The 54651-nt window shown below is 60.5% G+C and carries 61 protein-coding genes and 1 tRNA gene (2 of these 62 only partly in view); 28 read left to right on the top strand and 34 right to left on the bottom strand.

What is annotated here, in order from left to right:
- Nucleotides 1–45, bottom strand: the start of a protein-coding gene (locus NLK60_RS00865; RefSeq protein ID WP_254809018.1) for a type I 3-dehydroquinate dehydratase. The gene continues 624 nt to the left of window position 1, outside the view; only the first 45 of its 669 coding nucleotides appear in the window; it begins with the start codon at nucleotides 43–45; the stop codon falls past the left edge of the window.
- Nucleotides 46–134: 89 nt separating this feature from the next.
- The gene (locus NLK60_RS00860; protein WP_254809017.1) at nucleotides 135–1109 is read right to left on the bottom strand and encodes a transcription initiation factor IIB; all 975 of its coding nucleotides are present in this window, start codon (nucleotides 1107–1109) and stop codon (nucleotides 135–137) included.
- A gap of 443 nt (nucleotides 1110–1552) precedes the next feature.
- Here NLK60_RS00860 and yjjX point away from each other — a divergent pair, with 443 nt between their 5' ends.
- Together yjjX and NLK60_RS00850 are read left to right on the top strand one after the other, a co-directional pair.
- Nucleotides 1553–2065, top strand: coding sequence for an inosine/xanthosine triphosphatase (gene yjjX, locus NLK60_RS00855; RefSeq protein WP_254809016.1), 513 nt, complete (start codon nucleotides 1553–1555; stop codon nucleotides 2063–2065).
- Between the two features lie 304 nt (nucleotides 2066–2369).
- Nucleotides 2370–2603 carry a DUF7123 family protein gene (locus tag NLK60_RS00850; RefSeq protein ID WP_254809015.1) on the top strand — a complete coding sequence of 78 codons (234 nt, stop codon included), beginning with the start codon at nucleotides 2370–2372 and terminating at the stop codon, nucleotides 2601–2603.
- A 102-nt stretch (nucleotides 2604–2705) separates the two neighbouring features.
- Here the strand turns inward: NLK60_RS00850 and NLK60_RS00845 are convergent, their stop codons facing one another.
- The 6 genes from NLK60_RS00845 to NLK60_RS00820 form a co-directional block, all read right to left on the bottom strand.
- Nucleotides 2706–3323, bottom strand: a complete 618-nt coding sequence (locus NLK60_RS00845) for a winged helix-turn-helix transcriptional regulator (protein WP_254809014.1) — start codon at nucleotides 3321–3323, stop codon at nucleotides 2706–2708.
- A gap of 305 nt (nucleotides 3324–3628) precedes the next feature.
- Nucleotides 3629–4792, bottom strand: a complete 1164-nt coding sequence (locus tag NLK60_RS00840) for an SPFH domain-containing protein (RefSeq protein WP_254809013.1) — start codon at nucleotides 4790–4792, stop codon at nucleotides 3629–3631.
- A gap of 72 nt (nucleotides 4793–4864) precedes the next feature.
- On the bottom strand, nucleotides 4865–5464 hold the full coding sequence (locus NLK60_RS00835) for an NfeD family protein (protein WP_254809012.1): 600 nt from the start codon (nucleotides 5462–5464) through the stop codon (nucleotides 4865–4867).
- Nucleotides 5465–5504: 40 nt separating this feature from the next.
- Nucleotides 5505–5858 carry a DUF7312 domain-containing protein gene (locus NLK60_RS00830; RefSeq protein WP_254809011.1) on the bottom strand — a complete coding sequence of 118 codons (354 nt, stop codon included), beginning with the start codon at nucleotides 5856–5858 and terminating at the stop codon, nucleotides 5505–5507.
- A 200-nt stretch (nucleotides 5859–6058) separates the two neighbouring features.
- Nucleotides 6059–7816 (bottom strand): pyruvate kinase, encoded by a 1758-nt coding sequence (gene pyk / locus NLK60_RS00825; RefSeq protein ID WP_254809010.1) that lies wholly within the window; start codon nucleotides 7814–7816, stop codon nucleotides 6059–6061.
- A gap of 40 nt (nucleotides 7817–7856) precedes the next feature.
- Complete coding sequence (locus NLK60_RS00820) at nucleotides 7857–8351, bottom strand: DUF7321 family protein (RefSeq protein WP_254809009.1); 495 nt, start codon at nucleotides 8349–8351, stop codon at nucleotides 7857–7859.
- A 146-nt stretch (nucleotides 8352–8497) separates the two neighbouring features.
- Here NLK60_RS00820 and NLK60_RS00815 point away from each other — a divergent pair, with 146 nt between their 5' ends.
- The 8 genes from NLK60_RS00815 to NLK60_RS00780 all read left to right on the top strand — a co-directional run bounded on the left by NLK60_RS00815 (nucleotide 8498) and on the right by NLK60_RS00780 (nucleotide 13696).
- On the top strand, nucleotides 8498–9364 hold the full coding sequence (locus NLK60_RS00815) for a DUF7319 domain-containing protein (RefSeq protein WP_254809008.1): 867 nt from the start codon (nucleotides 8498–8500) through the stop codon (nucleotides 9362–9364).
- A gap of 97 nt (nucleotides 9365–9461) precedes the next feature.
- Complete coding sequence (locus tag NLK60_RS00810; protein ID WP_254809007.1) at nucleotides 9462–10127, top strand: plastocyanin/azurin family copper-binding protein; 666 nt, start codon at nucleotides 9462–9464, stop codon at nucleotides 10125–10127.
- A gap of 2 nt (nucleotides 10128–10129) precedes the next feature.
- Nucleotides 10130–10534: a DUF7318 family protein gene (locus tag NLK60_RS00805; RefSeq protein ID WP_254809006.1), complete on the top strand. Its 405-nt coding sequence runs from the start codon at nucleotides 10130–10132 to the stop codon at nucleotides 10532–10534.
- Nucleotides 10535–10536: 2 nt separating this feature from the next.
- Nucleotides 10537–11409: a Rieske 2Fe-2S domain-containing protein gene (locus NLK60_RS00800; RefSeq protein ID WP_254809005.1), complete on the top strand. Its 873-nt coding sequence runs from the start codon at nucleotides 10537–10539 to the stop codon at nucleotides 11407–11409.
- A complete protein-coding gene (locus tag NLK60_RS00795) occupies nucleotides 11409–12203 on the top strand; it encodes a cytochrome b (protein ID WP_254809004.1) in 795 nt (264 codons plus the stop codon). Before NLK60_RS00800 ends, NLK60_RS00795 begins: the two co-directional genes overlap by 1 nt.
- A 4-nt stretch (nucleotides 12204–12207) precedes the next feature.
- A complete protein-coding gene (locus tag NLK60_RS00790) occupies nucleotides 12208–12969 on the top strand; it encodes a cytochrome b family protein (protein ID WP_254809003.1) in 762 nt (253 codons plus the stop codon).
- 144 nt (nucleotides 12970–13113) lie between these two features.
- Nucleotides 13114–13443, top strand: a complete 330-nt coding sequence (locus NLK60_RS00785) for a DUF7315 family membrane protein (protein WP_254809002.1) — start codon at nucleotides 13114–13116, stop codon at nucleotides 13441–13443.
- Nucleotides 13436–13696, top strand: a complete 261-nt coding sequence (locus NLK60_RS00780) for a DUF7314 family protein (RefSeq protein ID WP_254809001.1) — start codon at nucleotides 13436–13438, stop codon at nucleotides 13694–13696. Before NLK60_RS00785 ends, NLK60_RS00780 begins: the two co-directional genes overlap by 8 nt.
- 466 nt (nucleotides 13697–14162) lie before the next feature.
- Here the strand turns inward: NLK60_RS00780 and NLK60_RS00775 are convergent, their stop codons facing one another.
- The 3 genes from NLK60_RS00775 to NLK60_RS00765 all read right to left on the bottom strand — a co-directional run bounded on the left by NLK60_RS00775 (nucleotide 14163) and on the right by NLK60_RS00765 (nucleotide 16995).
- Nucleotides 14163–14615 (bottom strand): DUF7313 family protein, encoded by a 453-nt coding sequence (locus NLK60_RS00775; protein WP_254809000.1) that lies wholly within the window; start codon nucleotides 14613–14615, stop codon nucleotides 14163–14165.
- An 86-nt stretch (nucleotides 14616–14701) separates the two neighbouring features.
- Nucleotides 14702–15589 carry an NAD(+)/NADH kinase gene (locus tag NLK60_RS00770; RefSeq protein WP_254808999.1) on the bottom strand — a complete coding sequence of 296 codons (888 nt, stop codon included), beginning with the start codon at nucleotides 15587–15589 and terminating at the stop codon, nucleotides 14702–14704.
- 83 nt (nucleotides 15590–15672) lie between these two features.
- The gene (locus tag NLK60_RS00765) at nucleotides 15673–16995 is read right to left on the bottom strand and encodes a M28 family peptidase (protein WP_254808998.1); all 1323 of its coding nucleotides are present in this window, start codon (nucleotides 16993–16995) and stop codon (nucleotides 15673–15675) included.
- A 214-nt stretch (nucleotides 16996–17209) separates the two neighbouring features.
- Here NLK60_RS00765 and pdhA point away from each other — a divergent pair, with 214 nt between their 5' ends.
- A complete protein-coding gene (gene pdhA / locus NLK60_RS00760) occupies nucleotides 17210–18283 on the top strand; it encodes a pyruvate dehydrogenase (acetyl-transferring) E1 component subunit alpha (protein WP_425499058.1) in 1074 nt (357 codons plus the stop codon).
- Nucleotides 18284–18315: 32 nt separating this feature from the next.
- Here the strand turns inward: pdhA and NLK60_RS00755 are convergent, their stop codons facing one another.
- The gene (locus tag NLK60_RS00755; RefSeq protein WP_254808996.1) at nucleotides 18316–19419 is read right to left on the bottom strand and encodes an SPFH domain-containing protein; all 1104 of its coding nucleotides are present in this window, start codon (nucleotides 19417–19419) and stop codon (nucleotides 18316–18318) included.
- A 121-nt stretch (nucleotides 19420–19540) separates the two neighbouring features.
- On the opposite strand from NLK60_RS00755, the gene NLK60_RS00750 reads away from it, so the two are divergent.
- The 6 genes from NLK60_RS00750 to NLK60_RS00725 all read left to right on the top strand — a co-directional run bounded on the left by NLK60_RS00750 (nucleotide 19541) and on the right by NLK60_RS00725 (nucleotide 24925).
- Nucleotides 19541–20740 (top strand): M24 family metallopeptidase, encoded by a 1200-nt coding sequence (locus NLK60_RS00750; protein ID WP_254808995.1) that lies wholly within the window; start codon nucleotides 19541–19543, stop codon nucleotides 20738–20740.
- Between the two features lie 101 nt (nucleotides 20741–20841).
- Nucleotides 20842–21666 (top strand): Gfo/Idh/MocA family oxidoreductase, encoded by an 825-nt coding sequence (locus NLK60_RS00745; RefSeq protein WP_254808994.1) that lies wholly within the window; start codon nucleotides 20842–20844, stop codon nucleotides 21664–21666.
- On the top strand, nucleotides 21663–23228 hold the full coding sequence (locus tag NLK60_RS00740; RefSeq protein ID WP_254808993.1) for a DUF8157 domain-containing protein: 1566 nt from the start codon (nucleotides 21663–21665) through the stop codon (nucleotides 23226–23228). The genes NLK60_RS00745 and NLK60_RS00740 overlap by 4 nt, the downstream gene beginning before the upstream one ends.
- 90 nt (nucleotides 23229–23318) lie before the next feature.
- Nucleotides 23319–24149 carry a 5'/3'-nucleotidase SurE gene (surE, locus tag NLK60_RS00735; RefSeq protein WP_254808992.1) on the top strand — a complete coding sequence of 277 codons (831 nt, stop codon included), beginning with the start codon at nucleotides 23319–23321 and terminating at the stop codon, nucleotides 24147–24149.
- Between the two features lie 7 nt (nucleotides 24150–24156).
- Entirely contained in the window at nucleotides 24157–24387 is a 231-nt protein-coding gene (locus tag NLK60_RS00730) for a SelT/SelW/SelH family protein (protein ID WP_254808991.1), read from the top strand.
- A gap of 133 nt (nucleotides 24388–24520) precedes the next feature.
- Nucleotides 24521–24925: a helix-turn-helix transcriptional regulator gene (locus NLK60_RS00725; protein ID WP_254808990.1), complete on the top strand. Its 405-nt coding sequence runs from the start codon at nucleotides 24521–24523 to the stop codon at nucleotides 24923–24925.
- A gap of 157 nt (nucleotides 24926–25082) precedes the next feature.
- Here the strand turns inward: NLK60_RS00725 and NLK60_RS00720 are convergent.
- The 11 genes from NLK60_RS00720 to NLK60_RS00670 form a co-directional block, all read right to left on the bottom strand.
- Nucleotides 25083–25154: transfer RNA gene (locus NLK60_RS00720), tRNA-Ala, on the bottom strand.
- A gap of 214 nt (nucleotides 25155–25368) precedes the next feature.
- Entirely contained in the window at nucleotides 25369–26010 is a 642-nt protein-coding gene (locus NLK60_RS00715) for a 30S ribosomal protein S3ae (RefSeq protein WP_254808989.1), read from the bottom strand.
- On the bottom strand, nucleotides 26003–26401 hold the full coding sequence (locus NLK60_RS00710; RefSeq protein ID WP_254808988.1) for a KEOPS complex subunit Pcc1: 399 nt from the start codon (nucleotides 26399–26401) through the stop codon (nucleotides 26003–26005). Before NLK60_RS00710 ends, NLK60_RS00715 begins: the two co-directional genes overlap by 8 nt.
- Complete coding sequence (locus NLK60_RS00705; protein ID WP_254808987.1) at nucleotides 26398–27645, bottom strand: exonuclease; 1248 nt, start codon at nucleotides 27643–27645, stop codon at nucleotides 26398–26400. Before NLK60_RS00705 ends, NLK60_RS00710 begins: the two co-directional genes overlap by 4 nt.
- The gene (locus tag NLK60_RS00700) at nucleotides 27646–28113 is read right to left on the bottom strand and encodes a 30S ribosomal protein S15 (protein WP_254808986.1); all 468 of its coding nucleotides are present in this window, start codon (nucleotides 28111–28113) and stop codon (nucleotides 27646–27648) included.
- Between the two features lie 257 nt (nucleotides 28114–28370).
- The gene (locus NLK60_RS00695) at nucleotides 28371–29351 is read right to left on the bottom strand and encodes a hypothetical protein (protein ID WP_254808985.1); all 981 of its coding nucleotides are present in this window, start codon (nucleotides 29349–29351) and stop codon (nucleotides 28371–28373) included.
- Nucleotides 29352–29613: 262 nt separating this feature from the next.
- The gene (locus tag NLK60_RS00690) at nucleotides 29614–30393 is read right to left on the bottom strand and encodes an ABC transporter permease (protein ID WP_254808984.1); all 780 of its coding nucleotides are present in this window, start codon (nucleotides 30391–30393) and stop codon (nucleotides 29614–29616) included.
- Nucleotides 30390–31448 (bottom strand): ABC transporter ATP-binding protein, encoded by a 1059-nt coding sequence (locus NLK60_RS00685; protein ID WP_254808983.1) that lies wholly within the window; start codon nucleotides 31446–31448, stop codon nucleotides 30390–30392. The genes NLK60_RS00690 and NLK60_RS00685 overlap by 4 nt, the downstream gene beginning before the upstream one ends.
- 327 nt (nucleotides 31449–31775) lie before the next feature.
- On the bottom strand, nucleotides 31776–33128 hold the full coding sequence (locus tag NLK60_RS00680; RefSeq protein ID WP_254808982.1) for an erythromycin esterase family protein: 1353 nt from the start codon (nucleotides 33126–33128) through the stop codon (nucleotides 31776–31778).
- Between the two features lie 392 nt (nucleotides 33129–33520).
- Nucleotides 33521–34663 carry an acyl-CoA dehydrogenase family protein gene (locus NLK60_RS00675; protein WP_254808981.1) on the bottom strand — a complete coding sequence of 381 codons (1143 nt, stop codon included), beginning with the start codon at nucleotides 34661–34663 and terminating at the stop codon, nucleotides 33521–33523.
- 86 nt (nucleotides 34664–34749) lie between these two features.
- Entirely contained in the window at nucleotides 34750–35922 is a 1173-nt protein-coding gene (locus tag NLK60_RS00670) for a DUF7544 domain-containing protein (RefSeq protein WP_254808980.1), read from the bottom strand.
- A 107-nt stretch (nucleotides 35923–36029) separates the two neighbouring features.
- Between NLK60_RS00670 and NLK60_RS00665 the strand changes: the two genes are divergently transcribed.
- Together NLK60_RS00665 and NLK60_RS00660 are read left to right on the top strand one after the other, a co-directional pair.
- The gene (locus NLK60_RS00665) at nucleotides 36030–36839 is read left to right on the top strand and encodes an RIO1 family regulatory kinase/ATPase domain-containing protein (RefSeq protein WP_254808979.1); all 810 of its coding nucleotides are present in this window, start codon (nucleotides 36030–36032) and stop codon (nucleotides 36837–36839) included.
- A 67-nt stretch (nucleotides 36840–36906) separates the two neighbouring features.
- Complete coding sequence (locus tag NLK60_RS00660) at nucleotides 36907–38442, top strand: aldehyde dehydrogenase family protein (RefSeq protein ID WP_254808978.1); 1536 nt, start codon at nucleotides 36907–36909, stop codon at nucleotides 38440–38442.
- A gap of 51 nt (nucleotides 38443–38493) precedes the next feature.
- Here NLK60_RS00660 and NLK60_RS00655 read toward each other — a convergent pair whose 3' ends face one another.
- The 5 genes from NLK60_RS00655 to NLK60_RS00635 all read right to left on the bottom strand — a co-directional run bounded on the left by NLK60_RS00655 (nucleotide 38494) and on the right by NLK60_RS00635 (nucleotide 40812).
- Nucleotides 38494–38643 carry a hypothetical protein gene (locus NLK60_RS00655; RefSeq protein ID WP_254808977.1) on the bottom strand — a complete coding sequence of 50 codons (150 nt, stop codon included), beginning with the start codon at nucleotides 38641–38643 and terminating at the stop codon, nucleotides 38494–38496.
- A 224-nt stretch (nucleotides 38644–38867) separates the two neighbouring features.
- A complete protein-coding gene (locus tag NLK60_RS00650) occupies nucleotides 38868–39728 on the bottom strand; it encodes a nitrilase-related carbon-nitrogen hydrolase (protein ID WP_254808976.1) in 861 nt (286 codons plus the stop codon).
- The gene (locus NLK60_RS00645) at nucleotides 39725–40162 is read right to left on the bottom strand and encodes an SRPBCC family protein (RefSeq protein ID WP_254808975.1); all 438 of its coding nucleotides are present in this window, start codon (nucleotides 40160–40162) and stop codon (nucleotides 39725–39727) included. Before NLK60_RS00645 ends, NLK60_RS00650 begins: the two co-directional genes overlap by 4 nt.
- Before the next feature lie 118 nt (nucleotides 40163–40280).
- Entirely contained in the window at nucleotides 40281–40505 is a 225-nt protein-coding gene (locus NLK60_RS00640) for a DUF7123 family protein (RefSeq protein ID WP_254808974.1), read from the bottom strand.
- A 121-nt stretch (nucleotides 40506–40626) separates the two neighbouring features.
- On the bottom strand, nucleotides 40627–40812 hold the full coding sequence (locus tag NLK60_RS00635; RefSeq protein WP_254808973.1) for a DUF7525 family protein: 186 nt from the start codon (nucleotides 40810–40812) through the stop codon (nucleotides 40627–40629).
- 109 nt (nucleotides 40813–40921) lie between these two features.
- Between NLK60_RS00635 and NLK60_RS00630 the strand changes: the two genes are divergently transcribed.
- Nucleotides 40922–42124, top strand: a complete 1203-nt coding sequence (locus NLK60_RS00630; RefSeq protein WP_254808972.1) for an LEA/WHy family protein — start codon at nucleotides 40922–40924, stop codon at nucleotides 42122–42124.
- A gap of 155 nt (nucleotides 42125–42279) precedes the next feature.
- On the opposite strand, the gene NLK60_RS00625 is transcribed toward NLK60_RS00630, so the two are convergent.
- Nucleotides 42280–43569, bottom strand: a complete 1290-nt coding sequence (locus NLK60_RS00625; RefSeq protein ID WP_254808971.1) for a molybdopterin molybdotransferase MoeA — start codon at nucleotides 43567–43569, stop codon at nucleotides 42280–42282.
- Nucleotides 43570–43906: 337 nt separating this feature from the next.
- Between NLK60_RS00625 and NLK60_RS00620 the strand changes: the two genes are divergently transcribed.
- The 4 genes from NLK60_RS00620 (at nucleotide 43907) to NLK60_RS00605 (ending at nucleotide 48389) form a co-directional block, all read left to right on the top strand.
- On the top strand, nucleotides 43907–44350 hold the full coding sequence (locus NLK60_RS00620; RefSeq protein ID WP_254808970.1) for an Hsp20/alpha crystallin family protein: 444 nt from the start codon (nucleotides 43907–43909) through the stop codon (nucleotides 44348–44350).
- Nucleotides 44351–44356: 6 nt separating this feature from the next.
- The gene (locus NLK60_RS00615) at nucleotides 44357–46027 is read left to right on the top strand and encodes an ABC1 kinase family protein (RefSeq protein WP_425499057.1); all 1671 of its coding nucleotides are present in this window, start codon (nucleotides 44357–44359) and stop codon (nucleotides 46025–46027) included.
- Between the two features lie 100 nt (nucleotides 46028–46127).
- Nucleotides 46128–47234, top strand: coding sequence for an enolase-like domain-containing protein (locus NLK60_RS00610; RefSeq protein ID WP_254808969.1), 1107 nt, complete (start codon nucleotides 46128–46130; stop codon nucleotides 47232–47234).
- Nucleotides 47235–47321: 87 nt separating this feature from the next.
- Nucleotides 47322–48389 (top strand): aminotransferase class I/II-fold pyridoxal phosphate-dependent enzyme, encoded by a 1068-nt coding sequence (locus tag NLK60_RS00605; RefSeq protein WP_254808968.1) that lies wholly within the window; start codon nucleotides 47322–47324, stop codon nucleotides 48387–48389.
- Nucleotides 48390–48457: 68 nt separating this feature from the next.
- Here the strand turns inward: NLK60_RS00605 and NLK60_RS00600 are convergent, their stop codons facing one another.
- Nucleotides 48458–49030, bottom strand: coding sequence for a DUF8102 family protein (locus NLK60_RS00600; protein WP_254808967.1), 573 nt, complete (start codon nucleotides 49028–49030; stop codon nucleotides 48458–48460).
- Nucleotides 49031–49142: 112 nt separating this feature from the next.
- Here NLK60_RS00600 and NLK60_RS00595 point away from each other — a divergent pair, with 112 nt between their 5' ends.
- Nucleotides 49143–49940, top strand: a complete 798-nt coding sequence (locus NLK60_RS00595) for a DNA polymerase sliding clamp (protein WP_254808966.1) — start codon at nucleotides 49143–49145, stop codon at nucleotides 49938–49940.
- A gap of 28 nt (nucleotides 49941–49968) precedes the next feature.
- Here the strand turns inward: NLK60_RS00595 and NLK60_RS00590 are convergent, their stop codons facing one another.
- Nucleotides 49969–50574, bottom strand: a complete 606-nt coding sequence (locus NLK60_RS00590; RefSeq protein ID WP_254808965.1) for a hypothetical protein — start codon at nucleotides 50572–50574, stop codon at nucleotides 49969–49971.
- Nucleotides 50575–50687: 113 nt separating this feature from the next.
- On the opposite strand from NLK60_RS00590, the gene NLK60_RS00585 reads away from it, so the two are divergent.
- The 3 genes from NLK60_RS00585 to NLK60_RS00575 all read left to right on the top strand — a co-directional run bounded on the left by NLK60_RS00585 (nucleotide 50688) and on the right by NLK60_RS00575 (nucleotide 52491).
- Nucleotides 50688–51062 carry a translation initiation factor IF-5A gene (locus tag NLK60_RS00585; protein WP_254808964.1) on the top strand — a complete coding sequence of 125 codons (375 nt, stop codon included), beginning with the start codon at nucleotides 50688–50690 and terminating at the stop codon, nucleotides 51060–51062.
- A complete protein-coding gene (speB, locus tag NLK60_RS00580) occupies nucleotides 51062–51913 on the top strand; it encodes an agmatinase (RefSeq protein ID WP_254808963.1) in 852 nt (283 codons plus the stop codon). The genes NLK60_RS00585 and speB overlap by 1 nt, the downstream gene beginning before the upstream one ends.
- Nucleotides 51914–51993: 80 nt before the next feature.
- Entirely contained in the window at nucleotides 51994–52491 is a 498-nt protein-coding gene (locus NLK60_RS00575) for a DUF5797 family protein (protein ID WP_254808962.1), read from the top strand.
- Nucleotides 52492–52543: 52 nt separating this feature from the next.
- Here the strand turns inward: NLK60_RS00575 and NLK60_RS00570 are convergent, their stop codons facing one another.
- From NLK60_RS00570 to NLK60_RS00560, 3 genes are all read right to left on the bottom strand, one after another.
- Complete coding sequence (locus tag NLK60_RS00570; RefSeq protein WP_254808961.1) at nucleotides 52544–53578, bottom strand: DUF5787 family protein; 1035 nt, start codon at nucleotides 53576–53578, stop codon at nucleotides 52544–52546.
- A 50-nt stretch (nucleotides 53579–53628) separates the two neighbouring features.
- Nucleotides 53629–54318, bottom strand: coding sequence for a DUF4013 domain-containing protein (locus NLK60_RS00565; RefSeq protein WP_254808960.1), 690 nt, complete (start codon nucleotides 54316–54318; stop codon nucleotides 53629–53631).
- Between the two features lie 304 nt (nucleotides 54319–54622).
- A protein-coding gene (locus tag NLK60_RS00560; protein ID WP_254808959.1) for a bis(5'-nucleosyl)-tetraphosphatase crosses the window boundary here: on the bottom strand, nucleotides 54623–54651 show its 3' portion. Its footprint extends 409 nt past the window's final position; the window shows 29 of its 438 coding nt (coding positions 410–438); the start codon falls outside the window, past its right edge; it ends in the stop codon at nucleotides 54623–54625.

The following is a 54651-nucleotide window of genomic DNA, read 5'->3' as shown; positions in this document are numbered from 1 at the left end:
GAGATCGGCTGTCGAGGCGGCAAGCGTAAACGAATCGAAGTCCATACCGTTGACTCGAAGTCGAGCGGCAAAAAAGACGCGTCGACGGTGGTATTATCGGACGGGAAAGACCGCCAGAGATCGACCGTTCCGAATCAGGCCAGACCGAGGGTTTCCTCGGCCTCGAGCAGTTCGTGATAGCGGTTTCGGATCGTCACTTCGGAGATGTCGGCGACGTCGCTGACGGCGGCCTGCGTGGTCTTCTCGTTGGTGAGCAACGCGGCGGCGTAGACGGCTGCGGCGGCGAGGCCAACCGGGGATTTGCCGCTGTGGACGCCCTTTTCTTTCGCGTTTCGAAGCAGCGCTCGAGCGCGGTGTTCGGCCTCGTCGGAGAGTTCGAGTCCGCTCGCAAACCGGGGCACGTAGCTTTCGGGGTCGGCGGGCTGAACCTCGAGGCCGAGTTCGCGGACGACGTAGCGGTAGGTGCGGGCAATTTCGTTCTTCTCGACGCGGCTGACGTCGGCGATCTCGTCGAGGCTGCGGGGGACGCCGGCCTGTCGGGCGGCGGCGTAGACACACGAAGTTGAGACACCCTCGATGGAACGGCCGGGAAGCAGGTCTTCGTTGAGTGCGCGCCGGTAGATGACGCTGGCCGTCTCCCGGACGTTGTTCGGGAGGCCGAGTGCGGAAGCCATGCGGTCGATCTCGCCGAGGGCCTGTTTCAGGTTGCGCTCTTTGCTGTCGCGAGTGCGGAATCGCTCGTTCCACTTGCGCAGACGCTGCATTTTCTCGCGCTGGCGGCTGCCGAGGGAGTTACCGTAGGCGTCTTTGTTCCGCCAGTCGATGTTCGTCGACAGCCCTTTGTCGTGCATCGTGTTCGTCGTCGGTGCGCCGACGCGGGACTTTTTGTTCTTTTCAGCGGAGTCGAACGCTCGCCATTCGGGGCCGCGGTCGACGGAATCTTCCTCGACGACGAGGCCACAATCTTCACAGATAGTTTCGCCGTGTTCGTCGTCGACGACGAGCTGGCCGGTACACTCCGGACACGCGAGGTCGCTACCTTCCTGTTCGGTGGTTTCTTCTTCGGTTTCGGTGCGTCGGGCTCTCGTGGATAGTCGTGAATTCGACATGATGACAACTTCCTCCCGCCCGAGCCAAGATGTACGTTCGGACGGATTCGTTACCTTCCGTGTTCATAGGACCGATATATAAAGGTTTCGAAGATAGACCATGATATCCCTCAGAAAGTTGGAATTCGTCCGATTTGGCATTAACAATCCAAACATTAAAGTGCGATCATGAGTCGGCCTGACATGGGTTGTGCACCTCTCGAACCCAGCTGCGCAGAAGGCAGACAGTCCAATAACCGGCTCTCAGAGTGGTTCGTCACGCCTGTACGAAGACTGATCGATTCGGCTCAACGCTCCCAAACCTGACTGGTGGGCGAAACCGATCTCTGGTATCCGGATCCACCCAGAGGTCGACGGTTGGGAGGGCACGCTAGACGTTCGCGCCTGAGGGAGGGCCGAGCCAATACATCGAATATATGTGTATCTACCCAGCACCACAAGGTATGAAATTCGTCGTCGGGAGCCAAAATCCCGTCAAAGCTGCCGCCGTCGAAACCGCTCTCGACCGATACCAGCCGACTATCAGGTCCGTGGCAGTTGATTCGGGGGTGAGCGAACAGCCGAGCACTGTCGAAGAGACGATATCCGGGGCCAAAACCCGGGCAAAACGAGCGTTTGCAGCTGAGAAAGGGGACTACGGCGTCGGCCTCGAGGGTGGCGTTGCACGCTTCGACGGTGAGCTGTATCTGATCATGTGGGCTGCAATCACTGATGGCGAACGGATCGGCTGTGGGTCGGGCCCCTCACTTCGACTCCCGGAGGTCGTAAGCGCCCATCTCGAGGCGGGACGGGAGCTCGGTCCGGTGGTAGACGATCTGCTAGGAACTGACGACATTGCCCGCGCCGGCGGTGCCGCTGGCGCGTTTACTGATGGATTAATCGACCGTGAAGAGGCGCTTGCAGGGGCAGTCGCCTGTGCATTTGGCCCGTTCGTGACGAACGAGTACGACCGGTAGACGCACTCTGAACCGCTACTCGGTGAGTGCCGACGTTCTGGGAAAGCACGAGTAAATGTTACAGGCGAGCCTGTGACGGTAATAACCTGTTAGTCGAAGAAACAGCAGATTACCTCGAACGACCCGTTCCCCACAACCGTCATGGATGGATGAAAGTCGCCAGCAGCATCGAATTAACCAGCTGTACCAACCTCTCCCTCGGGTATCCCCGACCGGTGGCCTTCGACCGACAAAACCGATAGCAGTCGGAGGGTTAACCGCCTGTACCAAACCCCCTAAGTCGGCGTCTCTCGATGGAACAGGTATGAGTACTGCAACGGCACCTGACCTCACGACGAAGCAACGCCAGATCCTCAGCTATCTTCGTGAAAACGCCGTGACCAAGACCTACTTCAAATCCCGTCTCATCGGTGAGGAACTCGGAATGACGGCCAAAGAAGTCGGCGCGAATATCACCGCCCTCCAGCACGCAGAGTACGATATCGAGATCGAAAAGTGGGGCTACTCCTCGAGCACCACCTGGAAGGTCGTCGTCTGATAACGGGTTTTTGCTATCGACCCGCGACTGAAACTCGTGGGCTTCCTCGTCAAAGCTCTGCGACTACGCTCCGTGAGTAGGCAAACAAAAACTCTTCGAGTGCTATCCGTGATAACTGATGAGTTTGTCCGCCTCTCGAGCCAGCGATGCCGTTCGTTCGTCGAACGAATCGGCATAGCGAACGAGCAACAACAACACCGTTTCGGGCCGTTCGACGGCATAGCCATCCGTTCTCGAGAGGAGACCGGCGTCCTCGAGTTGTCCGGCGTACTTACTCACGGTCGGGGCCGATACCTCGAGTACGCTCGCCAGGTCTGAGGCGCTCGAAGACGGGTTCCGAAGCAGTTCGACGAGCATTCCGCGTGGGGTACTCCGACGGAGATACCCGAGGGCGTTTTTCTCGAACGAATCGAATCGGTCCGCCGGGACGAACCGCTTGTAATCGCCATCGCTGTACGATTCAACGACGTCGAGTTCCTCGAGTCGACGAAGGTGGTGTTGGGTTTCCCCCGTGCCCAGACGAAGATCGTCACGGATTTTCGAAAAGTGGGCACCGGGAGTCGTCGACAGGTACCCAGCGATTGCGTCTCGAGCATCGCTTTCACCCGTATCAGCCTGTGCAGACTCCGAAAAACGAGCCAGTGGCGACGCTGCACCGACGGCCGCAAACCGTCGTAAGGTCGCTCGCTTCGTCTCGTCTACTTCCTCGGAGCCTGTCATGCTGTTCCTACGAGATAAAAGAGTCCGGGGGTAAAACGCGTTTCGCTCCAGTTCGTACACTGCGAGCGGAAACTCACGAGTGTGTAAGCGTTGGGGAACGGCTCCCACCGTCCGCAGTTAATCGGCTATACCGAGTCGCTCCCTCGAGCAACGAGACTCACAGTAAGACGAGGGACGCCAACTACGCACACGAGGGTGGCGAAACGAGACAAAAATCGCGGACGAGTCGTTCAGTACGCAGTCACGAGTCGACGTCTGAGCCGAACAGATGGGGTCGATTCACCCGTGCAGGCGGGGCGAACCCCTCAGTTCTTCGTATCGTCGCCAGTCGTCACCTGCCCGTCGCCGGAGCCGCCATCGAAGTCCTGGCCCATCTCTTCGATGACGTCGTCCGAATTCGATATGCTGGTGGTGTCTTTGCCTTCTTTGATGGCCTGGGCCTGTTGCTCCATCGCTTCGAGGTCCATCTCGGCTTCCTCGTCGATTTCGCCGATGATCTCGCTGATGTCGTCCAGCCCGATGAGTTCTCGAGTTTCGTCGTCGAACTCGAGACTCTCGAGGGTCGCTTCGCCGTCTTTGACGTCGCTCCCCGAGAGGTGTTTGCCGTAGCGACCGATCATCGAGGACAGTTCCTGTGGGAGAACGAACGTGGTCGATTCGCTCTGGCCAATCTCCGAGAGCGTCTGCATGCCCTGGTCGATGATGGCGCGCTCGCCCATCGATTCGGCCGACCGAGCACGCAGGACTGTCGAAATGGAGTCACCCTGGGCCTCCAGGATCTGGCTCTGTTTTTCACCCTGTGCACGGATGATCTGGCTCTGTTTGTCACCTTCTGCCTTCTCGACGGCACTGCGGCGTTCACCCTGTGCCTCGAGAATCATGGCACGGCGTTTTCGCTCGGCGGAGGTCTGTTGCTCCATCGCGCGCTGGACGTCTTTGGATGGGTTGACCTCCCGGACCTCGACGCTCTCGACACGAATACCCCACTCGTCGGTGGGTTCGTCGAGTTCCGTGCGGATGCGCGCGTTGATTTCTTGACGCTTGTTCAGCGTGTCGTCGAGTTCCATGTCACCCAGTACAGCACGAAGGGTCGTCTGAGCGAGGTTCGAGACCGCTGTTCGGTACTCCTCGACCTCGAGGAACGCCTTTTTCGCATCCATCACTTTGATGTAGACGACGGCGTCGGCGGTCACTGGCGAGTTGTCTCGCGTGATCGCTTCCTGGCGAGGGACGTCGAGCGTCTGGGTACGCATATCGAACGCGTACGTCTTCGAGACGAACGGCGGGACGATGTTGATACCGGGCTCGAGGAGCTTCCGATATTCACCGAAGACCGTCAGTGCCCGCTTTTCGTACGCATTGACGATCTCGATGGCACTGAGGAGGGCCGCGAGCACGACGACGAGTACGAGAGCTCCGAGAAAGAGCCCGAACGTTGCCGCTTGTGTGAGTATCAGCTCCGGAACCATGAGAGAGCCTTACGGCGGTGGAGTAAAAAGGGTTCCCTTATTTTATCAACATATTCCTGACACTGTCGGTCATCAGGATTTATCGGTTTCCGTCTCAGGTTCAGCCGTCTCGTTCTCGGCGGAGGTGGTAGTATTTTCACTCGCGACATCCTCTTCATTCGCGGCGGCTTCGCGTGCGAGCTCCCGGTCGATGCCGTCACTTTCGATTGCATCGAGGGATTCGACAGTCAGGACGTTGCCGCCACCCGGGTCGAGGACGATGATTTCTTCACCTTCCTCGATAGTTCCTTCGTACGCACGAGCACTGTAATAGGGGGCGAACCCGCCCTGATTGAGTTTGACTTCGCCACCACGGCTGGTGACGGTCTTGGCCACGTAGCCCGTCGTTCCGGACAGCGAGTCGGAATCTTTGGTCTGTGCGGTCCCTTTCCCGCCGTAGAAATCGAACTCGTGATAGACGTACGCCGCAGCGATACCGATCACCAGCGTGATCGCCGCGAGAACGAAGGGGCTCAGGGCGATTGGGAGCAAGACACCGACGAGGCCAGCACCGACTAACGCGACACCGATGACGATGAGATGTGCACCTGGAGAGAGGGCCTCGAGCACCATCAGCACCAGTCCGGCAGCCAGCAACACTACCGGAAGATTATCGACGAGGAGTTCGAGCATGTATTGAGGTTGGGTCTCAGCCCGATTAAAGGTTTACCGGTCAGAAGCCGACGACAGATTGGAGCCGAAACATGATTAGGATCATCAAAACGGCGCCGAGAAGGACGAAAATCGCGTTTTCGAGCGAGGGCGATTCGGGTTCGATAATCCGATCGCTTGGCTCTGGACCGAACTCCTCGGACGCAGTACCGGTTTCGGCCGCAGATTGTGCCGATTCAGTATATCGATTTCGCTCATCAGCTGTCGCAACCGGAATGCGGTCCGGTTCGACAGGTTCGGTGGTCCGATCAACCTGCTGGCCTCGCTCGTGAGTACGGCTCTCGTTCCCTCCCCCTACCCCGGAGTCCCCGTTCGAGCCGTCAGCAGGTGTCTCGCCGGCCCCATCGTCACTCATGGCTGAACAGTATCGGGCTGGCGGCAAAAGTCCGCTGGTCCGGCAATCGTATCCGGTCAACTCTTTCACGAAAAGATAGCTCGTCAACAACCCCGACCGCAAGGATCGGGGTTCTCGTCCTGTATCGCCTATAGAGAGTTGCAGTCTCTTTCTGTTCAGCAATCACCCCGGTCCGTGGTTGACCGGTAGATAACTCCGTATCAGTCTCGGGTTCGCTTTCCGCGCACGTCACCATCGTAGACGACACCGCGTTCGCCATCGATGGTAACCGTCCGGCCGTCTTCCAGTCCGGTCAGGTCAGCATCGGAAACCATTGGAACGCCGATCTCTCGAGCGATCAGCGCCGGATAACCGGTCATACCGGGGCGAGCATCGATAATGCCGCCGATCCGCTCGAGTTCACCGTCGAATTCGGCGTCGAAATCCGGTCCAAGCGCCAGAATAGCACCGTCCGGAAGTTCCGAGAGATCGCCATCGGTGAGCCGTGCGATCGGTCCGGTTGCTCGCCCATCGACGACGACCCGACCCGTCTCCAGCGCCTCCGCAGCGACGTGGACTTTCATCATGTTCGTGGTTTTGGCCCCCTCGAGTTCGGTCATCATCCCACAGAGGACGACGACGGTGTCCCCGCTCTGTGCGATTCCCTCTTCGAGGGCAGACTGGACCGCTTTGGAAACGACGGCGTCGGCACCTTGATCAGAGACCCGTGCGTACACGGGCGAAACACCCCACGACAGGGCAAGTCGGCGCCTGACATCGTGACTCTGTGTCGAGGCGACGATCGGGACCCCTGGCCGATAGGTGGCCACTTTGCGCGCGGTGTAACCGGATTCGGTCGCCGCAACGATCGCATCCGCGCCGATGTCTCGAGCGAGATACCGAGCCGAGCGCGCGAGGGCGTCCGTCCGTGCATCGCCCGCCGCCGGGACCCGTTGCTCGAGGAGTTCGTGGTACTCTTCTGACCCTTCCACCTGTGTGATGATGCTGTCCATCGCCTCGACGACGGCCGTTGGGTGGTCGCCGACGGCCGTCTCGGCCGAGAGCATGACCGCATCGGTGCCATCGAGGACGGCGTTTGCCACGTCAGACGCTTCAGCGCGAGTTGGCCGCCGAGAATGGACCATCGAGTCGAGCATCTCCGTGGCCGTGATCACCGGTGAGCCGGCGTTTTTCGCCCGTCGAATAATCCGCTTTTGAATCATCGGTACGTCTTCCATCGGACACTCGACGCCGAGATCGCCGCGGGCGACCATCACACCGTAGGAGGCATCGATGATCTCCTCGAGGTTGTCCACTGCCCCCGCGCGTTCGATCTTCGAAATGATTGGAATGTCCGCGCCGAACTCCTCGAGCGTCTCGCTGACTTCGTAGACGTCTTCGGCATCCCTGACGAAACTCGCAGCGACGAAGTCGACCTCCTTTTGGGCAGCCAGTTTGAGGTCCTGCCTGTCTTTCTCGGTAACGACGTTGAGGTCCAGATCGACACCGGGGAGGTTGACACCTTTCCGACCGCCGAGTTCGCCACCGGTTTCGACGAACGCCGTGATTTCGTCTCCGTAGACCTCGCGCACGGTGGTTTCGATGAGGCCGTCATCGAGGAGAATTCGGTCCCCCGGCTCGACCGACTGGATCGAGACCGACAGCCCAACCCTGTCCGAAGAAACGTCATCCCCCTCGAGAAATGTAATCTCTGACCCCGTCTCGAGCGTGACCGTTTCCCCATCGGAAAGTGGCGCCGTTCGAATCTCAGGCCCCTGGGTGTCGAGCATGACCGCGACTGGGCTCGATGTCTTTTCGTCCACTGACCGAACGCGATCGATCAGTTCGGCCCGATCCTCGAGCGTGCCGTGGCTCGCGTTCAGCCGTGCAACAGCCATTCCAGCTGCAGAAAGATTACGGATCGCTGAACGGCTATTCGTCGCCGGACCGAGTGTACAGACGATTTTAGCGTTTCTCATAAGCGCCCGTTGCAGAGGGGTACGCAAAAAGGTACTGTCGTCACGACAGTCCGGCGATGACTGGATAGCGCAAGAGATACCGAACGATACCGAGGGCATACGCAAGCAACCAGAAGAAGACGTAACCGAACACGCCGATCCGCAACCGACGTCGCCAGGCACCCATGTGTTCGTGCAGATCGTTGAGATCGACGTCCTGCGTAGGGTTTCCATAGAGGTCGTGAGCGAGCTTGACCTGCAGAATGCGCACGATGCCAGTCAATCCAACGAGTAACATCGCGTACGCTTGCAAGCCGAAAAAAGCGTGGACAGCGACGAGCCCCCCGATCTGATCTGCAGCTCGAGGAATCATCCAGACCAGAACCGGAAGCGTGTTCAGCGTTAGTCCGACGGCGATGACCTTCAGATGGTAGCTGAGTACGCCCCAGGTGACGATGTCCGCATCGATCATGATCCACGCACCCCACAGATAGAACGGGAAGCTGGCTGTCACCATTACGAGCGCCGCAGTTGCGATAGCCAGCTCCGAGACCATACCCGAGAGTCAGCAAGCGTGACGAATAAACGAAGCGAAAGCGGAACGTCCGTGCAGCGCCACCGCACACGAATACCCGAACCGGTTCGGTGGACGAACCGTTGCCAACCGTCACGCTAAGGATGCCACGACACGAAGGGGAACCCATGAGCGACGCCTCAGAGAGCGAGGCCGAGGAGCACGCTCTCGCCGACGAAAGCGATGGTGACCCGCCGGCGAACGGCGGGACATCTCAGGACGGCGAGGCCAGCGACGAAGGAGGACACACCGAGGATGCCGACCTCGAGGCGCTCCGGAAACAAGTCGAAGAAAAGTACGACTTCGATAACTTCACGTCCAGAGATATGGCCGAGATGACGGCCGAAGAGTGGGACGTTGCTTTCGATGCTGAGACGTGGATTACTGGCCCTGAATTGCTCGAGCGCGTCGAGAACGAACTCAAGACGAAGATCAGCGAACGGGACGTGTTCGCCACCCTCGAGTACGCGACGGTAGACGGAACGCGGTGTCTGGTCGCGTACTCGGATACCGATTACGCTATCGTGTTCCCGAACGGAACCGTCGAAGGTCGAGGAACCGTCGTTCGCGACGTGAAACCGACGGTTGCGCTGTGTTCGATGGACAGTTACGACGTGGCGGAACCGCCGGAGAACTGGCACCTTCCCGAGCCAGCGTCGATGCCGGAGGAGAGTAGCGAGCTCGGTAACTGGATGTTACAGCTCCTTGCTGGCTCACAAATTTTGATTGGGCTGGCCGCAATTGCTCTCTGGATAACCGGCGGCCTCCGAGCCCAGCTCATTCTCGGCGTCTTCGGTGCCGTCTTCATCGTGGTCGGGCTCGTGCTCTTTCTGGTCGTCGCAAACGCCCGCCTCTCAGAACGGTTCCGTTCCGAACAGTACGAACAGCGGCTCCGCTCGATCGGTTCCGGTGAACGGCCGTCGTTCCTGCCACTCGAAGACGAAGCATTCGACGAGCCTGCACCGCCTCGAGACGCGCTCGAAGATGGAAGCTGAGAGTCGCCGGTAGTTAGCCATTTCGAAGCGACTCGACGGCCGCCCGTGGGTCGCTCATCGGTGGGTTTAAGCAAACCCGTTCCTGAGAACATCACGTATGAAGAGGCGGGAGTTTATGGTAGCGGCAAGCGGTGTGACCGGGGGTGCCGTAGCCGCGACTGCTGCGACACCCGTCGCGGCGCAAGAAGATGAGAACGGTGACGGCACCGAAGCAAACGGTGATGACGCCGAAAACGGAGCCGAGGGCGAAAACGGCGCCGATGGCGAAAACGGCGACGAAGAAACCAACGGGAACGGCGCAGCCGCCACCGGTGGTGGCACCGAGTTCGTCGAGGTCGGGGACAACTACTTCGAGCCCGACGAACTGACCATCGAACCCGGAACGACGGTCGTCTGGGAGTGGGTCGGCGTAGCCGACCACAACATCAACCCGAGTGAGCAGCCCGAAGGCGCTGACTGGGAAGGACACCCGGACCTCAAAGCCGACGGCGACTACGAGTACACGTTCACCGAAGAAGGCACGTACGACTACGTCTGTGACCCCCACGTTGGTGTCGGGATGGTCGGTTCGATCGAAGTGACCACCGATGCCGACGAAGCAGCCGCAGTCGCCGATGTCGACATCGACGAACTCGGGATTCCGATCCAGAAACACTTCGTCGGTATCGCTTCGTTCCTCGCGATTTTCGTCTCGTTCGTCTTTACGTTCTACCTGTTGAAATACGGCGAATCGGCACACACCAGTAGTCCAGGGAGGAAATAATCATGTCATCGTCAGGATCCACGTACGGCGATATCCACCGATACGAGCCCCCGCGTGAGAGTACCGCAGCAGCGATTGCAATCGTCCTGTTGACGTTCGTCCAGATCGTGTTCGTCTCACTGTTCGTGTACGGACTTGCAGCGAACTGGGCGATCGCTGGTCTCGACGGCGGTGACGGAAACATCCTGCTCGGATTCCTCCTCTCGGCGATTTTCATCAACCTCGGATTCATCTTGCTGTTGTATCGGAAGGAGTTTCTCCCCGACGTCATGATCGTCAAAAAGCGACGACGCAAATGGGAGGACCTCTACATCAACGAAGAGGACGTCGAGGGGACCACGCTCGTCGATAGCGCTGGCGCGTGGGATACCGTGAAACGAGCAATCTACCCATACTACAAACGATAACCATGGCTAACGATGATAAATACCCGGTCGAATCAGATCGACGACGGTTCGTGAAAGGCGTCGTCGGCGGCTCTGTCCTTTCGGGCGTGCTGGCGACGGGCGCCGTGACCGTCTCGAGTGCAACCAACCCCACCGGCGGCGGTGGTGGGATTATGAACTATTTCGGGGCGAACAGAACGCTCGGGCCGGCCCCCCGTGGCCTTCCACAGATTCCGATGGAGATCAACGACGACGGTGAACTCCTCGGTGTTTGGCCCGAGCCGGAAAGTGAAACGCTAGCTGACGGTTCGGAGTACGTCCGCTCGGCGTCCGAAATCGGCGGTGTCGAGTACACCACCGAATGGTACCAGTACTGTGGCCTCCAGACGTTCGATGGCGTCGTCCCGGATGCAGACGGTGAAGACGCGCTGTTCCGATACGACGCAGGTGGCTACGACTGGATGGACGACGTTAGCCAGGGCGAGGCGATGCTGACCGAGCACTTCGAAGATTACGACGAGTTCGATACTGCTATCGGCGACCCTGGACAGGGAAAGCCCGCCACTGGCACCTGGCGGTCACAGAACGTTCCGCCGGAACAGACCGTTCCGATCCTGGTCATCAAGACCGATCAACTCGATCTGGACGGGATGGACGAACGCACACAGAACTGGATCGAAGCGTCCTGTCCCGAGGATGACGATGGTGGCCGGTACATCGCGTACGTGAACAAGTGTACACACTTCTGTTGTGTCCCAGGATACAGAAATCTCGGCGGCGCACCCGACTTCGGGGCAGACAACAAAATCTACTGTAACTGCCACAACTCGGTATACGAACCGTTTAATCCAACCGAAGACCAGTTCGTGTCGCTCCCACGACCGGAGGGTAACTAATGAGTCTCGAGCGAAAAGACGAACACGACCACGGCGCGTGGCTCGCCACGAAGGACCTCTCCGTCATCGAAAAGACGTATCTGATGACGCTGATCTGGCTCGACCGTCGACTACGAATCGTCGACTACCTCGAGTTACTGGAGGACATGTACTACAAAATCAACCTCCAGATGCCAAAGAGCCACACCGAACAGTACAATCTCGACAACAAGTTCTGGTACTGGTATCCGTTGTACGCTCTGGGTTCGTTCTCGGTAATCGCGTACATCGTCGCCGCCGTAAGTGGTGCATTGCTGGGGTTCTATTACGCGCCATCCACAGCTGGCGAGACACCGGAAGCCTACCAGACCATCGTCGCGATCATGAAAGACCTCAACTTCGGATTCATGCTCCGAAGTATCCATCGCTGGTCTGCACAGGTGATGACGGCAGCGGTGTTCTTGCACATGCTCCGTGTGTACTTCACCGGGTCGTACAAAGAGCCACGCGAACTCAACTGGCTGATCGGCATCATCCTGCTCAGCCTGACGATGGTGTTCGGATACACCGGCTACCTGCTCCCGTGGAACCAGCTGGCTTTCTGGGCCGGGCAGATCGGTGTCGAGATGTCGCTGGCCGTCCCCATCGTTGGTGAGTGGACAGCACAGCTGTTGTTCGGTGGCTTCAGCCTCGGACAACCGACGCTCCAGCGGATGTACATCCTGCACGTGTTCGTCCTGCCATTTGTCGTGACAGGGCTGATAGCCTTACACATCGGCATCGTCTGGATGCAAGGAATTGCGGAACCACACTAGTACCATGAGCGATTCAAACAACGAACCACGAACGGATGGAAGCGGTCCGGGCATCGTGGCCCCGGATGACGAAGTGCCGACCTGGCGTGAGCGCAAAGAACGGACGACGGGCCTCTCGAGGCTCACCTACGAATATTTCGAGCGCGCACGCCGTGAAGACCAGGATCTTCGACAGGAATCCAGTTACGTCGAACGTGACGTACTTGGCTTCCCGACCTGGCCCCACGAGACGATTCGAAACATCGCACTGGCGAGTTTCTTCACCGGGATGTTGCTCTTCCTGGCGGCGATGTTACCACCCCACCTTGGCGACCCGGCCAACCCGGCCGAGACCCCGTCAGTGATCCTGCCGGACTGGTATCTGTACTGGTCGTTCGGGCTGCTCCACCTCGATCCGCTCAACCCAGAGTTGGCCATCGCTGGTGGCGAGAAGATCATGTCCGACGAGCTGTACGGCGTCCTCGCTAACGTAGTCGCCGTTGGAGCCATCGCAATCGTGCCCTTCCTGAACAAAGGGAGCGCACGCCGTCCCGTCGAAGAGCCCTTCTGGGCCGCGGTCGGTGTCGGTGGTGTCGTCTTCGCGTTCACCATGAGCATCCTCCCGATCCAGGACATGTTCCCGTGGGAGGTCGCCATCACGTTCGATCTGGCGTTCCTGTTACCCATCGTGTCGGCGGCAATTACCTACGCCGTCCTGAAAACGATGCGAGAAGGCTACATGTACGACCTGAACAAGCGGTACTATCGGTTGCGGCCGCCACAGTAATTCAGACCCCGGTTTGAGCTATTCCTTTTCGTCCCGTCGCCTGACTCGAGTTGTCGAAGCATCGTTCGAAGTCTCACTCGAGGAGGACGGTGTACAGAGCGATCAGACACAGAACTCATTTCGTTCCATCCCCAAGCACTAACTATGAGCGACTCAGAGACGACAGAGAGTGATGGGCCTCGAGTGACTGCCTCGGGGAAGCGAGAGATAATTGTCCCGATGCGGCTGTACAAGACGATAACAGTGTTTTCGACGTTACTCGCAGTCGTCGGCGTGCTCGGCGGGTTTATTCTGCTCGACGTGGCGACCGACAGAACGCAAGCAGCGGCGTCGGACGTCAGCATTGGACTGGCGCTACTGGGTGTCGTCCTGATTGCAGGCGGGGCCGCAACGTACGCCTTCTCGACACGGTTTCAAAGCGAAGGAATGGGAAACGCTAAAGACGACGCCGACAAAGGTTCAGATAATGGCTGACGAATTCATGAAGGGGTTCGCCATCTTCACCGCAGGGCTGTTGGTGTGGATGACGTTTGCGGGTTGGTACAACACGGAGTCGTTTTACAGCACCCAGCTCGTCGCACCGAATCCCGAAGATCCGGGAACGTATACGGCTATGGCACTGGTCGTCAAAGACGCGGCACTGTACTTCGCACTGCTTGGTGCGCTGACGTTCTGGGTCCTCATCCCGGCGGGACGTCGGACGCGTAGCTACTACGCGAGCCGATAGACCGGCTGATTCCACCGGTTTCCTGTCGTCACGAACCACCCACAGAGTTGGCACGCGCCCGCACAGTCGGACAACGTTCTCTCAAACAACGGCCGCGTTTTTCCCACTGCCCATGCTGGAACGACTCGAGAGAGCGAGATGTAGGGAAGGCGCGACAACCACACTTGCGCTCTGTCTTAGCGCGGTGCAATGGCTGACCGTAATCGACGCATCTGGTACGTAGTGGTGCCACCTCCGAGGTCACGTGGTTCGAGACTCACTGCTTCGGTAAGCGAGGTCGAAAAGAGCGGGCTTTGTCGAGGACAGAGAAATCGAATATTGCCGGTCGACTTCGACGCAGTCGGGCTCAGTGACATTCTCGCCCGGCGTGAACGCCGGGTTCCACGACGGGTGCAATACCAGCAAGATGCTGGATTGAGCGGGCGAATTTTATCAGATGTACGACACCGGAGCGCTCGAGACCCCTTCAGACGACGGAGTCCCAGAGCGGCTGGATCAGGAAGAACAGCGACTGGTAGGCGATGTAGAGGAAGACGAACGTCGAGGCGACGAGTGCGGCTTTCGGCCGCTCGAGTGGCATCTCCTGGCGGAGTTCGACCATTCGGGACTCGAACTCGAAGAAGTCGGTCAACAGCAGTCCGAGCGCGAGCGTAGTGAAGACGACGCCACCGTGAACGTGGACGGTGATGTAGTAGAAGCCACCGAGGACGATCAAGACGTTCGTGACGTCGAGAGCAACGTTTCGCGAGAGGGTTTCGGCTCCGTCTTTGGCGGCGGCGACGTACGAGCGGTGTGCGACGGCGCGCACGATCAGGTTGACCACGACGAGTGCGAGCAAAACGAACTCGATGATCGTGACGCCTGCGACGACGGTTTCGCCGAGGACGTCGATCGGTCCGAGCAGCGCTGGTGAAAGCATATGTGTATCACAGAGGTTCGAGCATTAGAATTTTTCCAATGTCGCCTGTCGGGGTGTCCATCGGAGAATGGGAGCGTTCATACGGACTATCCGGTGTTTTCAGGGGTTTCGAGGGTTCGCAGACCACAGTCGGGATCGAGACGGATGGAAACCGGTGAATCAGGTCCGATCGTCTCGAGTGGTCGTTCATCCACACAGAGGACCACGTCATCGTCCCGCTCGACGGTCAGGGTGAGCGCGTCGTTCGGGACTACCCAGTGTCGGGTTCGAACGGCAAAGGGAGCGATTGGAACGACTGCCAGGGCATCCGTCCCACGGACGAGCGTCGGACCGGATGCGGCGGCTGCATACCCGTGACTGCCTGCGGGTGTCGCGGCGACGACGCCATCGGCCCGGAACTGGCCAACTGAGCGGTCACCGACGTGAACGCTGTACTCCGAAATGTGTGCCGGCTCGTCAGCGACGAGCGTGACGTCGAAGACCGCTCGAGCGGTCGACGATGCTGAGGAGACGGCCATCACCGGCTGTCCCACGAGCCGACACTGGCTGGCAGACAACGCCTCGACCGAGGCCTCCAGGTCATCGGTCGAACTCGGTGCGAGACCGGGCGTGGTTGCGATGGGGAGGATGGCCGGTGGTGAGTCGGTCGCTCGAGCGAGAGCAGTCACAGCGCGGTTACCGAACGCAGCGACGAGGTCTGGGTTCCGAGCAAGGACGCGTTCGGGCGTATCGGCGACAAATCGCACGGAATCGGTGGACGATTCGAATGCGGTAACTAGTCGCGAAAGTTCCGGGTGTGCCTCGAGATCGGACGCTGGCAACTCTTCCGACGCTGACAACTCCTCGGACGCTGGGAACTCGGTCCACTGGGTGGCAGGCGATTTCGCTGTAGGGGGGTGTAACCCCGTCTCGCTGGCTTCGTGAACGATACCGATTACCGGTGACTCCGGTAGTTCCCACCCGGTGCTTTCCATACCGTGTCCTTCCCGTGAAGCGATGAAAAACGTGTGGGTCCACCGACTGCGTCGTCAGCGTTTGCTCAGGCCGGCAGGTCGCTTCACTGGTCGTTCGATGTATCGTACGGCCAGTCGCCGGTAATTCGCATTCCTTCGGCGAGATCCTGGGACTCGAGCATGTCGATGATCTCGGCTGCCGATTTGTGTGGGATGGAAACCGACTGACGGGCGAGAGAAACCGTCAGGTCGGTCAGCAAGATAGCCTGCTCGAGCAGGTCGCGTTTCTCGAGTTTGTCGAGCGTGTCGGCGAACGTGTGACCCCAGCCGCGGCCGACTTCGTCGGACGTACTCATCACGTGGTAGCCAGGGACACCCCACTGGACGAACGGCCAGTGGTCGCTGTGGGGGCCGAGTCGGGGGATGGTTTCGATCGGGTGGCCGAACCGGTCGGCAGTGTCCTCGGCGGCTTCTTCGAGGGCGTCGAAGCCGTGGGTCGTCATCTCGAGTGTCCGACCCCTGACGACGCCGTCGTTGTTGACGATGGCCTTGATTTCGTCGTGGGAAGCGGTGTCGGCGTGGTAGTCTGAGCCCACGAGTCCGACTTCCTCTGCGCCGTAGGCGACGAACTCGACTCGCGTCTCGAGGTCGGCTTCACGTTCGGCGAGTGCGCCCGCAAGTTCGACGACCATCGCGGTGCCCGCACCGTTGTCCATTGCCCCTTCGGCGATGTCGTGTGCGTCGACGTGGCTGGTGACGAGAACGCGTTCGTCGGTCTCTGGGCCGAGTTCGGCGTGAACGTTCTGGCTCTGGGCCGGTTCGATAGTTGCCTCCACGCTGATACAGACGGGTTCGTCCTCGAAGCGACGAGCAAGTGCCGACCCGACTTCCTTCGAGACGCCGACGGCTGGAATCTCGCCGATCGGGTTCTCCGGCGTCCCGACGCTACCCGTCGGCGGGAGACAGCCTTCGACGTGATTGCGGTAGACGAAACCTACAGCCCCGTTTTCCACCGCGTGGTAGTACTTTTCTCGCCGGTGGACGTATCGATCGTAGTAACTCGGAATGTCGCTTCGGACCATGACGACCGCGCCCTCGAGGTCGGCGCCTTCGAACTGCTCCGGCAGACCGTACCCGAGGTCGACCAGCGGTGCAGTTACCGAGTCAGCGGGACTGCGGGGGAGTGCAATACTGTCGAGTTCCAGTCCATCGGCTTCGACGGCACTACTCCCTCGTTCCCAGCCCTGAATGTCAAACTCCTCGAGGCGCGCGTTCCGTGCACCGGCCGCCTCGAGGGCGTCACGTGTTCGCTCGGCGGCCTCCCGTTCGCCGGGTGAGCCAGCCATCCGGTTCCCGATATCGACGAGCGTCTCGAGGTGGTTCCAGCCGCGGTCACTGGTGAAAAGTGTCCCAATCCAGTCTGCCATAGGGAAGGGTAGGCCGTCGGGGCAGCCTAACTGTTGGGGAAGCGGTCGGTCGAACCGGTAGGTGTTTCGAGGGATCGTCAATATTTGCCGACAACGAGCTGTAGTTACTGATAATTCCTCACAACCTCCTTAAAGGCGATTTGAAAGCGTCACCAAAAACTTCCAAAGGCCATCATTTATTAGGCGTGGTGCCGTTTTCCTCGATAGACCGTTGGTGACCAATATGGCAAGTCAAGCCGAAGACCTCGTGCGGGTGCTGCCGGAGACTGCGACTACCCGGGACGAAAGTCCATCAGTGTGCTCGGAGGAGACACTCCTCGAGTTGTACGAGACACAGGTACTCGCCCGGATATTCGACGAGAAGGCAATCTCACTTCACCGACAAGGTCGGATTGGGACCTACGCACCGATGCAAGGGCAGGAAGCCGCCCAGATCGGGGCCGCGATGGCGCTTCGAGACGACGACTACTGCTTCCCGACCTACCGCGACCACGCAATGTACCTGACGCGTGGCTTGCCGCTGGCCGAGGTAATCCGTCATCTGATGGGCCGTGGCAACTACGTCGACAGACAGGACGGAGACGACTTGCGGACGTTCCCCATCACGATTCCCATCGCCACCCAGCTGCCACACGCCGTCGGCATCGGCATGGCAGCAAATTACAAAGGCGACGACGTCGTCGCGATGGCGTCATTGGGGGACGGTGCAACCTCCGAAGGCGACTTCCACGAAGCGTTGAACTTCGCGGGCGTCTTCAACGCACCCACCGTGTTCTTCTGTCAGAACAATGGCTACGCCATCTCGGTGCCCCGAGAACGCCAGACAGCGAGTGCCACTATCGCCCAGAAGGCGAACGCCTACGGCATCGAGGGCGTGCGCGTCGACGGCAACGACGTCATCGCCGTTTACGATGTGGTCCAGGAGGCACTCGAACGTGCACGCAATGGCGGTGGTGCGACGCTGATCGAAGCCGTCACGTACCGGCGTGGCCCACACACGACGACCGACGACCCCTCGGTCTACCGCGACGAGGACGAGGGTGACGACTGGGAAGACCCACTCGAGCGAACCCGAGCCTACCTCGAGTCGACGGTCGGCTGGACCGACGAGGACGAGCAAGCCGTCCGCGATCGCGCTCGCGAGCGGGTGCAGGCTGCCGTCCAGACGGCCGAAACCGAAACCGATCCCGAACCCGAGTCGATGTTCGATCACGTCTACGCGAACGAGCATCCACGACATCGCAGACAGCGAGAGCAGTTACCGAAAAATCCTCACGGGAACCACTGAGTCCCCTCCCAAACGTCGACCGAGGATATTACCTACTCATTCGTCTGGGACTCGTCGGGTTCGACGTTCACCGAAATCTCGTTCCCCTGCTGAATCGCTTTTGCCTGTTGTTCCATCGCCTCGAGGTCGACTTTCGCTTCCTCGTCGATTTCGCCGAGGATCTCGCTGATGTCGTCCATTCCGAGCAGCGTGCGCGTTTCGTCGTCGAACTCGAGGCTCTCGAGTGGGTCGACACCCTCTCTCACGTCGCTCCCCGAGAGGTGTTTGCCGTAGCGCCCGATCATCGAGGACAGCTCCTGTGGCAGGACGAACGTGGTCGATTCACTCTGACCAATCTCGGATAGCGTCTGCATGCCCTGATCGATGATGGCTCGCTCACCCATCGATTCTGCCGCGCGGGCGCGCAGAACCGTCGAGATGGAGTCGCCCTGGGCCTCCAGGATCTGGCTCTGTTTTTCACCCTGCGCGCGGATGATGTTCGATTGTTTGTCACCCTCCGCCCGCTCGACGGCACTGCGGCGTTCACCCTGTGCCTCGAGAATCATGGCACGGCGTTTTCGCTCGGCGGAGGTCTGTTGCTCCATCGCAGCTTTCACCTCACGAGACGGTGTAACCTCTCGTACCTCGACGGCTTCAATTCGAATTCCCCACTCGTCGGTTGGTTCGTCGAGTTCCGCCCGAATTCGGGCATTGATCTGCTCGCGTCGGCTGAGCGTATCGTCGAGTTCCATGTCACCCAGGACGGCACGGAGGGTCGTCTGGGCGAGGTTCGAGACGGCGTTCCGGTAGTTATCGACCTCGAGAAACGCGCGTTTGGCGTCCATGACCCTGATGTAGACGACGGCGTCGGCGGTCACCGGCGAGTTGTCGCGCGTAATCGCTTCCTGTCGAGGGACGTCGAGCGTCTGGGTACGCATATCGAACCGGTGGACCCGCGAAACGAACGGCGGGACGATGTTCAGTCCCGGTTCGAGCAGCTTTCGGTACTCTCCGAAGACGGTGAGCGCACCCCTGTCATAGGCGTCGATGAACGTCACCATCTGCCAGACGGTGACGCCGGCGACGATCACGACGAGAAGGCCGACGGCGAGTGCCACGTCGAAAACTTGCAAGGGTGATTGCAGGAGGCTGTTCATTGGATAGCTAGAGGGGGCCTGCGCGAATAACACTTGGCCCTCCGTAATGTCAGGTGGCCACACCGCGAGTCACCGTTCCGCTTTCCTGACGATTATTAGGTCCCCTCACCCAGTTGCTGGCATGGACATCGATCTATCACCACTGGCCGACTACCTCGCGGAGCACGATCTGGATGGCTATCTTATCGACGACGATTCGAGCGACGCCGACCAGCGATACGTTTCGCGGTTTTCGGCACCGGATGCCTACCAGACACTCGTGACGCCTGACGGCGCGGTCCATCTCCTCGTCTCGGGCCTCGAGTATGGCCGTGCGGTCAAAGAAGCGGGCGCGGACACCGTGACCCGAACTGCCGACTACGACGCACAGGCGCTGGCAGCCGAACACGGCCGGTACGAGGGTGGCCTCCGCGTCACGAGCCGATTCCTCGCCGACCACGGCGTCGAATCGATCGCCGTCCCGCGAAATTTTCCGGCGGGCACCGCAGACGGGTTGCGCGAACACGGCCTCGACGTGACGGTCGAAAGCGAGGGGATCGTCAGCGACATTCGCGCGGTCAAACACGACGAAGAGGTCGAACACATTCACCGGGCCCAGCAGGCGAATCAGCAGGCGATGGCCGTCGCGGAGACCATGATCGCAACCGCCGAAATCGACGCCGATGGCACGCTCGTCTACGGGGGCGAGCCACTGACCAGCGAGCGCGTCACCCAGGAGATCGAGATCACACTGCTCAGACACGGCTGTTCGCTCGACGAAACCATCGTCGCCTGTGGCGAACACGGCGCGGATCCGCACGACCGTGGCAGCGGCCCGCTCGAGGCGAACGAACTGATCGTTATCGACATCTTCCCACAGGATAAAGAAACGAAGTACAACGGCGATATGACCCGGACGTTCTGCCGTGGGGAGCCAAGTGACGAAATGGTTCGTCGATACGAGTGCACGTACGAGGCGTTCGAAGCCGCCCTCGACGCCGTCGAAGCCGGGGTAACCGGAAAGGCGGTCCACGACGCCGTCTGTGACGTGTACGAAGACGCCGGCTACGCGACCCTCCGGAGTGACCCCACGACGGATACCGGGTTCATCCACAGTACCGGCCACGGTATCGGACTGGACGTCCACGAAGCGCCGAGCGTGTCACCAGTCGGCGAGGAACTCGAGGCCGGACACGTCATTACCATCGAACCCGGCCTCTACGACCCCCCCGTTGGCGGCGTTCGAATCGAGGACCTGGTGGTCGTCACCGAAGACGGCTACGACAATCTGACCGACTATCCGATCGCCCTCGAGCCGAGCGCTCGCGTCGAAGACGAGTAACCGTCTTCGGTCTCCCTGGTTCGTGCTTTTTACGTCGCCGACCGGATCTCGAGGGCGGACCATCGAACGGTTTTTGCAAGCGGCCGCGATACTACCTTCCAATGGAGGTTCTGATCGTCGGCGCTGGCGCGATGGGGACGTGGTTTGGGAAGACGATAGCCGACGCGAAATCGCTCGAGGCGTCGGTGACGTTCGTCGACGTCGACCGATCACAGGCCGAACGCGCCGCAGCGTCTATCGAGGGAGCTGACGTCGAGTCGCCGGACTCTGACGCCCGATACGACCTCGTCTGTATCGCCGTCCCACTCGAGTACGCCGGGGACACGATCAGGGCGTATGGCGACCGCGCCGAGCACGCACTCGTCGACGTCGCCGGCGTCATGGAAGGCCCGCTCGAGGCAATGGTGACGGTCGCGCCGGACGCTGAACGAGTCAGTCTGCACCCGCTGTTTGCCCCCGAGCGCGCACCCGGTTCGATTGCCGTCGTCTGTGCAGCCTCCGGCCCATACAGCGATTCGCTGCTAGCGGGCCTCGAGGACGCCGGAAACCGACTCGTCGAGACGACGGCCGACGAACACGACCGGGCGATGGAATCGGTACAGTCCGCTGCTCACGCCGCTGTCCTCGCGTTTGCTCTCGCAGCCGACCCGGTCCCGGAGGGGTTCGAAACGCCGATTTACGACGAGTTACGGACGCTCGTCGAGTACGTCACTGGCGGGACGCCGCGCGTGTACGCCGACATTCAGCATACGTTCGAGGGAGCCCACGACGTCGCCGAGGCCGCACAGGCGATTGCCGAAGCGGACTCGAAAGGGTTCGAAGCACTCCACGAACGAGCAGCACGCAAATGGGCGAAAGCGGACGAAGCCGCCCCATCCACGTCGCCAGGGGACTCGAACGCGGACGCTCGAGGTGATCAGGAGTGACTAGCCAGCGCGAAGCGGTTCGCTCGAACGCGAAATACTTGCACAACGTGCGCCCCATCGACCCCGAAGAAATCTGCACCTACATCGAGGGGGAGCCACACCCTGCTGTGGTCCGCCAACTGCTGCGCGAGGAAGCCCTCGATCTGGGGCTGATCGAACGCGATGACGGGACCTTTGTCCCAGCGAGCGAGAAGCCCATACCGCCGCGCTCACCAGGGATAGGCGACCGGAAAGCCGTCGAGCGATTACCGGACCGATACAGTAACCGACTCGAGAACCTGCTCGTCGAACGCTACGGCGTCAACTGGCACGAGGGGCCGTCCGGTGACCTGCTCCGATCGACGATTCGACGATTCAAGGCCCAGTATCTCGAGCGTCAGGCGGTCACCTACGACGACGACGTCGCTGCCGGCTACGCGCTGTATCACCTTCCCGGATACTACGCTGCAATACAGTACGCCCTCGACGACCTGCTCGAGCGGGGACTGCTCGACAGACAGCTTCGCGTCCTCGATATCGGTGCCGGAACCGGCGGCCCCGCGCTCGGCCTCTGTGACGTGCTCCCCGCAGACGGATTGCTCGAGTACCACGCCGTCGAACCCGGCGCTGGAGCAGACATCCTCGAAGGGTTCCTCGAAGAAACTGGACGAAACGTCCATCCGACGATACACCAAGAGCCCATCGAATCGTTCGAGCCACCTATCGACGAGCGAGGATTCGACCTGATCCTCGTCTGTAACGTCCTTAGCGAACTCGAGAACCCAGAACGGACGCTTCGTCGCGCCCTCGGATGGCTCGAGCCGGACGGCAGCCTCCTCGCGATGGCTCCGGCCGACAAAAACGCCAGCATCGAGTTACGAGAACTCGAGCGTACGGTCGAAGGGGACCAGATTAAGCCGGTTTTCGGCGGCGAAAGCCACGATAATGGCACCCGCCCTGTCACCGTCTACGGGCCGACTGTCAGACTCTGGCCCGGCGAGTCGCCGAGCGACCGCGGCTGGAGTTTCGACGTCAAACCGGACCTCGAGGTACCCCCTTTCCAGCGGCGACTGCAAGACGGCGCAGGAACGTCGACCGACGTCGACGAGACTGATAGCGACGCCGGAGGTATGGGAGACGACCAGGACACCAACACGGCTCGGACGGACGAGTTCATCAACGTCGACGTCCAGTTTTCACACACCATATTCCGGCTCGACGGCCAACGCCGTCACCAGGGGACCCTCGAAGGCTCCGCTCGAGCGAAGATGGCCGACATGGGCCGTCACGTCACGAACCGGATCGACCTGACAGCAGCCAAACTCAGCCACTCGCTGGCCGAAGACGGCGACGCGGGTCCGCGAGGAAGGACCCCCAATCCGCTGTTCAAGATCAGCGACGGCAGCGAGTCGGTCGACCACTACGCCGTCCTCACTCGAGAAACCTCGCTCAATCGCGGCTTGCTCGAGGCTGACTACGGCGAGTTACTGGCCTTCGAAAACGTTCTCGTCCTCTGGAACGACGACGAGGGCGCGTACAATCTCGTCGTCGACGAGGAAACCGTCGTCGACCGAGTTGGATAGTAAGGGGTTCCATCGTGACTCCGCCCCACGGTCGTGGCAAACGACGGAGAAAAGCGGTGGCCTTTTCGAGACGCCGCCCAAGAACGTACTATGAGCCTCGAGATCCTCCTCACGAACGACGACGGGATCGACAGCCCCGGCATTCGCGCCCTGTACCAGGGGCTGTCGGAGCTGGGCAACGTCACCGTCGTCGCCCCGGCCACCGACCAGAGCGCTATCGGCCGGGCACTCTCATACGAAGTCGACGTCACCGAACACGAACTCGGCTACGCCGTCCACGGGACCCCCGCCGACTGTGTCGTCGCCGGCCTCTCCGAACTCTGTCCCAGCGACTGCCCGGATATCGTCGTCTCCGGTTGTAACAAAGGTGCCAACCTCGGTGAGTACGTTCTCGGCCGCTCTGGCACCGTTAGCGCCGCCGTCGAGGCCGCGTTTCACGAGATTCCCGCCATCGCGACATCGATGTACGTCCCCGTGGACGACACTCCGTTCCACGAAGTCCAGACGACCCCTGAGGACTACGCCCACGCAATAGACGCGACGAAATACCTCGTCGATCGCGCTCTCAGGAGTGATCTCTTCGACCGCGCCGCCTACCTGAACGTCAACGCCCCCTTTGCGAACGATTCGATCGAGATCGCCCCACTCGAGTTCACCCGGCCTTCCAGCCGGTACGCGATGGATGCCAGCCGTGACGGCCAGTCCATCGTCCTCCACGACAACCTCTGGAAGGAGATGGACCCCAAAACGCTTCCCGACCCCGACGGGACCGACCGCCGCGCAGTCGCCGAAGGGCGCGTCAGCGTTTCGCCCCTGAATGCCCCACAGAACGTCGTCGACACCGACGTCCTCTCGGACCTCATCGACGACTTCGGCTCGAGTGACGAGGCGAACGCCCGGCTGATTCAGCCCGAGGACTGATCCTGGCATGACGACACTCCATATCGAATACTGCCATCCCTGTGGCTACCTCAAGCGAGCAGTTGCCGTCCAGGAAGCCGTCCTCAGACAGTTCGGGACGGAACTCGAGTCGGCTACGCTCACCGTTGGCGATCACGGTGTCTTCGCCGTTCGCGTCGACGGTCAGCCCGTGTTCGACATCGCCGACGACGAGTTCGATGTCGACGACATCGTTCGCCGTGTTCGAAAGCAACTGTAGCCCAGGACAGTCACCACTGCTGACCCGTTTCGTAACCGGGGAATCGACGCCAGACACATATAACCCTGCGAGCATAAGAACAAGGTAGGAGCACCTCCTATTCCCGGTAGCGACCGTGGTTGGTGATCACAACATGGTATTCAATTCACTCCGAGACCGCCTCTCATCCCTCTGGGGAACGGACACCGCCGAAGACGAGCACGCTGGAGAATCGCGCGCGCCAACCGGGCACGCTGACGGGTCCCGTTCGAGTCGCGAAGACGAAACCCTCAGTTACGCCGACCAGGTCGAGTACGGCGTCGACGAGCGCGAGATTTCCGACGAAGACCAGATTCTCCGGCTACTGGTCAAACGGGGCGGCCGCGTCGACGAAACGACGATTCTCGAGGAAACCGGCTGGACGGAAGAGCATCTCTCGAGCGTCGTTTCCGAGATGGAAGACGACAACCAGGTCAGTGCGATTACCGTCGGCCGCAAACACGTGATCTGTCGACGAGGCTTCGAGCCGAAAGGGTACCGGGGCCATCTCAACGAGTAGTTTTGCGGGCGGGTGTCAGACTGTTTGGTCGATGTTTGGGTAGTGATGCCTGTAATCTGGAGGCGATAGTCGTCTTCTGCCGGTGTGAGGTGCTTCGAGTGCGGTTTAGATCCAACGAATAGGCGAGGACTGGCTCAAGCGAAGCGAGAGAAGAAAGTGGACTCGCCGGGATTTGAACCCGGGGCCTCTCCCATGCCAAGGGAGTGATCTACCACTGATCTACGAGCCCGCTTACGCATCCATTGCTTTCCGGTGGGCATAGATAAACCCCTCGAATTTGGTGCACGGGCGCTAGGACATCGCATGACTGTGCCGTCTCGAGTGAGCGCCCAAACCGACGGACTCATGCAGCACTCGAGCACTGAGTCCTCGAGACAAAACCGAGCTGTCACTCGAGTTTGGCAACCAAAAATCGGACGCTCCGTTCGAAAATACGGGTTGGTTTAGTTGTCGACGGCGACGTCGTCTTCGTCGACACTGACGGACGTCGCTTCCTCTTCGGCGACTTCCTCGGGGTGGGCCTCGAGGGTAGTCTTCTGGATCTCGACGCGGCGGAGCGGGTAAATCGTCTTGCACTCGCCGTAGATTGCCGAGGAGAGTCGGCCTTCGACGATGCCGTCGATGACTTCTTCGAAGGTTCGTTCGGCGGCGGCGTCCTCGACCATTTCGACCATCTGCTTGCGGATGGCTTTCTCCTGGCTGGCGTCGGCTTTCTTGGTCGTGAAGGCAACCGGCTGAATCTGGACGCGGTAGTCGTCCGTTGTCAGGACGGTGACGTAGGCCTCGATTTTCGAGGCACCGCGACGGACCAGCGAGCGGAGGTAATCTCGCGAGAGCGAGTGTTCTTTGAACTCCGTGTAGGCGGCGTCGCTGCCGACATCGTTCACCTGGAAGGTGAGTTTCGTGTTGTTCTCGCTGGCGTTGTTCGTCAGTTCGCCAAGCGTCGTTTCGATGGTTCGGTCGTAGACCTGTTCCGGTTCGTCAGCGGGGGTCTCGCCGAGTTCTTCCCGGTCGAACTGCTCCGGGGCGAAGACGGTGTACCACCGCTTTTCCTGTTTCGCGCGTGAAACTGATCGTTCACTCATAGTGTTGTGTATCTGATCTGCTGTCGGATGTCGAGGTCGAACGAGACACCTCGTTCGACGACGAATCCGGGGCTGACTCGAGCGTGTCCTTTTCGGCCGCAGCCGAGTTCGACACGCCCGGTCTCGCTGTCGTTCGTCCGTGCTGTGCAACGGTGTGTGCCACGTCGAGGTTGACGACGTAGTCGTCGACGGTCGCCTGCAGGCCACCGGTGGTTTCGCGTTCGATGGTGGTGACGACGGCCGCATCACTGTCGTCTCCCGTACTCGAGGGCTCGACACGCGTCGACATCTCCTCGGTGTTATCGGGGGACAACGCCGCGGCGACGACCGATGCGGACTCCGCGTCGGGGAACGCAGTCCGGATTGTCGCACGGCGAAGTGGCGGTGTCATAGCTGGTCCCTCACGGTGTCGATAACGCGTTCGGTATCTGTCTGCGCGTCGAATCGGAGCGAACACCACTGTCGACCGAGGTCGTACTGGGCTCCAGCCCCGAGGTGAGTTGCAATCGCGTCGATCCTTCCCTCGAGCGGTTGCGACTCGCGGACGGCGAGGGCCGCGCTGTCGGGACCGACGGCGAGAACCGCCTGCTCGGGCGATCGGTAGGCAGCGACGACTCGCGCAATCGAGCGAAGCGGTAGGCCTCGCTCGGTGCTGGCGTGGTCCGCACAATCGAGAGCGAACAGGCCGCCGTAGCGGCTGGTCGTCGCCGAATCGATGGCGTCGTGGACCTGCTGGCCACACGCACGCCAGGTTTCCAGCGCCGGTTCTCGAGTGGTGTGTCCCATCGCGAGGGCAATGCCCGTTCCCGGTTCGACCTGCGCAGTGGCCTCGAGGACCTCCGCAAACCCACCGAGGGTCGCGAACGGTCCGTCGGGTAGTGCGTATGGTCGGAGGAATCGGCCGATGGCAGTTCCAGCGGCGTCGACGGCTCCGTCGTGACCGACGGCGTCCAGCGCGACCAGCGAGCCGATTGCCCGGTGGTCGTCGACCGAGAGTTCGGCCGGGTGCTCGAGCGCGGTCGGAACGCTCTCGAGTGCCGCTTCCGTCGCGTCGAGATCGCCGGACCACGGTGCCAGACACGCCGTCGAATGGGCGAGGCCGTCGATCGGATCGGTCGTCGGTACTGCAACACCGGGTCGGCGTTCGAGAACGTCTTCTTCGAGCGCGCGCTCGAGCAGCCACTCGGTTCCACCGGCACCCGGTTCGATACCGGCAGCAGTCGTTCCTGCAAGGGTGAGTTGCAGGTCCGGTTCGCTGCCGAGATCGCCGAGCAGTTCGGCGGTCTCGAGGGTTGCCGGGCGGTCCGTTCGCTCGAGTGAGATCGTTCGGGCGCCGGCGCGAGCGTCCGAAGCGGGACCGGATCCCGCGTCTCCAGTCGACTCGAGCGCACCGATAGCGACCGTGACTGACTGGTCGTCCGTAGCGGTACCGCCCTGTACGCGTGCCGTGCGGTCGGCAACTGTCGTCCCAACGGTAACCTGGAATGGCGTCTCTCGACGTGATAGTTCGCGTGCAAGGAGGCCGGCCGCGGCCAGTCCATCGCCGTCCGCCCGCGTGACGATGCGGACGAAGTCGGCACTCTCGAGTACCGAGGCGGCGGCGTGACTGTCCGTGGCGCGACGCTCCGTTGCCATCTATTCCTCCAGGAGGTCAACGGCGGCGTCGTAGGAGTAGGTGAAGTCGGGGTCGATCTCGTCACCGCGATAGTAGGTGACGAGGCGACGGACTTTCGACTCCGTGTTCTGCAGCGACCGCTTGTTCTGGAAGTCCTGTGGGTGACGCTCGGCGTGTCGGCGGAGTCGAATCGCTCGCTCCATCAGGTTTCGGAGGTCCTCGGGAACATCGGCTTTCGCGTCGTGTTCCTCGAGAATCTCGGTCACTTTCTTGCCAGTGGCCAGTTTGATGTCAGGGACTGGCGTACCGGTGACGCCTTCGTCACGAAGTTTGAGGCCGATCTGGCTCGGGTCGTAGCCCTGTTCTGCCAGTTCGACGACTCGTGACTCGATTTTGTCTGTGTCGACGTCGCTCCACTCCGGGGGTTCGTCTGCCGCCGGTTTGTCCGAACCGGACGATCCGCGGCGGCGGGTGTGCATTCGTGCCATGTATTGAGGATAGGAATCGCACTGACCGCGGACAATCGCATACCCGGCTATACCGGGTTGCACTTCCGCAATCCCAAGCCATCGAACGATGACACAGTCAGATTTGCGGCCGTGCGCTTCCCACTAGCCACTACCTCGTAAGCGCTAAAAGCGTTCCGACCTCGAGCGAGCACGCCAGCTGTGCTCATCCCGGTCGATTGACAGCGAAAAAGGCTGGTCGAGTGGGGTCGGTGTGTGAACCGTTTTGTTCGACAGTATCAGGCAGGAGTCGCCGGGCCGCCGTCGTTGGGCTGTTTTTCCGTGGAGGTTTCGGTCTCTTCTTGTTCACCGCGCTCGAGGAGTTCTTTGAACTTGTCCGAACGCTCTTCGATGTACTGTCGGGTCTGTGAATCGGGCGTTTCGTCCTGTGCCTCGATGAGGAAGGTAGTGATGACGACGGTTTTGACCCACGGTTTGAGGAAGCCGGAGTAGATGGTCAAAAATATGCCGGCGATGACGACCCAGCCGATGAGTTCGAACGTCGTCGAGAGACCGCCGAGCAGCGCAGCGACGGGGCTCAGTGCCAGAAGTAGAACCAGCGCGACCGCGTACATTCCGAGCACGATCAGGAGTGTCGACCCGAGAACGGATTTCCAGGTTTTGGCGTACAACACCAGGCCGTCACCGGCCGATTTCCAGCGGTTGTCTTCCTCGCTGATGAACATGTAGGCGATGATCGCTTCGTCGATGTAGGAAGCCGCGATCGTGATCGCTTTGGCGATGATCTGGATGATCTGTTTCAGGTTCGGGACGAACGAGACGAGGTCGGCAAAAGAGACCACGCGTTTGTTGAACTGCTTGATGACCGCTTTGACGACCATATCGACGGCAAAGAGCGCGCTCGCCTCTTTGAAGTGTTCTTTGACCTGCCCCGTTCCGTAGGAAATCTGATTCGACGGCACCTCTCCAGTATCGATGATGTGTGCGATCACCGCGATGTGTCCCGCTTTCACGAGGTAGAGGACGTATCTGGCAAAGAGGTTCCAGGCTTTGATGAAGATGAACAGAGCGATCAGCAGGCCGATAATGGCGATAACGCCGGAGATACTCTCGCTAAAGAATGTGTATGCCAGAAATCCCAGAATCCCGAAATACAGGACTGTAGCGAGGCCAAGCAGGACGCCAATTCCCATCCGCAGTAACACGAACGGCATCGTTTTGAAATAGATGCCAGTTGCTTTACCGAAGTGTAATACCATATCGACGTACAATTAATTTGTAGGTAAAAAGCTTTGATACTTTCCTCGAGGTAACTTGAAACTTACCTGGGGGTAACCTTGAGGGCTATAGTAGCCATTGAAAGTCATTGCATACCCTATCGCAAGACGGCATCGCGGTAGGTGTGTAAACCGTTTCAATGGCTACTATTTCTCGAGACACGCTACTCGTTCAATCACAAAGCTGACTGCCTTCCGGACGGAGAAGTCCCCATATCGGTTGAATCAGGCGAGTCGAGTCCCCTTAATCTGTTCGCGGTATCGACCGCGCGCCGAGCAGAAACGTCACGACTCCGAGCAGCGCGAGGACCACGAGATTCGCCACGATGGGGTCGAATCCAGCGACACCAGTAGTGCCGGTCGTCGCCTCCGGATACGTCGCTGCCCTGACGCCTCGAGCGAAGTACGTCAACGGCGAGAGGTTCACCAGGGGCTCGAACCAGCCGGGCAGTTGCTCGAGCGAGACGAACGTTTCCGACAGAAAGAGCAGCGGCAGGCCGAGCGCGTTACTCGCGGCGATTGCCCCGTCCTGTGAATCTGCGTAGCTCCCGAGCATCGCGCCGATGCCACAGAAACAGACCACGCCGACGAAGATGTAGGCGACGACGATTGGATGATACACGATTTCCGCCCCCGTCAGTGCCACGACCAGGGCGAGAATCAACACGCTCGCGAGGCCGATGATGAGCGCGTTGACCAGCGTCTGGGCGAGCAGCCACTCCCGACGAGAGAGCGGCGTCGTCGCCAGCTTTTCGAACCGGTTCCCTTCGCGGTGTCGTGCAACTTCACTTCCCAGGCGTGAGAAGGGGGTGAACAGCACGACGACGGCGAGATACGCCGGCACGTAAAACGCCGGTTGTTCGGCGAACAGCCCGCCGCCGGTTGGGTCCGTCCGAACCAGCGCGCCGAAGATGACGATCAGGATAACGGGGAAAAAGAACGTGAAGAAGACGGCCGTGCGCCGTCGGACGAACGACCGCCAATCCGCGTTCACCTGTCCTCGAATGCGTCCAAATCGACTCATCGGACATCACCCGCTGTCGACGGCCCCCCTTCGAGAGTCGCTGAGTGAGTCGTTGCGCGCCGTTCGGTGTCTCCAGCCACAGCGAGATAGACGTCCTCGAGGTCGGGTTCCGCCCACGAGAGCCCGTTGTACGCGACCTTGGCGTCATCGAGCGCGTCGACGACAGCACCGATGCGTGCAGGTGGAAGGTCGTGTATCACGAGTGCTCCCTTCTCGCGAGTCGTCGTATACTCGAGGTCGGCAACCGCCTCTCTGGCTCGCTCGAGGGAAGGGGGCTCCGAAACCGGGTCGTCCACACGACTCGCAGTCGCGGAGTGTCCGCCTTCGGTCTCTGCCTCGAGGTCGATCGTCAGTCGACTCGATCCGCCGTGTTCGGCGATGAGTGCCGATGGGGTACCGGTGGCGACGAGTCGACCGTCGGCGAGCAGTCCAACGCGGTCTGCGAGGTGTTCGGCTTCGGCCATATCGTGGGTCGTCAGGATGATCGTCGTCCCGCGCTCAGCGAGCCCCTCGAGCAGGCCCCAGACGGTACGGCGACCCGCGGGGTCGATACCTGTCGTTGGCTCGTCCAGAAAGAGCAAGTCGGGGTCGTTGATGATTGCGGCACCGACACACACGCGACGCTGTTGCCCACCCGAGAGATTTTCGTACCACGTCTCGCCGTCGTCGGCAAGACCGACGTCAGCGAGGACGCGCTCCGGGTCGCGAGCCTCGTCGTAGAGGCTCGCATAGTAGGTCAGTAGCTCGCGAGCGGTGAGCCTATCGGGGGGCGAAAACGCCTGCGGGAGGACGCTAATCCGGTTCCGGTCGACGGTACGTGGTTCGCTGCCGAGAATGCGAACCGAGCCGCTATCGAGCTCGGTCGTCCCCGTCAGGGCACGGACGAGTGTGGTCTTCCCGGCCCCGTTCGGGCCCAACAACCCGAACACGCTCCCCCGGTCGACTGACAGCGCGACACTCGAGAGCGCAACGGTCTCGCCGTAGGTCTTCTCGAGTCCTTGGGCGTCGACGACGGACTCGAGTGGCCCACCATCAGTGTCCTCGCCAGCGTTCATGTGGCCGGCTATCGGCCGACCGGGCGTAAGCGCTTCGTTCGCGTCGCGTCCGGAAACGAAATTGCTGTAAAATAGCCGACGGCAAGCAAGTGGTCAGGCGTCAAATATATACCCACCCGCTCCGTTTTGAGCCAACTCGAGAAATCGTCTCACATCACGACTCGAGTGTCAGCTTTACAGACCAGCGTGCCATAGCATAGTTCGCAACGAGCGGTAGAGATGCGAACGTAGCAAATTAGTCGAGTACTTGGTAGACCTCTATCCTGTCTTCCTCGATACGTACGCTAATACATCGAGAGTCCCCGGGGTAGGTTTCCCGCACCCGATTCAGTGCTCCGGGTCCTCAAGCACCCGTGACGGCATCGTCTCCCGGACGAACAGTAATCCGTCGAACGCCTCGGGAAGGACCCTAACTGCGTTGTGGGCTGCCTGTCCATCTCTCTCGTTTTCTGAGGGACCGTCGGGGCCGTAGTAGACGGCTCCAAGCTTCCGCTTTGCCCTCGGTTCGGCAAGCCACTCATCGAGTAGGCTGTTCTCGCTGGCGGTGTCGAAGTCGAGGAACGCGAGGTCGCACCCGGTCGCGGCGAACACGCGAGTGATGGAGTCCGCTGGCGGCCCGTCAAGCGACCACGTGCTGAGTTCGCTTTCAGGGGTCAAATCGATGCCAATCGCGCTGAACGATCCACTGAGGAAGTCGAATCCGAGCGCGAAGTAGTCGTCACAGTAGCGTTCAGCGAGATGGCTCCCCAGCGACGGGGCGGGCTCCACTCGCGCACCGAAGTTTACCGTCCGGCAGATGTGGCTGTCGTGCGCCCAAAGCACGGTGCGGTCGGTGGCCTCGTACTCCAGCACCCACGAGAGGTTCTCCGCCATCGCCTCGTCTCGGACAACCATCGAGGCCTGTATCCCATCTGTCTCTCGGGCGATGCGGCGCTGCCGTGCCTGCTCGATGACGTGGAGACAGCGCCGAGCCATCACGGTCTCCCGTTCGCTCGTCGCCGTTAGGAAGGCCTCTCTACGTTCCTCAAACGCAGTTCCGAGTCGATCGAGCAGTCGCTCGGTCGCCTCGGGGTTGTGGTCACTCATGTACTGATCGTTGGTGTTACCCTCGTCGTTCGTCGCGGCGAAGTCCGCCTGTAGTTCCTCTTGGAGATCTGGGTCGGCGCTGGCGAGGAACTTGTCGAGGTGCTCCACCGCTCCAGTCGTATATTGAGCATCGATACCGTAGAACCGAACTCGGTCGTCGAGCGGTCGACCAGCGTTAAACTCGCGGAGCCACTCCACGAGCGCGAGCACGGCTTCGGTCCGCCAAACCCAGAAGTACGTCCCGGCGAGTGCTTCGAGTGCGTCGCCTTCGCCGTGGACGACGTAGTTGTCGAGCGCCATCGTCTCGGGCAGATTCGCCTCTATTGTGAACAGTCGCAAGCCCTGCTCTTCAACGAGAAACCTGAGTATGCGGTGTTTGAGCTGGAAGAACTCTCTTGTTCCGTGGGTCCCCTCACCGAGGCCGATAATGCGGGCGTCAGCGAGCGCGTCGCCTACCGGAGCGAGGTCGGCGTGGTTGGCAGTCGGGTCAGCCGTCGCAAGTTCGACACTACTTTGCTCGAGTTGTGCAACGAGTTCGCAGGTCCCGGCGTGGTCGGTCGTAGTCGATTCGTTCGTCGGTGTATCGTTCGTCATTGTGGTGTGTCTGTGGTGGTCAAAAGCGAGTCGTGCCACACCCGTTACGACCGGAGCGGTCGCTGGTCGGTGTGGAGGATAGATTCGCCAAATAGTGGCGTCGCTGTGAGCGAACGACCACCGTGGAGTGAGGCGAATCCCACTCAGACGTGACGCAGATACATTTCGTACTCATCAGTACGAGACCGGTCACTTAGCTGTTTTGGGAAATCTGAACGACGGTGCATCCAGTGAGCGAACTTCCGAAGGAACTCATCACATCAGGACGGATTCTCACCAGGGGATTTGGAGTGAAACAACCGCTCTGTAGGTGTGCTGTACTGATAGTTTTCAAAGCCTGTGCGAAACTTTCTATGAAATGCACCAGACCGAGACCCGAGTGTGTGTGTGCGTTACAGACCGAGTTCACGACCGATGACGAGGTGCTGGATTTCGCTCGTCCCTTCACCGATTTCCATGAGTTTGGCGTCACGGTAGAACCGCTGCGGGGCGAAGTCCGTCGTGTAGCCGTAGCCGCCGAGCACCTGAACGGCGTCTTCTGCGACTTTTCGTGCGGCCTCGCTGGCGTCGAGTTTGGCCAGCGCCGACTCCTTGGTGACCGACTGACCGTTGTCGTAACGGCGGGCGGCTTTGTGGGTGAGCAAACGGGCACGCTCGGTTTTTCGGTGCATGTCGACGAGTTTGTCCCGGATGGCGTCGAACTTGCAGATCGGTTTCCCGAACTGTTCGCGGTCTTTGCTGTAGCGGTGGGCGTGTTCGTACGCACCCTGGGCGAGTCCGGTCGAGATAGCGGCGATGGAAATCCGGCCGCCGTCGAGGGTCTTTTTCGTCTGGTTCCAGCCCTCGCCTTCCTCGCCGAGGAGGCGGTCTTCGGGCAGCCTGACGTCGGAGAGCGACAGCTCACACGTCGGCGAGGCGTTGAGTCCCATTTTATCCCAGACGTTCGTCACTTCGAACCCGTCATCCTCGTTGGGGTCGACGATGAACGTCGAAATCCCGCCGTAGCCCGCACCGGGGTCGGTAACGGCCTTGATCAGGACCGAACCTGCGACGTTCGCGTTCGTAATGAACTGCTTCGTGCCGTTGAGTACCCACTCGTCGCCGTCTTTGACCGCCGTGGTGTTCATATCGGAGGCGTCCGAGCCACTGCCGGGTTCGGTGAGCGCCCAGCCACCGAGATACTCGCCTTCGGCCAACGGACGGAGCCAGCGATCTTTCTGCTCGTGGGTTCCGAACAACTCGAGCGGTTTGGAGGCGAGGGAGGTGTGAGCGACGTACGAGAGCGCCACTGATCCCGACACTCGCCCGAGCTCCTCGGCGACCACGGCGTACAGCAGGGTATCACCGCCCAGTCCCCCATACTCCTCGGAGATGGGGACGCCCATCATGTCCAGATCCGCTAACTGGTCGAAGACGTCTTCGGGAAACCGATGTTCTTCTTCGATTTCCTGTGCTATCGGCTCGATTTCCTCGTCACAAAAAGCCCTGACAGAGTCTCGGGTCATCCGATGTTCGTCGGGCAGATCGAAATCCATGCGCAATACTTGCCGAGCGGAGAGATAAATTCACCGAAGACGGAGCAGGGAGAGAACGCAAATACCCCGTCGAACGGACCCGTCTGTTACCATCCGCCTCGATCGTTGTCGTCGTCTCGAGTCGAATCGTCGTCCCACTCGGAACCGTCGCCATCGTCGTCCCAGCTCGAGTTGTTCCATCCGGAATCGGCCCCATTGTCGTCCCACTCCGTGTCCCCGTCATCGCCAGCGTCCGGTTCGCCGCCGTCGCTGCGAACGGCCGCACGCTGTTTCGGGATGAGGTCGAGGTCCGGGTTCGTGTCCCCAAGGATGAGGAATCCGTAGTACCGGAAGTACGAGTCAATGGGAACGCGGATCAGCATGACAACCAGAAGACCACACAGCAATCCGACGGCCGCTATGGCACCGGCAAGCACCAGACCGACTGTGCCACCGGCCATCGCAGCGAGGACAGCCAAAATAACGAACGGTATCGCCAGTACGACGAGGACGATGGCAACGAGAAAGCCGTAGCCGATGGAGACGACGAACTGCAGCACCCAGACGAGAACGACGTACACCGCGTACTCGACGAGATTCGATCGCAGCGTCGGCAAGAATCGGTTCCAGGCGCTCAAGACGCCGCGTTCTTCACCCAACATAATCTGGGTGACGAATACGGTCGTAAAGCGACTGATGAGGACGTATGCGAGGACCGAAATGAAGACGAGTCCGACGTAGGCAACACCGAGAACCGCCAGCGTCGCGCTCACACCGTCGGCTGACGAAATCGCCCACAGTATAGGACCGCCCACGATGAGCGAAAGAATCAGAAGCAAGCCTATTCGGAAGCCAAAGAGGCGAACGCCCCGCCCGAAGTTACGGTTCGCGTACCGACGGACGTGGACCGCCGAGGAACGGAGCGATTCGACGAAGACGAACTCGAAAATCGCACCAATAAATGCAAATACGAGCCAGATGCCGATGAGAATGGCTGCCAGCACGACAATCGCAGCGATGAGGTCATCGACCGGGAACTCCTCGCCCGTCTCCGCTTCCCACTCGGCCTGGAACTCCTCGAGACTGTCGACGTCTCCCTCCGTCGTCGTCCCCGTATCGAATCCCGTCGGGTCACCAGTCGGTGCCGTCGGGCCACCGAAAGTGAGACCCCCGACGAAGAGGAGGATGATCGCCAGTTTGAGCCACATCCAGATGTCGACCGGAGTCAGAAAATTGCGAGTGACATCGATAGCGTCGCTCAGGTCGTCGATTGCGTACATCGTCGCTACTATGTCGGCCAGTAGAGATAAATCACGGGGAATATATTCCGTGCGAGAAACACCGTCTCCCGGAACGCCTTTATGAACCGCGCCTCAGTAGTGCCGGTATGGACATCCGCCAGCTCGCTCGAGGCACGGTCGAATGGAGTCGAATCGAGCGTGTTATCCGGACGCTGGCGGACCGATACGACTGCGATACCGTCCGCGTGGAGTTTCTCGAGGCGGATAACTGGCTTTCTACCCCCTGTGTCATCGACGACGAGTACTTCGTCAAAATCGTCTCCAGACAGAACGCGCTCGTCCACGGCCTGCTGACCACCGGTCGAAACGTTGGCGCGTTTTCCTCCGGAGCGGAAGGATTCTTCGACCGGTTTGAGACGCCACTGCAGATGGTCGAACACGAGTTCGAAGCAACCCAGAAGATGCGAGCCGTCGGACTGAACGCCCCCAGACCGATCGACGCGTTCGAAGTCAACGGTCTCGGTGTACTCGTGCTGGAATACCTGCCGGACTTTCGAACCCTCGAAGAAGTCTCAGACGAGACGCTCAGCGACTACGCGACAGACCTGTTCTCGATGCTGGCGACGCTGCACGACCACGGGCTGGCACACGGTGACCTGCGAGCGGAGAACGTCCTGTTCTGTAATGACGAGTTGTATTTCATCGACGCAACGAGTGTCGACGATTCACGGGTCGAAGAGACCACAGCGTACGACCTCGCGTGTGCACTGGCGATCCTCGAGCCTCGTATCGGTGCCCGAACTGCAGTAGCTGCTGCGGCCACGGTGTACGATGGGGAAACGCTGTTGACGGCGCGTTCGTTTCTCGACTTTATCAGGGTACGGCCCGACCACGAGTTCGACTCCACCCAGCTCAGGAGCGAAGTTGAAAAGGTGGCGGATATTGGCCATAATTGAACGAAAGTCCGTGACTGCAGACGGATAGGAGGTTTTTTCATACGGGTCGACGAAAATATTGCCACGTATGACCGATCAGCCAGCAGACGGCACGTACGGACACTACATCGACGGTGAGTGGACCGACGGCAGCGGCGACACGACGTTCGAGAGCGAGAACCCGGCGACCGGCGAGTCACTGGCGACCTTCGAGCGCGGCACTGAAGACGACATCGACGTCGCACTCGCCGCGGCCGACGAGGCCTTCGAGGAATGGCGCGAACTCTCGTACATCGACCGCGCGGAGTACCTCTGGGACATCTACCACGAACTGCGTGAACGAACCGAGGAACTCGCCGAGGTCGTTACCAAAGAGTGCGGAAAAGAGATCAGCGAAGGCCGCGCCGACGTCATCGAAGCCTACCACATGGTCGAGTGGGCCGCCGGCAACGCTCGCCATCCACACGGCGACGTCGTCCCCTCCGAAGTCGGGGCCAAAGACGCCTACATGCGCCGCAAACCACGCGGCGTCATCGGCTGTATCACGCCCTGGAACTTCCCGGTCGCCATCCCGTTCTGGCACATGGCGATTGCACTCGTCGAAGGGAACACGGTCGTCTGGAAACCCGCCGAACAGACGCCTTGGTGTGGACAGATCATCGCCGAAATGATGGACGATGCTGGCGTTCCCGACGGCGTGTTCAACATGGTCCAGGGCTTCGGCGACGCTGGCGCATCCATCGTCGACGATTCGCGCGTCGACACCGTGCTCTTCACTGGTTCGGCAGAAGTCGGCCACGAGATCGCTGGCAAGGTTGGTGGCGAACCCGGCAAACTCGCGGCCTGTGAGATGGGCGGCAAAAACGGCATCGTCATCACCGAAAACGCCGACCTCGACATCGCCGTTCACTCGGCCGTCATGTCGAGTTTCAAAACCACCGGCCAGCGCTGTGTCTCGAGCGAGCGCCTGATCGTCCACGAAGACGTCTACGACGAGTTCAAAGAACGCTACGTCGAACTCGCCGAGTCGGTCGCCGTGGGCGATCCCCTCGACGAAAACACGTTCATGGGGCCGGCTATCGAACCGGGCCACGTCGAAAAAATCCACAAGCACAACGAACTCGCGAAAAAGGAAGGTGCCGAGGTGCTGGTCGACCGCGCCGAACTCGAGGCGAACGAGATTCCGGACGGCCACGAGGATGGCCACTGGGTCGGACCGTTCGTCTACGAGATCGAGTACGACACCGACCTGCGCTGTATCAAAGAGGAGTGTTTCGGCCCGCACGTCGCCCTCATGCAGTACTCGGGTGACATCGAAGATGCCGTCGAGATTCACAACGACACGCCCTACGGACTCGCCGGTGCGATCATCTCCGAAGACTACCGCCAGATCAACTACTTCCGCGACCACGCAGAACTCGGGCTGGCATACGCCAACCTGCCGTGTATCGGTGCCGAAGTTCAGTTGCCCTTCGGTGGCGTGAAAAAGTCCGGCAACGGGTATCCAAGTGCCCGCGAGGCTATCGAAGCCGTCACCGAGCGTACTGCCTGGACGCTCAACAACTCCAAAGAGATCGAGATGGCACAGGGCCTCTCAGCCGACATCAAGACCCAGGACGACTAGTACCTTCCCAAACCTGCAGTTAAGGGTGAAATCATGCGGTGCGGTTCGATTTCACGCACCGGTCGACGTTTGGGAGGGAACGTACGAGGAACACACCTTCCGGTCTCGCATTTTCCGCTCGAGGTCGTCTTGCGCTATCACCACGGCGAACGCCGTCACACCAACCCACGGACGCTCGAGTTGCGACTCGATCGTTTGCATACTGAAAGCGAGGCGAGAGTGGAGAGGGCGAGGGGGTGAGTGGAGTGGATGACTCGTTTCCCGGGAACGAGTACGACGGGCCGAGCGACGCGCTTTGCCGGTCCTGACGTGAAAAGCGTCGTAACCGGCGACTGATGGTGGGGCCCCAACTCATAAAAAGACAGTGATCGGTGTCCCGACTCGATAGTTGGTCGCGTTCGAGCGCGTATTAGCGGTCCGTGGCGTCACAACCGTCGGTCCCGAAGTGCCGGGAATCGATTGCGGACGTCCCCGACGTCGTCGATATCGATCGTCGTCAGTACGAGCGTTGGTTCGTCGCCGCTGGAGGCAAGCACCGTTCCCCACGGATCGTACACCGTCGACCGGCCAAGCAACGTTGCATCGTCGAACGTCCCAGCGCCGTTGATCGTCGCGATGAAACACTGATTTTCGATCGCCCGTGCTCGAGACAGCGTTTCCCAGTGTTCGATGCGGGGATACGGCCAGGCGCTCGGGACGAGAACGAGTTCGGCACCGTGATCGACGAGGATCCGGTATAGTTCCGGAAATCGCAGGTCGTAACACGTGCTGACGCCGATTTCGACCCCGCAGACGTTCGCCGTGTCGATTCGCTCGCCGGGCACGAGGAGTTCGGTTTCGGCCGAATCGTAGCCGAACAGGTGATGTTTCCGGTAGACGAGTTCGAGATCGCCATCGGCCGAGAACAGGGCCGTCGTATTCGCATAGCCCTCATCGGCCGGCGTTTCGACGGATTCTGTGGCCGCAAGGTCTTCGACGAAACTCCCCGCGAGAACGGCAACGTCGTGGTCGCTCGCTGCCGTTCGAATTTTTGTCATCGTTTCGCCCTCGAGCGGTTCAGCCGAGCGCGCGTACAGATCGAAGGCAAAGTAACCCACCGTGAACAGTTCCGGAAGCGCAACGAGATCAGCGCCGCGGGCGGCGGCGCTGGCGACAGCGTCAACCGCACGGTCGACGTTCCCATCGAGGTCTCCATCCTCGATCTCCAGTTGCGCGAGGCCGAGCGTGATCGACCGATCCCCATCAGCCGTTCGTTCGTCGCTGTGGTCGGGTTCGGTCCGGGTCATATGGTATCACGTCGAATATCTCGCTCGAGTTCTCGTTGGAGATTCTCGAGTTCGCCGTCGAGGTTCCGCTTGAAAAACTTCTCGACGCCGGGAAGGTGACCGTCGACGACGAACGTGTTCTCGAGTCGCGAACCGGTCTCCGTTTCGACGATTTTGTGTTCCCCAGTGACGTCCAGCATTTTCGAGCGACCGACGAATTTTACGTACTCCGGCGGTCGTCGAATCACGTCTTCGGTATCGACCTCGACGGTGCGAGTGATCAACGGCAGCGGTAACTTGACGTCCCACGTTGCCCGTATCCCTTCGGAATCGTTCGTCGTGTAGCCCGTGACGACGCTAATTGACCGGGCGCGTTTCTCCGGATCAGCAATGAACTCCCAGACGCGCTCGGGTGGGGCTCCTAACTCGAACGAACGGTTGACCCGGACTGTCATACTGGTACCTGCGGAGTAGGCGATTAAAAAGACGGCGTCTTCGAGAACGGATTGCCGGCTTTCGTGCCGCTCGAGGGAGGGTTGGACTGTTCGAAGAGGTGACGGTACCGAAAACGCGTTAGCTGAGCGTGACCTTCCAGGTCGTCGAGCGGGCGCGGCCCCACTTTTCGATGTCGATATCGTCGGTTTTCTCGGCCAGATGTGGCAGCCGAACACCGACCTGTTTCGATGAGAGACCGATTGCACTCGCGATGTTCTTCGCTCTGAAATACTGCTCACCGCGAGCAGCACTCTCTCGAAGATACGAAATGATTCGCTGTTCTTCTTCGGAGTAGTCCGTCATCGTACGTACCGTGACATAGGGCCGCTGTGGTCTTAACTCTTGAGCGTCGTTCACGTTTTCTTGAGATGGGGAACCGTGCCTCGACGCTGGCTCAACAAATCACCGAGATTAGATGACAGTCTCAGTCCCAGTAAACGTGCATTGCAACGATAGCGAGCGAACCAAACACCATTGCGGCGGCGAATCCCCAGGCGGCTTCGATCTGTGGTGCCGTGGTGAGCATCACGAGTGCGCCGAGGATGGCGACGGCGCCGAGGAGTAACCCCAGTCCAAGCCCCCTGTCAGTCGTCTGCGTGTGGTCTGCCATACGGCGACGTTGCATGTCGGGTATCTTAATTCCATCCTTTCGGTGGCGACAGTCCAACAGAGCTAACTGCTTTGGCTGGGCATACACCGGTACCGAACACGATACCCATATGGTACGTAACCGCCTTCAATCGCTCTTGTTTGGCAGCGGGATTCGAATACTGCTGTCCCTTTTGCTCGCCATCGTGGTACTGATCGGTGGCGCATATGCGGCCGGTTTCATCGGTGCTCCTGCCGTCGAGTCAGTCGATAACGAGTTCGGCAACGTCACCGAGACGGACACCGAGATCCTGACCGAGATGACGGTCACCAATCCGAACCCCATCGGTGCAGCCGCCGCCGACGTCAACGCGACCTACGTCGTCTATATGAACGACGTCGAGATGGCCGAGGGCGGTGGCGACGAGATTCGACTCGAGCCAGGCACCTCCACCGAATCGTTCCGAACCGAGATGCGAAACGAGCGGATTCCGGACTGGTGGGTAACACACATCGAAAACGACGAGGAGACACACGTCCTGATCGACGCCACCGTCTCGAGTGGCCTGCTCGACCGTTCGACGTCGATTTCGGACGAACGAACTATCGAAACTGATCTCCTGTCATCGTTCAATAGCGACGAAACGAGGCCAATCGACGCCAACAGAGCGCTCGTCGACGACCCCTTCCTCTACGTCAACGAAACCCGTGGCCAGTGGGGCGACGTCGACGACCGTCACACCGAACTCGAGTTAGCGTTCGACATGTACAACCCACAGGACTATGCCATCCCGATGACCCGTCTGGGCTACGAGATTACGATGAACGACGTCGTCATCGGCCAGGGTGAAAGCGACCGCGAGCACGTGTTACAGCCCGGTCGTGAAACCACGGTCGACACGACGACGCGTATCGAAAATCAGAACCTGGACGACTGGTGGGTGACCCACGTCGAAAACGAGGAGGTCTCCGATCTTCGAATCGAATTTACCGCCGATTTCGAGCTGGTAAGTGGAGTCACAATCAGCATCCCGCTCGAGGAAATGACCTACGAGGAGACCGTCGAAACGGACATCTGGGGGAACGATGAGGACGGTGACACCGGAAACGGGATGGACGATGGGAGTAGTGAAGACGGCGACGGAGACGAATACGGCGACGACGGAGAGACGGACGGTGGAGAGACGTCGACCGATGACGGTGACCAAGACGACGGGACCGACGAGTCGGACGGGGATGCAACTGACGAAGAGGACGACGATGCCGACGAGGAAGACGGTGATGGCGACGACGAAGAAGATGATGGTGGCCTCCTCGGCGTGTTTTTCGTCTGAGGCACGTCTCGAGTGACTTATATAGGCGGTGCAGGACGAGAACCCCGACCCAGTGAATTGTGTTATCGCCTCGAGGTCAGCATCCTTCGCCCAACCACACCGGTTTCAGCGGTCGCCTCCGTCGACGTACGGATTACAGCACCTGACTGCAACCGTCACGATTCCCAGCGTTCGACCGCAACCGTTTCACCCTCGGGAATCCCTTCGCGTTCCTCGGGAACGACCACCCAGCCGTCAGCGAGCGCCACGCTCGAGAGCACGCCCGACCCGCTGGCTCGAGTCGGCATTGCCCGGTACTCGAGTGGGGTTTCATCGTCGCTCGCAGGCGCTTCTGTGGAGTCACGCGACTCGAGGCTGACGCGAGCGAACGTTCGCGTCCCTGGTTCGGACGGGATTTTTCGCTCGAGACGGGCCATAGTCGTTGGGTGCGGCGAGGGATCGGTTCCCTGCAACCAGGCCAGGACGGGCCGGAGAAACTGGACGGCGTTGATGATGCACGCGACCGGGTAGCCGGGGAGAGCGAGAACTGGTGTTCCCTCGACGATACCCAGACAGACGGGATGTCCGGGTTTCAGTCCCACGCCGTGGACGAGGACCTCGCCGAGGTCGTCTATCACTTCGGGCAAGAGGTCACGTTGCCCGACCGAGGAGCCACCACTGGTGACGACGACGTCTTTGGTCAGGTCACGCTGGATGGCGACTCTGAGCGCGTCGGGGTCGTCGGTCACGACGTTCCGATAGGTTGCTTCGCCACCCCAGCGTTCGACCAGTCGCGATACCGTGAGCCCGTTCGTCTCGATGACTTCACCCGGTTCGGGGTCCCCGCTGACCAGTTCCTCGCCAGTCGGCACGACGCCCACCGTCGGCCGGTGAGCGACCAGTGGCCGTTGGATGCCGGCCGAGCGGAGCAATCCGAGATCCGAGGGCCGAAGGCGATGCCCCGAATCGTACAGGTGCTGGCCAGCCGTCACGTCTTCGCCGACAGGGGCGACGTTCTGTCCCTCGCCGACGGCACCCAGCACCTCGAGTTCGTCGGTCGCCTCGAGGCGTTCGGTGTGTTCGATCATCACCACCGCGTTCGCACCAGCCGGGAGCGCACTGCCGGTGTGGACCCGGCGGGCACTGTTCGCCTCGAGGGGGGCGTTGCTGTCGCTCGCTCCGACATCGATTGAAAGGGCTGCCGGCGATCGGTCGCTGGCTCCGAACGTATCCTCGGCTCGAACGGCGTAGCCATCCATCGCCGCTCGCTCGTAGTGTGGGACGTCTACCGCCGCGCTGACTGCCTCGGCGAGGACCCGGCCATCGGCCCGCTCGAGTGGGGTCCGCTCGGTGTCGCATCCATCGACACGGGTTTCGATAGTATCCTCGAGTATCGACAGTGCATCGTCGACGCGGGTTCGTCGTTTGAAGCCGGATTCCTTGCGACTGTGATCGGCACCCTCCATACCTGAAAGCAGGTGTCCAGGCGCAAAAGCGTACGGGGGTTTGAGCGACGAGGAGGGACCGAGGGTGGCGTCCTGTGTGAACGAGGCTGCAAAAATCCTGACACAGACAATTACTATTAAGACTGTATTGAAACGGTAGGCACCGTGGACATCAGGAGCGATGGCACAAAAGGATCGAGACAGCCATCCAGACCTCGAGACCAGAGACGATCTCGGGTCGTCCTTACCAAAGGAACCCATGCAGGTGTGGGAATCACCGTCACACAGGTCCAACAGACCGTTTGAAGAAACATCCGCGACCGCGGCCTTTTTCGTATCGGCGTTCGAACGTGTAGCTATGTCTGCGCTCCGTGACGCGTTGCGGGATCTCTCCGACGCCGCGTTTTTCGATCTGCTCGAGAGCGACGAAGCCTACCTCCTCGTTCTCGACGTGCCGGGCGTCTCTCCCGAGACCATCGATGTCGCCGTCGATGGGGGCCGAATCCGCATCGAAGCCCGTCGCGAAAAATCGCTCCCCGGACAGTTCAAGTATCTCGAAGAGAATCGTTCGCTCTTCGTGGATGTCGACGTGCCCCTGCCGAAAGATGCAGTCGAGACAGAGGCCGCTGCAACGGTCGACCGGGGCGTCCTCGAATTACGACTTCCGAAACGAGCGGAAACCGAAGAGACGAGAATCGACGTCCTCGATCAGGAGGAGGCCGAAGAACGCGACGACGAAACCGGTGACGCCGAGTCGACGGCATCGGCGGACGAAACGACACCCACCGACGAGGAGCGCTAATCCGGGGTGTCATCGTTGTCGACACTTCACGCGTACCGCCGATTCGTCGTCGTCGCGTGGCATTTCCTCCCGCTGTTGCTCGCCTACGCTCGAGACCGCCGTCGGTGGCTCCTGTTCGGACGACCGCGTCAGGTCGGTCCTGAGATTCATCGGCGGCGAGCAACGGTGTTGCTCGAGTCACTGCTCACTCTCGGCCCGACGTTCATCAAACTCGGCCAGTTACTCTCGACGCGGCCGGACGTCCTTCCGCCCGCCTACATCGACGTCCTCTCGGCATTACAGGACGAGGTGCCGCCAGCCGAGTGGGAGGAGGCCCGGGCGGTGCTCGAGGCAGACCTCGGACCTGTCGACGAACAGTTCGAGTCGTTCGACACGGAAGCGATCAGCGGTGCCAGCCTCGGACAGGTCTATCGGGCCTCGCTCGATGGCGACGACGTGGCGGTGAAGATCCGACGGCCGGACATCGAGACGCTCGTCGAGGCCGACTTGCGAGTGATCCGCTGGTCGTTACCGGTCTTGATGCGCTTCGTCGACGACTCGCGGTCGTTTTCACTCGAGAACCTGGCCGACGAGTTTGCCAAGACGATTCGCGAGGAGATGGATTACAGTCGCGAGGCCCGCATGCTCACCGAGATTCAGTCGAATTTCGCGGACGACGAACGAATCGTTATTCCGGACGTCTACGAGGAGTACTCGAGCGAGCGAGTGTTGACGATGGCGTACGTCGGCGGGACGAAGATCAACCAGGTTGACGATCTCGACGCACAGGGAATCCCTCGCGATCAGGTCGCCGAAACCCTGCAGCGAGCGTACCTGCAGATGATCATCGACGACGGGGTGTTTCACGCGGATCCGCACCCTGGAAATCTCGCCGTCACCGAACAGGGACAGATCATCTTCTACGATTTCGGGATGAGCGGGCGCGTCGATTCGTTCATTCAGGACAAAATCGTCGAGTTCTACATCGCCGTCGCCAACCAAGACATCGACGCGATTCTCGATTCACTCATCGAAATCGGCACCCTGAGTCCGGATGCCGATCGTGCCGTGATGGCCGACGTCATGGAACTGGCTATTGCTGACGCACGTGGCGAGGACATCGAACAGTATCGCGTTCAGCAAATTATCGGGCAGATCGAAGATTCAATCTACGAGTTTCCGTTCCGGCTTCCGAAAAATCTCGCGCTCGTGCTCCGGGTGGCGACGGTGGTCGAAGGCGTCTGTGTCACGCTCGACCCTGACTTCGACTTCATTTCGACGGCGACGACCTACCTGACCGAACAGGGCTACCGCGAGGAGTCGATCCAGCGCGTCCTCGAGGAATCCGTCGACCAGTTCCGTCGAGCCGGCGAATCAGCTGTCAGAGTGCCCCCAAAACTCGAGCGCACACTCGACCGGGTCGACCGGGACGACCTGTTCGTGCGAGTCGGTGTCGAGGACTCGGACCAGGTGTTCGCAACACTCGCAAAACGCCTGATTTACGGTCTCCTGCTAACGATGTCGTTGTTTTCGATGGGCGTCCTCTACGCACTCGAGGCACCCGAAGGGTCGATTGTTGCCGCAGTGTTCTCGGCCATTTTGGTCCTGTTGTTGTATCGCTCGTTCCGCAGCCGTCGGTCGATTATGGCGAAACCACAGTTCACGCGCCAGAATATGCGCAAACGGCAACGCGAGTGAGTGGCGGATTTGCAGTATTCGACCTGTGGGATGCCAAGGACACCACCCCTGAGCCGAGCGTGTGACCACCATTCATACGTGTCGCGTTAGAGGAACCAGTATGGCATACGACGCCCTTGCCGACCTCGAGCTAACGATCGACGCGGTCGACTGGCGACGCCTCGAGGCCGACACCTCGAGTGGCTTTGAGCGAGTGACCACCGAAATCATGCTCACCGGGCCGGTCGAAACGGATAGGCCGGGACGTGAAACCGTCACCGGTATCGGTGAAGACGTCACCTACGACACCGACGAGCAGGACGCGTTCCAGGCCGCCGACTGGACATCGTTCGACCTCGAGGGCACCTATACGCTCGATGAATTCTCCGCATATCTCGAGTCGGTCGATCTCTTTCCAGCGGGCGATCCCGAACGGACGGATTTTCTCGATTATCGGCGCTGGGCGTTCGAAAGTGCGGGACTCGACCTGGCGTTGCGCCAAGCTGGCACCTCGATAGCGACTCGCGTCGAGCGCCCGTGTGAGCCGGTTCGGTTCGTCACGAGTACGCGCCTTGGCGAGCCGCCGACGACCGAACGGCTGGAGGCGCTCCGAGACGTCGTTCCGGACCTCGAGTTCAAACTCGACCCGACGCCGGAGTGGGCTTCGTCGATCATCGACGCCGTCGCGGATTTCGGCGGCGTTCGAATACTCGACCTCAAAGGCCAGTACGAGGGGACCGACGTCGACGTGCCGGGTGATCCCGAGTTGTACCAAAACCTGGCCGAGGCGTTTCCGGAGGCCGTCCTCGAGGACCCGGCGGTCACGCCCGAGACGCGACCCGTGCTTGAGGCGGCCGGCGTTCGCGAACGGCTCTCCTGGGATGCCCCGATTCACGGCGTCGAAGACGTGCGAGCGTTGCTGTGGGAGCCAAACTGGCTCAACATCAAACCATCTCGATTCGGCTCGCTCGAGTCGCTGCTCGAGACGATAGCGTACGCGGACGACCACGACATCCGACTGTACGGCGGCGGCCAGTTCGAACTCGGCGTCGGCCGCGGGCAGTTGCAGTTGCTCGCCTCGCTGTTTTATTCTGACGGGCCGAACGACGTCGCGCCTCGGGCGTACAACGAGCCAGCCGTGAGCGACGGGCTGCCGACGAGTCCGCTCGCTGTCCCAGAGGCTCTCTCAGGGGAGGGTTCCGGGCCAGCCGGCTTTCGGTGGGAGTGAAGCCAGAGGTTGTCACTGTCCACAAACGCCCGCTTTGCGGGCACGCAAGTCGGTGATTCTTTGCTCGTCGGGAACGGTCGTTTCCCCATGCAGATCACACCGTTCGGCCTCGAGCGCTGGTTCGACGAGTACGAACACGAGGCAGACATCATGCTCGCCGAGAGCGGAATCCGTAGCCTGCCAGCCGATCGTTTCGATACCGACCCGGGCGACGTAGGGTACGTGATCCCCACCGACGGCGACCCGGAATTTCGCGAATCCGTCGCGAGTCGCTACGGTCGGGACGCCGACGAAATCGCCTTCACCGTCGGCACGCAGGAAGCGAACTTTCTGGCCTTTCTGTCGCTGCTCGAGGACGACGACTCCCACGCCGTCGTGGTCACCCCGACCTACCAGGCGTTACACGCCGTCCCCGAAGCGATTGGCGACGTGACACGCGTCTCCCTCGAGCCACCGACCTGGGAACTGGACGTCGACGCCGTCGCGGAAGCGATCCGTCCGGAGACCGAAGTCATCGTTCTCAACAACCCGAACAACCCGACTGGCCGGTATCACGCCCAGGAAACGGTGCAGGCGCTTTACGATCTGGCCGAGGACAACGACGCCTACTTGCTCTGTGATGAGGTGTATCGGCTGCTCGCGGACGATCCGCTCCCGCCGGTCGCCAGCCTGGGCCCACACGGTCTCTCGACGACCAGCCTGACGAAAGCCTACGGCCTCGCTGGCACCCGATTTGGCTGGCTGGTCGGCGACAGCGACGTCATCGAGGACGCCTGCGTCTGGAAGGATTATACGACCATCTCCCCGTCAATTTTCGGCCAGCACATCGCGAAACAGGCACTCGGCGAGCAGGAAGCCGCGATCCTCGAGGAAAACCGCGCCCTGGCGGCTGATCACCGTGAGCGCGTGCGTACGTTCGTGGCCGATCACGGCCTCGAGTGGTACGACCCGGTCGGCGTCAACGGATTCGTTACGGTTCCCGACGGATTCGAGAACGGCACCGAGTTCTGCCGAACCGTCGTCGAGGAGGAGAGCGTCGTTCTCGCCCCAGGTGACCTGTTCGGTTTCTCCGGGTACTTTCGGATCGGCTTCGGGTTGCCAACCGACGAACTCGAGGACGGCCTCGAGCGCGTTGGTCGCGTTATCGCGGATTGAGGGCCGAGGGCTCCGATTCGATCGTTCGTCTTCCTGTGAGTGAAATGAGACGGGAGACGAACCGATTCTCACGAGAAGTTCGTCACTTTCGACTGAATGCGCCCGTCGTCGATGTCAGCCGTTGCCTCCTCCACGTCGGTAAAGTACCGGGCAAGTTCGTCTCGGCGGATCGCCTCGCTTTCGTGTAAGAACGCGATTTCGGTGAGCGAGAGCGTCTCTCCACGTTTCAGTTTACGACGCAACTGGTCGACGGTGAGCGACTGGTAGGTGACCTCGAGGGAAACCGTCGCTGCCCGATCGTTCCCCGCTTCAGCAAGGTTGATTCCCTCTTTCAGCACCGTTTCGAACGTGAGTTCGGTATCGTTGGTCGCCTGGTACAGGAACGCCATCGCGGAGACCATCGTATCGAACGCTGCTGTCCCGTCCATTTCATCGAATCGTTTCTCGAAGACGAGTTTCCTGTCGTCCGCTGGCAGGTGTTCGACGAGCAGTTCGAAGTCCTGAATCGCCTGGTAGATCCGATTGCGGATCCGCGCCCGCGTGTTCCGTTCTGACTGCACGCTCCCCAGTTCGGTGTCACCGCGCAGGTACGCTCGATCGGCGCCACTCAGTATGCCGCGATCTCGAGAGTTGTCAGACATAACTTGATATAGATTATCTATTCTATTACGCACATATATAGATAACTGATTCCAGGTTATCTACCAATTCCCGTCAGTAACAATTATAGGATACGTAACTGGTACGTCAACCATGACCCAAAACGAGACGGAGACGACAGCACACACGAACTCGATGGAAACGTTTCAGGCGACAATCGAGGCCGAACGGCTGCAAACCACGCTCGCACTAGCCCACACGCTCTTCGACGAGTGCCACCTGTACGTCGACCCGGAAGGCGTCCGAGTAACCGCCATTGACGCCGCAACGGTCGTCTGGGCGGACATCACGCTCGAGCCGTCCGCATTCGAAACGTTCGAGGCCACGTCCGATCACATCGGTGTCGATCTCGAGCGATTCCGTGACGTCGTGGGTATCGCTAACCGCGGACAGTCCGTGCAACTCTCGCTAGATTCTGCGACGCGGACGCTCCAGATTCGATTCGACGAACTGGAATACACGCTCGCGCTGTTGGACCCGGAGACGATTCGCAGCCCACCTGCGGAGTCGCGCGAGGCGTTTACCCCCAGTGGGACGGTCGTCGCTGATTCGGCGACCTTCGATCGGTCGGTCCGGGCAGCAGCGATGGTTTCGAACCACCTCGAGTTCGACCTCGACGAAGACGATGGACAGTTTTCCGTCATCGCAGCAGGTGATACCGATAACGTCTCACTGACCCTTTCGGCCGACGATCTCGTCGATATCGAACCAGGGGACGCACATTCGATCTTTTCGATCGATTATCTGAGCGCGATCAATCGGGCGATGCCGAGCGGCGTCGACATCGACCTCCAGTTCGGCACCGAACAACCGCTCTCGGTGGGATACGAGTTCGCCGACGGAACGGGCGCTGTCGAGTATCTGGTCGCTCCCCGGATCACGGCCAACTGATCTCCACACGAAAGCGGCCTGCTCCCCCTCAACGAACGTTCCCAGCCCCGTCACTCGAGTCGTCGCTTCGTCGATACTCGCGACAATCACCCCACATAACTGGCGGCGTCTCTCCATCGCCAGCGTCACCGTCGCGAACGTCACGTTGTAGATCGAACTTCCGATACTTCGCGTCCCGACACAGTCTGTCGACCAGTTCGAGTGGGACCGAAACTCGTTGGCAGAGCCTCGAGACGAACAACCCACTTGGTCCGAACGTGAACTGGACGTCGTAGTGTCGAATCCGGACGTCTGGATCGGCCACGAGGATCGGGTGGACCGTCTCGAGCGTGCTCCCGACGAACTCGAAGACGAGGTCCATACTGGGCGCTTCCGTCATTCCGAGGTCGAAACGGACGATGGGAACGTACACCGGTCGATCGTCGTCGGTACGGTCGACGACTGCAAGCTCCCGGAGCGTGGGTGGGCGCTCGAGGTGCGTCCGTTCGACCGAGTGCGTTTCGGCGAGGCGGTGCTCGATCGTCTCCACTCGCGTTTGGTGTGTTCGGTCCAGTCGCCGGCGAACGACGATCAGCGCGATGGTGGCGATGAGTGCCAGCACGAAGGTTCCGGCGATCAACAGCGTCTCAGACATCGAATACGAGACGATTGGTGGACGAGAAGAAAGTCGTTTCGTGGTCGCTCGAAACGAGTCATCGGCTACGCGGTTTCAATCCCTTTATAGCGCTCGATTGAGTATCCCGGCACATGGCGAAACAGCAGAAAGAAGTTCGCGACCTCGGCGAGGGTGGCTACGTCGTCATCGACGACGCGGCCTGTAAGATCAACTCCTACTCCACGGCAAAGCCAGGCAAACACGGGAGCGCCAAAGCCCGTATCGAAGCCGTCGGCGTCTTCGACGGCAAGAAACGATCGCTCTCCCAGCCTGTCGACGCGAAAATCTGGGTCCCCATCATCAACCGGAAACAGGGCCAGGTCGTCTCGACCGACGGCGACGACATGCAGGTGATGGACCTCGAGTCCTACGAAACGTTCACCATGCGCATCCCCGAGGACGTCGATGCCTCCCCTGACGACAACATCGAGTACCTCGAGATGGAAGGCCAGCGCAAGATCGTCTGATGTTCCCTGGGGCGACCGCCGAACGTACGGAGGCGAACTTCGTCATCGTCGGTGCGCCCCTCGACGCATCGACGACGTTCGAGCCGGGTACCCGATTCGGGCCTCGGCGAATTCGACACTTTTCCGAGACGTTCGACGATTACGACCAGCGGACGGGCCAACAGTTCACCGACCTGGGTGTGTACGACGATGGCGACCTCCACGCCTGGGACGACGTCGAAGAGTATCTCGAGTTTCTCGAAGGCACGCTGACCGACGCCGTCTGGGACGACGCCGTGCCGATCATCCTCGGTGGTGAACACACCGTGACGGCTGCCGGCGTCGGTGCCGTCGACCCAGACGTGTTCGTCTGCCTCGATGCGCACCTCGACTGCAGACTGGAGTACGGCGGGAACCCGCTCAATCACGCGTGTGTCACCCGCCGAATTCTCGACCCCGAGGCGTTCGAGGAGTCACTCGAGGTCGACGTCGAAGAAGCCATTATCATCGGTGCGCGCACGGGCAACCAAGCGGAGTGGGATCGTGCGAGCGAGTCGGACGTGACGGTGGTCGCGCCCGAAGACGCCGCGGAATTCGTCCCCACGCTCGAGGACCGTCTCGACGGGCGCGAGTGTTACTTGAGCGTCGACATCGACGGCGCTGACCCCGCATACGCCCCTGGAACGGGGACGATGGAACCGTTCGGCCTCGAGCCTCGTGAGATGCGCGACGTCGTCAGAGCCGTCGCACCCCAGGCAACCGGGTTCGACGTCGTGGAGGTCAACGACCGCGACGACGGGCAGGCCGCCTCCCTGGCCGGAAAGTTGCTTCGCGAGTTCGTCTTTTCTCACGCGAGTGCGAACGAATCCTGACTCCGTCGCCTCCCCTCTCCTGGCGACTCCGTGACGCAACGCAGAAATAGCGTATCGTCCTATCCCCACACGATTCGAGGATGACGCTCTCTGAGGTAGCCCGAAAGCGACTGGCCGACGTGGTTGAGCTACAGCCGACGAAAAATGCCGAACTGCAGGACCGCTGGGATCTCGAGAGTGGCAGCGAAGTCCACTCGTTTCTCGAGGACGAACTGAGCGAGTACTACTTTCGTGACGATAACAGCCTGATTCGAGCGACGCCGGAGGCGGCCGAACTGGTCGACGTCGAACCGGGCGTCCAGCTGAGCGAAGAAGACGGGCCACCGTCGAAGATTCGCGTGCCCGAGTTACACGCCCAGGTCGTTCGGGTGCTCGCCGAACCCGACGAGCGCTCACAGAGCGTGGTCTCCGTCCTCCACGATTTGCGAGACGCCTTCGACATCGACCCCTCGGCCGAGGACGTTCGCTCGGCGTTACAGAGTCTCCGACGAAAGGACGTCGTCGAGGTCGAATATCGAACCGTGCCGACCTTCCGACTGACCGTCGAGCGGGACGCACTCGAGGTCGTCGTCGCGTAATTCGTCAACGGGCGGAGGGACTCGAGGGACGAGTCCCCCGGCGACTGGGCGGTCACCGACCGGGCCGTCGACGCTCACGTCGAGCCTCGAGCAACTGGCGACATCGTTTTCCGGGCCCGCCTTCGATTGGCCATCCCTTGGTCCGCCAGGCCGGTGGCTCGGGCTCGAACGCCGGACACGAGCCACGACACTCGCGGCCAGTCTGACATCGCTCTTTTGCTCGACAGTAGGGGAGAAACTGACTGTTGGATCGGAGTTCGAAGTGGCGGCAGTCGGGTCGCATCGTGTCGACGAACGAACGCCAGCCGCGTTCGTAGGCCCGTTCGGCTATCTCGAGTCGCCGTCGGGCTTTCGTCGCCGAGGAGACGTACTCGAAACGAGCGGCGGACGCGTCGTGTGATCCGCCATCGGGGCGCTCGAGGATGCGGGTTCCCGGCTCGTCGACGGCGAGCGTTCGCGGGTGCCAGACGGTTTCGGCCTCGAGCGACTCGGCATCGAGTGAGAGAATGCCGGCCTGCACGGGAACCCCTTCGAGCAAGGCAGGTTGGACACGTTCGTCCGTCCGGTTGGTCGCGACCCAGACTTCGTCGGCCAGCCCGAGGGCAACGTCGTACTCGAGTTGGGGGCCCAGCGACCGGGCCGCACTCGCGTCGAGGTCGGGTTTGTTCTCGATGGCGATGATCCGATCGACCCACTCGCGATAGGGCCACCGCCGGCGGATTTCGATGCGGTTTCCAGCCCGTCGCGTCTCGAGAACCTCTCGCTCGTCGGCTTCGTGTATCGCCTCACGGACGTATCGCCACGGATAGCCGGGGTCTGGAAGGGCGTCGCGATAGTAAGCCCACTCCGCGGGTGCGTTGCGGATGACGTGCAACAGATCGCTGTCGAGTCGCTCCGGGCCGAAGTTGGCACGGTGAGCGAGCGCGTCGGAGTCACACTCGAAGACGATCGTATCCCAGCGACGGCGTTTCGTGCCAAGCTGGCGGGCGACGAGGACGTTCGAGTTGGCTCGAGCCGGTTCCCAGGCCGCTTCGACCCATCGACAACAGCGAAGTTCGAACAGGAATTCGCGGTCTGAGAGGGGCACAGCTACGGTTCGTGTGGCGTCGAAAAAAGGTTGCTGCTACGGAGTGGGCTTCAGAGTGCAGATGCCGAGGTGCTCGTGCCACTGACCGACGTCTGGCTGGTGTTCGCGAACGCGATCCCGAACATGCGGAAGACGGCCACGTACATGTAGAAGTACAGGAACGGGACGAGCAACAGTCCCACCACAGTGATTGCGAGTACGCTCGCAACGATGTTGACGCCGATGGCGACAACCACGGGCATGAGCATTGCCAGCAGATATTCCATGCTGAGAACGACGGGTTTGATCGTGCCGATGTCGAACGCGGCCCCGATAGAACCTTCGACGGCGTAGTTCGTCAATGCCGCCGGAACGATATACAGGATGATGAACATCAGCGGGATATACGCGAGGATGGTCATGATTCCCAGTCCGGCGAGCAAACCACCGCCGTCGCCGCCGAGCAGTGCACCACCGCCGACGAGCGTCATCACGACGACAGAGTACAGGACCGTCGGAACGAGGGCATACACGAAGCCGATGATCGAAGCCACGATACCCTTTACTAAGAGATCACCCCAATCGTCGAATTCAGGAGGTTCATCATCTCCTGCAACAGTTTTCTCGAGAACGCGCATCAGGTATCCACCGACCAGGAACGCCGGAATTAACAGGAACGAGAGGAACCCAAGGACCGTCCCGATGAGTATTCGTCCGATCCAGTCACCGCGTGCCGGGTACGATAAGCCATCTTCTAACATGGTGTAACCACCGGTATCAACACACGCTATTCATATATATTTAACGTCAGACATATATTCGAAGTGATGTTCCTGAAACGATGATACTAGTGGAGGACGATACTGACACCTACTGAAAATAACCCTGGAACAGTGTAAGCGACGACTTTAGAACGAAGGAGGTCAGCGTCGGTCTTAGAACGTACCTGCATATACTCCAGTTTAAATAGTGTTATGATACGAAGAGAGTAGTTACGGACAAGTGTGTCAGTGCGTGAGTAAAGACATCGCTCGAGACCCCTGAAAAATGGGGTGGACTGACCTGTCAGATCTCGTCTGCTTCAGCGAGATCGT

This window comes from Natronosalvus amylolyticus, from assembly GCF_024298845.1.
Classification (GTDB): domain Archaea; phylum Halobacteriota; class Halobacteria; order Halobacteriales; family Natrialbaceae; genus Natronosalvus; species Natronosalvus amylolyticus.
The sequence above is the reverse complement of the archived record's forward strand: the minus strand, read 5'-3'. Positions and strand labels throughout refer to the sequence as shown.

Excerpts from the sequence above, each read along its gene's own strand:
- NLK60_RS00860 (WP_254809017.1), bottom strand. The coding sequence starts at position 1,109 with ATGTCGAATTCACGACTATCCACGAGAGCCCGACGCACCGAAACCGAA.
- yjjX (WP_254809016.1), top strand. The coding sequence starts at position 1,553 with ATGAAATTCGTCGTCGGGAGCCAAAATCCCGTCAAAGCTGCCGCCGTC.
- NLK60_RS00850 (WP_254809015.1), top strand. The coding sequence starts at position 2,370 with ATGAGTACTGCAACGGCACCTGACCTCACGACGAAGCAACGCCAGATC.
- NLK60_RS00845 (WP_254809014.1), bottom strand. The coding sequence starts at position 3,323 with ATGACAGGCTCCGAGGAAGTAGACGAGACGAAGCGAGCGACCTTACGA.
- NLK60_RS00840 (WP_254809013.1), bottom strand. The coding sequence starts at position 4,792 with ATGGTTCCGGAGCTGATACTCACACAAGCGGCAACGTTCGGGCTCTTT.
- NLK60_RS00835 (WP_254809012.1), bottom strand. The coding sequence starts at position 5,464 with ATGCTCGAACTCCTCGTCGATAATCTTCCGGTAGTGTTGCTGGCTGCC.
- NLK60_RS00830 (WP_254809011.1), bottom strand. The coding sequence starts at position 5,858 with ATGAGTGACGATGGGGCCGGCGAGACACCTGCTGACGGCTCGAACGGG.
- pyk (WP_254809010.1), bottom strand. The coding sequence starts at position 7,816 with ATGAGAAACGCTAAAATCGTCTGTACACTCGGTCCGGCGACGAATAGC.
- NLK60_RS00820 (WP_254809009.1), bottom strand. The coding sequence starts at position 8,351 with ATGGTCTCGGAGCTGGCTATCGCAACTGCGGCGCTCGTAATGGTGACA.
- NLK60_RS00815 (WP_254809008.1), top strand. The coding sequence starts at position 8,498 with ATGAGCGACGCCTCAGAGAGCGAGGCCGAGGAGCACGCTCTCGCCGAC.
- NLK60_RS00810 (WP_254809007.1), top strand. The coding sequence starts at position 9,462 with ATGAAGAGGCGGGAGTTTATGGTAGCGGCAAGCGGTGTGACCGGGGGT.
- NLK60_RS00805 (WP_254809006.1), top strand. The coding sequence starts at position 10,130 with ATGTCATCGTCAGGATCCACGTACGGCGATATCCACCGATACGAGCCC.
- NLK60_RS00800 (WP_254809005.1), top strand. The coding sequence starts at position 10,537 with ATGGCTAACGATGATAAATACCCGGTCGAATCAGATCGACGACGGTTC.
- NLK60_RS00795 (WP_254809004.1), top strand. The coding sequence starts at position 11,409 with ATGAGTCTCGAGCGAAAAGACGAACACGACCACGGCGCGTGGCTCGCC.
- NLK60_RS00790 (WP_254809003.1), top strand. The coding sequence starts at position 12,208 with ATGAGCGATTCAAACAACGAACCACGAACGGATGGAAGCGGTCCGGGC.
- NLK60_RS00785 (WP_254809002.1), top strand. The coding sequence starts at position 13,114 with ATGAGCGACTCAGAGACGACAGAGAGTGATGGGCCTCGAGTGACTGCC.
- NLK60_RS00780 (WP_254809001.1), top strand. The coding sequence starts at position 13,436 with ATGGCTGACGAATTCATGAAGGGGTTCGCCATCTTCACCGCAGGGCTG.
- NLK60_RS00775 (WP_254809000.1), bottom strand. The coding sequence starts at position 14,615 with ATGCTTTCACCAGCGCTGCTCGGACCGATCGACGTCCTCGGCGAAACC.
- NLK60_RS00770 (WP_254808999.1), bottom strand. The coding sequence starts at position 15,589 with ATGGAAAGCACCGGGTGGGAACTACCGGAGTCACCGGTAATCGGTATC.
- NLK60_RS00765 (WP_254808998.1), bottom strand. The coding sequence starts at position 16,995 with ATGGCAGACTGGATTGGGACACTTTTCACCAGTGACCGCGGCTGGAAC.
- NLK60_RS00755 (WP_254808996.1), bottom strand. The coding sequence starts at position 19,419 with ATGAACAGCCTCCTGCAATCACCCTTGCAAGTTTTCGACGTGGCACTC.
- NLK60_RS00750 (WP_254808995.1), top strand. The coding sequence starts at position 19,541 with ATGGACATCGATCTATCACCACTGGCCGACTACCTCGCGGAGCACGAT.
- NLK60_RS00745 (WP_254808994.1), top strand. The coding sequence starts at position 20,842 with ATGGAGGTTCTGATCGTCGGCGCTGGCGCGATGGGGACGTGGTTTGGG.
- surE (WP_254808992.1), top strand. The coding sequence starts at position 23,319 with ATGAGCCTCGAGATCCTCCTCACGAACGACGACGGGATCGACAGCCCC.
- NLK60_RS00730 (WP_254808991.1), top strand. The coding sequence starts at position 24,157 with ATGACGACACTCCATATCGAATACTGCCATCCCTGTGGCTACCTCAAG.
- NLK60_RS00725 (WP_254808990.1), top strand. The coding sequence starts at position 24,521 with ATGGTATTCAATTCACTCCGAGACCGCCTCTCATCCCTCTGGGGAACG.
- NLK60_RS00715 (WP_254808989.1), bottom strand. The coding sequence starts at position 26,010 with ATGAGTGAACGATCAGTTTCACGCGCGAAACAGGAAAAGCGGTGGTAC.
- NLK60_RS00710 (WP_254808988.1), bottom strand. The coding sequence starts at position 26,401 with ATGACACCGCCACTTCGCCGTGCGACAATCCGGACTGCGTTCCCCGAC.
- NLK60_RS00705 (WP_254808987.1), bottom strand. The coding sequence starts at position 27,645 with ATGGCAACGGAGCGTCGCGCCACGGACAGTCACGCCGCCGCCTCGGTA.
- NLK60_RS00700 (WP_254808986.1), bottom strand. The coding sequence starts at position 28,113 with ATGGCACGAATGCACACCCGCCGCCGCGGATCGTCCGGTTCGGACAAA.
- NLK60_RS00695 (WP_254808985.1), bottom strand. The coding sequence starts at position 29,351 with ATGGTATTACACTTCGGTAAAGCAACTGGCATCTATTTCAAAACGATG.
- NLK60_RS00690 (WP_254808984.1), bottom strand. The coding sequence starts at position 30,393 with ATGAGTCGATTTGGACGCATTCGAGGACAGGTGAACGCGGATTGGCGG.
- NLK60_RS00685 (WP_254808983.1), bottom strand. The coding sequence starts at position 31,448 with ATGAACGCTGGCGAGGACACTGATGGTGGGCCACTCGAGTCCGTCGTC.
- NLK60_RS00680 (WP_254808982.1), bottom strand. The coding sequence starts at position 33,128 with ATGACGAACGATACACCGACGAACGAATCGACTACGACCGACCACGCC.
- NLK60_RS00675 (WP_254808981.1), bottom strand. The coding sequence starts at position 34,663 with ATGGATTTCGATCTGCCCGACGAACATCGGATGACCCGAGACTCTGTC.
- NLK60_RS00670 (WP_254808980.1), bottom strand. The coding sequence starts at position 35,922 with ATGTACGCAATCGACGACCTGAGCGACGCTATCGATGTCACTCGCAAT.
- NLK60_RS00665 (WP_254808979.1), top strand. The coding sequence starts at position 36,030 with ATGGACATCCGCCAGCTCGCTCGAGGCACGGTCGAATGGAGTCGAATC.
- NLK60_RS00660 (WP_254808978.1), top strand. The coding sequence starts at position 36,907 with ATGACCGATCAGCCAGCAGACGGCACGTACGGACACTACATCGACGGT.
- NLK60_RS00655 (WP_254808977.1), bottom strand. The coding sequence starts at position 38,643 with ATGCAAACGATCGAGTCGCAACTCGAGCGTCCGTGGGTTGGTGTGACG.
- NLK60_RS00650 (WP_254808976.1), bottom strand. The coding sequence starts at position 39,728 with ATGACCCGGACCGAACCCGACCACAGCGACGAACGAACGGCTGATGGG.
- NLK60_RS00645 (WP_254808975.1), bottom strand. The coding sequence starts at position 40,162 with ATGACAGTCCGGGTCAACCGTTCGTTCGAGTTAGGAGCCCCACCCGAG.
- NLK60_RS00640 (WP_254808974.1), bottom strand. The coding sequence starts at position 40,505 with ATGACGGACTACTCCGAAGAAGAACAGCGAATCATTTCGTATCTTCGA.
- NLK60_RS00635 (WP_254808973.1), bottom strand. The coding sequence starts at position 40,812 with ATGGCAGACCACACGCAGACGACTGACAGGGGGCTTGGACTGGGGTTA.
- NLK60_RS00630 (WP_254808972.1), top strand. The coding sequence starts at position 40,922 with ATGGTACGTAACCGCCTTCAATCGCTCTTGTTTGGCAGCGGGATTCGA.
- NLK60_RS00625 (WP_254808971.1), bottom strand. The coding sequence starts at position 43,569 with ATGGAGGGTGCCGATCACAGTCGCAAGGAATCCGGCTTCAAACGACGA.
- NLK60_RS00620 (WP_254808970.1), top strand. The coding sequence starts at position 43,907 with ATGTCTGCGCTCCGTGACGCGTTGCGGGATCTCTCCGACGCCGCGTTT.
- NLK60_RS00610 (WP_254808969.1), top strand. The coding sequence starts at position 46,128 with ATGGCATACGACGCCCTTGCCGACCTCGAGCTAACGATCGACGCGGTC.
- NLK60_RS00605 (WP_254808968.1), top strand. The coding sequence starts at position 47,322 with ATGCAGATCACACCGTTCGGCCTCGAGCGCTGGTTCGACGAGTACGAA.
- NLK60_RS00600 (WP_254808967.1), bottom strand. The coding sequence starts at position 49,030 with ATGTCTGACAACTCTCGAGATCGCGGCATACTGAGTGGCGCCGATCGA.
- NLK60_RS00595 (WP_254808966.1), top strand. The coding sequence starts at position 49,143 with ATGACCCAAAACGAGACGGAGACGACAGCACACACGAACTCGATGGAA.
- NLK60_RS00590 (WP_254808965.1), bottom strand. The coding sequence starts at position 50,574 with ATGTCTGAGACGCTGTTGATCGCCGGAACCTTCGTGCTGGCACTCATC.
- NLK60_RS00585 (WP_254808964.1), top strand. The coding sequence starts at position 50,688 with ATGGCGAAACAGCAGAAAGAAGTTCGCGACCTCGGCGAGGGTGGCTAC.
- speB (WP_254808963.1), top strand. The coding sequence starts at position 51,062 with ATGTTCCCTGGGGCGACCGCCGAACGTACGGAGGCGAACTTCGTCATC.
- NLK60_RS00575 (WP_254808962.1), top strand. The coding sequence starts at position 51,994 with ATGACGCTCTCTGAGGTAGCCCGAAAGCGACTGGCCGACGTGGTTGAG.
- NLK60_RS00565 (WP_254808960.1), bottom strand. The coding sequence starts at position 54,318 with ATGTTAGAAGATGGCTTATCGTACCCGGCACGCGGTGACTGGATCGGA.